This window comes from Cutibacterium nasicola (assembly GCF_052654715.2).
Map to the genome: position 1 here is coordinate 573,968 of NZ_CP199745.2, position 57,671 is coordinate 631,638.

Sequence of the window (57,671 nt, forward strand, 5' to 3'; positions counted from 1 at the left end):
GCTCGTGAGTCAGCAGCAGGCTGACGGGTCTTTCAGCACACCGTATTCGCCGTTGATGGCGACGACGCAGGCGGTTCCCGCGCTGCGTGGTCTGCAGTCCTATGACAATGTGGGTGCCAATCAGGCCCACGAGGAGCCGGTTGTTGGCTGACGAGGTGGCGTTTTAGTCATCGTCAAGGTCGCGTTGGGGCGGCTTTTGTGGCTGCCCCAGCGCGATTGTTGTGGTCAATTTGGGTCATTGCGGCAGTGCGTCGTGTCGGTGCGTGGGGTGTGTCAAGTATGTGTGGGCGCCGGTGGGCGTGTGTGATAGCGGCTGTTGTCATGGTTGCGATGTGTGGTGGCGTGGTGCCACGTCAGGCGGTCGCAGACGCGGCATCTGATGATCTTGATACGTGGTCGACGGGCAGCCATCGCTACCCCGATAGCGGCGAAGGCTTTTATAGTAAGGGGGATAAATGGCATGATGGGTGGTGTCGGCAGGGCGAGGGATTTGCGGTTGTTATTGATTTTTCGGGTGCGCCGAAACCGTTGCGTGGCCTGTTGACGGAAAAGTACGTTGGCAATTTTGGTCTGACAGCCAGTGATGGCTGGATCGTCCGCTGTCATATAGGGAAACCAAGTTCTGGCCGCAGGTGGGATAATTACGTTTCCTCGGTGGGCTTCTCGATAGACAAGTACGTGTATCAGCGGCCGTCGCGGACTGTTGAAGCCGGAGGGGGTTTCGATGCGTATTTACTCAATACTACTGGCGTGTGGTATCCCGCAACTTCGCCTCCAGCGGATACCAGCAAGAATCTATATGATTTTACTCCAGGTGTGTGGATTCATGCGGATGCGCACGGTGAGTTGCCGAAATTGCCGGGTCAAGGCACGTCGCTGGATGGGTCATGGCCAGGAAAAATACCGTACGTCGATGACGATCCTTCCCTCACGTTAGTTCATAACTATTACGTCGATCACAATAATGTTCCGTTAGATTCTGTGATGTATGTGTCGTATGGGGGGCCGGCGTGCCGCGGTAATATCAAAGCCGAGCTTATGCTGAATTCGTCGGAGCCCCACCCGGCTAAGCAGGTGTGTTTGGGGGATGCGGCGGCGCATCCGGAGAAATACAAACGCATGGATCCTAAGACGGGTCAGCCGTGTCCGGGGTGGACGTTGACGCCGCAGTTCTCGGATGGGACTGTGAATGGGTGTGTGCCGAAGAATCCTCGGCCGCGGCCTTCTACTCCCACGGGTGGCCCCACGCGGGATCCGGGGTCGGGGAACGGGCCGCATCCGCACAGGCCGCGGCATACTCGTAGGCCGACTCCTCCTGTCAGGCCGCATCCTGGCCAGCACCGTGCAGGTGTGGGCGGGGCCACTGGTCGCGATGGCACTCCTCATCATGGAGTCTTCCATCGGAACGCTCACAAGGATGTTCATGCGGGTGATCGGGTGAGCTCGCAGGTGCGCAAGGCTGCGCGCACGCCTTCCCCATCGGCTCCTCCGTCTACGTCTGCCACACCGTCGGTGTCCGCGTCTCCGTCGCCCTCGGTGTCTCCATCCGCCACACCGTCTCCGTCTGTTTCGGCTGGGGTGGTGGTGTCGCCGTCTCCTGGTGATGGTCGGGTGTGGGGTTCTGAGCAGCAGGGGCCTGCCGCCTCGGATGGTGCTCGTCGTCGGGTACCTGGTTGGGTATGGGGTGCCGGTGCAGGTGTGCTGGTGGCTGCCGGTGTCGTGGCGTGGTGGATGACGCGGGGTAGGCGTCGTGACCGCGAGGACGACGAGGTGGGTACCGACCTGTTCGAGTGAGGCGTCCGCACGGCGGGACGCATGTTTGTTGTTCGATGAAGACTGCCACACGTGAAGGACATGTGTGGATGAGAAAGGCGAAGGATCAATGGGCAAGACGATGATGAGGTGGGTGACGGGGGGTCTGGCTGCCGTGATGGCGGTCGGCGGTCTCGTCGTGCCTGCATGGGCCGATGACGATGATGTGAAGCAGATTCCGACGGCGTCGGCGGATCAGTGGCATCCGGGCTGGTGTGCCAAGGGTGAGGAGGGGTACTCGGTTCTCATCGATTTCGCAGCGCTGGATCCGAAGGATCGCGGTGATCTCGCCCCGACCGCATCGAAGCTCACCGACGCCCATGCCAAGGACGGCTGGCTGGTGCGCTGCCACAAGGGCCTGGAGCCGATCAAGACTGTCGAGCGTGACAATCCAGAGAGATGGGTTAACGCGGAATACTGGGCTGCGGCGGTGGGTATTCCCGGGAAGGTGAATACCCAGCGGTATGCCGAGTGGGAATATCGTTTTTTGGGGATTACTCCTTGGTATGGTATGACCTCGAATGGCGAGCGGATTCAAACGGCGACAATGTCGGTAGTTCCTGACAAGAACGGTACCCTGCCGCCATGGCCGAAAAACGTTAAAGAGGGTCATGACTATCCCGGTAGGCCGAACTCGAATTATTATGGGAATTATTCTGGGATGATCCAGAAGCCGGTGAAGGGAATGGCCGTGGCCGTCACTGCTTTCCCTTTTGGATACAAAAATACCGTTAATGAATATTTCGCTGGTGACAACCCGAATCGGCCCGAGCACCGGCCCCAGTACGGCGAGGCCCCCGCACCGACTCCGGAGCCGACGGTGAGCCCCACGGCGACGTCCGAGCCGACAGCGGATCCGACTCTGACGCCACTCCCGACTCCGGACCCGGAACCCAGCGAGACCACCGATCCAACCCCCGAGCCGGAGCAGATTCCGACGGCGTCGGCGGATCAGTGGCATCCGGGCTGGTGCGCCAAGGATGAGGAGGGGTACTCGGTTCTCATCGACATGGCGGCGTTGGATCCGAAGGACCGGGGTGATTTGAATCCGGCCACGACCACGTACACCGACGCCCACGTCAAGGACGGCTGGCTGGTGCGTTGCCACAAGGGCCTGGAGCCGCTCAAGTACGCTCCAAGTGGCGAGTGGGGCGCAAAGTTCAAGGCGGCGAACTGGGCTGCGAGTGTGGGTATCCCCGGGACACGGGACCTCAATGGGTGGTACCACTTCCTGGGGATCACTCCCAACGGGGATGAGACCTCGGACGGTGACTGGATCTTGGCGGGTGCGTTGACGGTGGTGCCCGACAAGGACGGCATCCTGCCGCCGTGGCCGGAAAAGGTTGTGGAGGGGGAGCCCTATCCGGGTGCACCGATCAATGATCCTGACGTGTTCCCGTCGATGACGGACAAGCCGGTGAAGGGGATGGCCGTGGTCATTGGCTTCGAGCCTGATGGGCACACGGACGATCCGAATGATCCTGACAAGAAGTTCTATTTCGCCGGCGACAACCCGAACCGACCCGAGCACCGGCCCCAGTACGCCGACGCTCCCGCACCGACTCCAGAGCCGACTCCGACTGTGGTGCCGACCCCGACGGTGAGTCCCACGCCGACGGTGTCCCCGACCGGCACCCCGGCCCCGACCGGTACCGTCACGCCGACCCTGACGCCATTGCCCACCCCGGACACGAACCCCAGTGGGACCACCACCCCTGCTCCGAATGCGTCTGTGAATCCTCCCGATTCGACGGTGCGGCCGGTGGATGGCCGAGATGGTCGCGGTGACGCGGAGATACCTGCAGTCCCGGGGCCAGATGGCGGGTCACTGGCTGCTCCCGCACTGCCCGCCACCGGAGCCTGACCAGGCGATGGTGGGGGGACACCCGTAAACGTGTCATCTGTTGTGAAAGGAAGAGATGCAATGATGACAGAGAAGAAGATGGGAATGTCGACGATGAGCCGACGGATCGCCGGCCCGCTGGTTGCTGTGCTGCTGGCCGCTGGTGCCGTGACCGGGACGGGGGCGGCCCAGGCGGCTGGGCCAGCCTCCGGACCGGGATGGCATGATGGGGCCTGCGCTGCCAATGAGGGGCAGACGGTCGTCGTGGACTTCAAGGATGATCCGAGCCACCAGAAGCCGGCTGTGGAGGGCAACTGGCCAGCTGGTGCGAAGGACTCGCGGATTTTGGTGCGGTGCAATGTGGGTGGCACCTGGGCTAATCCCAAGGGTGATGCCCGGACCGAGCCGCTCAAGGCGGTGGGAATCACCTATTCCCCGGAGGGGGGTTTCATCGACACGGTCAATGGTGTTCACGACGATCAGGGCAAGAATGCCTACTGGATGTTCTCTTGGGCCAGTGAGTCCAACAAGAACTGGGATCTGTGGGCCCCGCCGAAGCAAGGCGTTGGCACGTGGGTGGGCGTGACCTTGGGCGGAAACAGGATTCCGTCGATCAATCCCCCCGTCAAGAAGTAAGTGAGTAGTGAAGGGGATCGGCGAGGTCTGGGGGTCTCGCCGATCCCCTTCCGTCATGCCAAAGGTTGCACGGTTGGGGTTGCAGAGGGGATGGATTGTGAAGGCCCGTAGAACGGTATCGTGGGTGGCTGCTGTGGTGACTGCTGGTGTGGCAACTTGGTGGCCGGTTGCGGCACATGCGGATGCTGGTGTCTCGGGCCGGCTATGTGCTGATCCCAATTATGAGTGCACCGTGAGCGTGTATGGAGGTGATGCACGGGAGGTGTCCTATTCGGGGGTCGACGTGACTGGAAAGCCGGGCACCCGGGTGCGGTTGGCGGCCTATTACGTGCGCACCGACGATCACGGCAAGCTGACCAAGCTGGAACGCTTCGTCGTGGGAGACAAGCCGGTGGTCGTCGGGGACACCGGGATCGTGGGCACCAGACTCGGGTTCCCCACCGTTCAGGATGATCCGGCGAAGATTCCCAGCGCATGGGTTTTCGTAGGCCCCGATGATGTGACCTTGGACAACCTCGACAGGGCGGCAGGCAGCTTCGTGCCCTACGGAACGTTGAAACCGACTGTGTTGGGGGACGGCTGGGGACTGGAGAAACCCGTGGGGCAGACGATCGGGGTACGCACCGTCGGGTCGATGCTGACAGGGACGTACCAGATCGAGTACCAGGACGATGCGGGACACTGGGTGAACGTGACCAAGGCCCGGAAAACTAATCCTGATGAGCCTTTTTGCAGTGGCAGCCTTGGGGCGGAGGCGCGTTTCGATAGCCCCGACACGGCCCAGGTGTGTATGGACGACCCCTCCAAGCCGGTCGACATCGGCTACCAGCTGCCACGCGGGATGAGGCATCACCGCTACAAGATGCGGATGACCTCCTATGGCGGTGACGGGTTGATCGTGGTCCACAGCTGGGACGTCGTTCCCTCGGACCACCCCGTGCAGGCCCCCTACAAGGGCACGTTCCGTGAACCGCGCCACAGGGGCGCGTCGAGTCTGGCAGGAGCCGAGGAGAGGCATCCGAGCAACCGAATCGTGCAGGGGGCCGTTGGTGCAGGAGCCGTGGTGGCCGCAGCGGCGATGGCCGGTGCCGGATGGCGAGGACGCCGAATCATGAGAGGACGAGCATGAAACGCGTGCATCCCCTGACGGCCCTGCTGTGGGTCGTCTCGCTGGTGGCCGTGGCGTGGATGGCAGATCAACTCGTGGTGTCACTGACGGCTCTGGTGGCGCTGTGCGTGGTCGCGACGGTGGCAGGTGGTCCCCGACGAGCCGTGTGGCGGCCTGTCCGCGAGATCTGCGTGGTGCTGGTCGTCATCTGGGCACTGCTCCTGGCCGGTGTGCTAGGTCATGTGACGACCACCGGCGGCATCGTGGTGACGTTGCCGTCCATCCTGATCGGCAGCCAGCAGATCGGAGGTGTCGTCCACGTCGGCCCGACGCTGAACGCCGCCAATCATGCCGTGCAGGCGTGTGTGGCAGTGGTTGCCGGGGCGGTGCTGGTGCAGTTGCGCCCCGCCCACGACTGGCTCGACCTGGCCATGTGCTGGCTGGGCCGGGGGGCGCGGGTGATGGCTCCGGGGATGTGCATGGCAGAGGGCGTCTCGGTGGCGGTGGCCGATCGGGTCCGGCTGCGCCGCGGCGGCCTGCGCACCTCGCGTCTGCAGGCTCTGGTCGACGGCATCGATCGTGGCCGCGAGATCGAGGATCGATGGGAGGAGGCCCGGCTTGTGAGATCGCCCCGGTCCTGGTGTCGGGTGCTGGGGGTGGCCGGCACACTCGTCGTGCTGCTGGCGTGCGTCCGTCAGACCATGACGGGCTGGACGCTGTGGCACGGTGCCGCCGTGGACCCCTACTGGGACCGTGCCCTGATGACTGTTGCCGGTCTGTGGGCGCTGGCTGGTCTGGTGGTGCTCATGGTGCACGGGCTGCCCGGGGTGGGGCGGCTGCGACTGGTGGACGTTGCCCTCGTCCTTGCGGTCATCGCAACGGTCGTGGCATGGCTGGTTCGGGGGTGGACGGGGGATGCTGCTGCGTTGGCGACGCCCAGCGGGATGCCCGTCGTGCTGTGTGTCGCCGTGGTGCTCGGTGCGGTCGCCGTGACGGTCACGTTCAACGCTGGAGGTCGACGTGCTCGAGGTTGAGTCGATGTGTGTGGATGTCTCGCGGGTCGGCCGGATCCTGGACGACGTCAGTGTGTGGGCAGGGCAGGGAGTCACCCTTGTCGCGGGCCGCAGTGGCTGCGGATCGACGACCCTGTTGCGTCTCGTCGCAGGGTACCGGGATCGGCAGGTGGTGCGCCGACGGGGCGTGGTCCGACTGTCTGGGCGGCGGATCGACCAGATGAGTCGTGCCGAGCTGCGTCCCCTCCTGACGATGGTGGGGCACCGTCCGCTGGGAGGCGTGATCGACCTCGAGGGTCTCGGAGCCCATGACGTCGAGCTGCGCAGCGTCATCGAGGAGTTGGGGCTCACCCGGTGGTGCGGCACACCAGCGGCACGGATGCCGGCCTGCGTGGCGGCCCGCATGGCACTGGTCGAGGGCATCGCCTCCGAGGCGCCGGTGCTGCTGCTGGACCAGGTGTTGGCACCCATGACGTCGATGTGGCGGTCTCGTGCCGCCTCCTGCATCGCCCGTGTGGCCCGGGCGGGTCGGATCGTCGTATGGGCCGAACATGCCCTGGAACACGCCCTGGGAGTGGCCGACAGCGTCGTGGAGATCGTCGACGGGCACGTCCAGCAGACGGCTGCCCCGTCGTGGTCGTCCAGCCAGCTGCCCCCGACGCCCCTGCAGCAGATTGCTGCCCGATCGGGTGAGCAGTTCTTCACCGATCCGGCCCAGGCCCGCGATCTTCTCGCCGCGGAGGCGGTCACCGCGATGTCTTGTGCCCACCCGCAACAGTCCGAGGGGCCGATACTCGCCCGCGTGGACCCGGCGGGTCTGCGGCTGTCCGGCAGATTGGTTGACGTGCGTGCCGGTCAGGTGCTGGGGGTCGTGTCCCACGACCCGGTTCAGGCGCATCGGGTGGCACGTCGTCTGGCTGCCACGGTGAACCCGTCTGGTCCCGGCGATCGTCTGTTGCGCACCCTGCTGCGTCAGACGAGTGTGCGGCGGGCCTGCGAGCTGGTCGATCGCCGATCCGATCGCTCGGTCGGGGCGAGCATGGAGCTGGCCGACGAGGTGCTGGGGCCGGTGGGTGCGCGTCGCGGTGTCGAGCACGCCGAGGGCCAGCAACGTCTGCTGGCCGACGTGCTGGCGTGCGCAGGCGGTGAGGTCGTGCTGTGGATCGACCCGGGATGGGCGGTCGACGCCGCCAGCGGTGATCGTCTGGTGAAGGCGGTGCGGCAGCGGGGGGCGGCCGTGATCATGGCGTGTCGGGACGTCGACCTGGTGGCCCGATGGTGCGATCGGGTGCTGGTCGTCGATGAGCACGAGGTCGTCGCCGACGGACGCCCCGGCTCCGTGGTGGACGATCTTCCGTGCCCACCCCAGGTGGCCCAGGTGTTCCCCGGCTGTCACGTCGTCAGGGCGACCGATCTGACCCTGGTCCCGGGGGCCGATGCCGTTGCGGAGGGAGGCTGGGCCCATGCGCAACTGGTGTAGTGGAATCGTCACGGCGATACTGGCCGTGGTGACCGGGATGTGGCTCGCCATCCCGCTCATCGACTCGATGCGAGCGGGGACCCGACAGCAGGCCACCGTCGAGGCCCAGGCGATGACCGTGTTCCTCACGGCCGGTCTCGTGCTGCTGGCGGTGTGTCGATGGATCGATGACGGCCGTCGGGTCTGGCGGGTCGGGCTGCTGGTGTGCCTCGTCGTGGTGAATTCGCTGGTGCGGGTGACGATGTCGCCGCGGGTGTTCGGTGTGGAGCCGGTGTTCATCCTGCCCTTCCTGGTCGGGGTGTCGGCAGGGCCGTCGGCAGGATTCCTCGTGGGAGCCGGATCATGTCTGGTCTCCAGCATGCTGGTGGGCACGGTTGACGCGCCGCTGCCCGGACAGATGCTGGCGTGGGGGCTCACCGGGCTCATCGGCTCGGTGCTGGTGCGGGTGCCGGCCAGACCGGCATGGCTGGTCTCGTGGCCACTCGCCGTGCTGTGCGGCCCCGTGCTGGGCGTGATGCTCAACCTCATCGGCTGGCCCACCGACGAGGCCGGTACCGTCGGGCAGGACGGGTCCGACGCCTTCGTGACCGGCCTGTCGAGCACGCAGACGATCCAACGGCTCGTGCGCTACTCGGTGCGCACCTCAATGGGGATCGACCTCACCCGTGGCGTGTGCACCCTGCTCGGCGTCATCATCATCGGCCTGCCGACGATCCGGGCGCTGCGCACCGCCTGGGGCAGTCCCGACCGGCGCACCGACGAGGCCCCGACAAGCCGCAGCACACCGATCAGTTCCGAGGCACTCGAGCGACGAGAACAGGCAAGGACAAGGACGAAGGCATGGTTCACGGACCAGGAGGACACAGCGTGAGCGCAGAGACGACCATGAACATGGGCTGGATGGCAAGGAACCGTCCCCGCCGCGGCGAACCCGACGGACGTGGCGAGTTCGGCAGGCACGGTGGGCCCGGAGGAAACGGCACGCCCGTCGCGAGGGGTAAGTCCAGCACGACGGGGTCGAGGATCGACCCTGCAGAGGTGGACCGGGCACGTCGTCTCGTCGAGACGATCTCGCGAGCCTTCGACTCCAAGGTCGTGGGTCAGGAGGCATTGCGCACGGCACTGCTCGTCGGACTCATCGGCGGGGGTCACGTGCTGCTGGAATCGGTGCCGGGCCTGGCCAAGACGCTGGCGGCCTCCACCCTGGCCTCCACCGTCGATGCCAGTTTCTCGCGCGTGCAGTGCACCCCCGACCTGCTGCCCAGCGACATCATCGGCACCCAGGTGTTCAACCCCGGCAGCAGCACGTTCACCACCGAGCTGGGCCCGGTGCATGCCAACGTCGTGCTGCTGGACGAGATCAACAGGTCCAGCGCCAAGACGCAGGCCGCCATGCTCGAGGCCATGCAGGAGAGGCAGGCGACGATCGGGGGCAAGACGTACCCCATGCCCAACCCGTTCCTCGTGCTGGCGACCCAGAACCCCATCGACGAGGAGGGCACCTACGTGCTGCCCCAGGCGCAGATGGACCGTTTCCTGCTCAAGGTGATCGTCGACTATCCCTCGCCGGCCGACGAGGTGGAGATGTTGCGCCGCCTCAAGTCCGGCGCGCTCGAGTCACGCACCGTGTCTGCGGTGGTGAGCCGCAACGACGTGCTGTGGCTGCAGGGCCTGTCGCGCCGTGTCCACGTGGACGAGTCCCTGCTGCACTACATCGTCCAGATCGTCCATGCGACCCGGCACGCCGGCGACTACCTTCCCCAGGAGCAGGCCCGCTACCTGGAGTACGGCGCCAGCCCACGTGCCACCATCGCATTCGTCGAGGCAGCCTGTGCCCACGCACTCATGCACGGACGTGACCACGTGATCCCCGACGACGTGCGGGCGATGCGCCACATGATCCTTCGTCATCGGCTCATCCTCACCTTCGAGGCCGTCGCCACCCAGGTACCCGTCGAGGAGATCATCGACGGCATCTTCGGCGCCGTGCCCACTCCCTGACCATGGCGTACCTCACAGCTGTCCAAGGACGCCTGGGGCTGTACCCGAGACGTCTGGTCATGGGTCTGCTCGACGGCCAGTACGCGTCGATGACCACGGGGCGCAGCATGGACTTCGACGATCTGCGCTCCTACGTGCCCGGCGACGACGTCAAGGACATCGACTGGAAGTCCTCGGCACGTGCCGGGGAGCTGCTCATCAAGAGCTATCGGGCCGAGCGCAGGCACACCCTCGCGTTCGTCGTGCCGACCGGTGGATCGCTGGCCAGTGCCGCCACGCTCACCCACTCCAAGATCGACGTGGTGCTTGCCACGATCGGGGTGCTGGCATGGGTGGCGTGCCACCAGGGCGACTACGTCACCGTCGTGGCCCCCGGTCAGGACGGTCCGAGCGTGGCGCGACCGTCGTACCGGGACACACAGATCGAGCACATGCTCGCCGGGCTCGACGCCGGATGTCGTCTGGAGGCACCCGATCCCGATCTGGTGGAGCTGCTCGACCTGACCGCCTCGGGGCTGCGTCGTCGCTGCATCGTCGTTGTCGTACTGGACGACTGGGATCCCCGTCCTGCAGACGTGGATGCCCTGGCGAGTCTGTGCGCCCGCCACGAGGTGCTCGCCATCGAGGTGTCCGATCTCGACCTCACCGATCCGGCCCTGGCCGCCGTGCCGACCCGTGACCAGGCAAGTGGCCAGCCCGTACCGGGATTCGTGGCCCGGGACCGGCAGGTGCGTGAGCAGGCCGTGGCCGCCCGACAGGAGCGAGCCAGGCGCCGCGGCCACACCCTGGACCGGCTCGGCATCGTCCACGAGTCCGTTGCCGACGTGGACGACTCGATTGCCGCGATCGTCCGACTCCTCGAGAGGATGCGTCATGCCTCCCGTCACTAGTGCCTCACCAGGGCTGCTGCCCGTGCTGGACCTGTACCCGCCCGTCTCACACGACTCGAGATGGTGGTGGGTGGTCCTTGGCTGCCTGGTCGCGGTCGCAGCCGTGCTGTGGGGGTGTCGTCGCGTCCTGACGAGAATCGACGTCGCAGCCACGGCAGAGGGGCCGGCAACGCTGGAGACGATCCGTGCCACGGCACTACGAGATCTCGATGCCGCCGCCGACGCCTGTCGACGTGGTGAGCCAGACCGTGCCGTGTGCCGAGACATCAGCATGGCCCTGCGCAGGTTCGCCGCGCTCGCCTGCGACAGCGACCTGGACTACGAGGGGTTGGACGAACTCTCTCGCCATGCCGAGGAGGACCCGCGGCTCGATCCGGTCGTCGCGGTCGTCGGACGGTGCTATGCGGTGGAGTTCGACCCGAAGGGCCACGGCGTCGATACCGACGAGCTGCTGGCCGATGCCGTGAGGACGGTGCGCTCATGGACCTGATGTGGTGGTGGATGTGGCCGATCGTCGTCGTCGCGGTCGCCATGACGGTTCTCATCGGGCTGGTGCTGCGCCGTCACGAGAGCATCGAGCGACTTGCAGTGGCACATGTCGACCGACTGCGTGCCCTTCCCGCCTACCGGGATCACGCCCGGCGACGCGTTCGCTGTCTGGTGGTCGAGGTGGTGTGCTGGGCGGTGGCGGCCTGTGGAGTCGGTCTGGTGGCCGCCAGATTGCAGGGGATCGACGATGACGATCGTCAGATACGTACCCGTGATGTCATGCTGTGCCTCGACGTGTCCGGCTCGATGGAGGGGGTGGATCGTCAGGTCATCAACACCTACATCCAGCTGGCCGATCGCATCACCGACGACCGGATCGGATTCGTCATGTTCGACTCCTCGTCGGTGACGGTGTTTCCCCTCACCCACGACCGGGACATCGTCAAGACTGGGTTGAAACAGGCCAGGGACCAGCTCGACCGGGCCGACCTCCCCTCCGGGGTACGCTACGGTCCGGGCGGGTCGCTGGTCGGTGATGGCCTGGCCTCCTGTCTCAGCAGGTTCGACCAGCTCGATCAGCCCCGGTCTCGAAGCATCGTACTCGCCACCGACAACATGAACGCCGGCCCCTCGGTCTACACCCTGCCCCAGGCCATCGACTTGGCTGTGAAACGCCACATCATGGTCTTCGGCATCGTCCCCGAGAACACCGATCTCGATGCCCGGGCGGCCGGTGACGAGTTGCACCAGCAGGTACTGCGTACCCACGGCCAGACCCTGACGATCCCCTCCGACGGGCAGGCCGATACGGCAGACATCGCCCACCGCATCCAGTCACAGGCCAAGAAGGCGGTCATGGCCATGGCCACCCACCGCTCCTACGACAGGCCCTGGCCGGGGGCGCTCATGGTCGGCATCGGGACGCTCGGTGCCATGGTTGCTCGGCGACGGGAGGAACGATGAGTTTTCACCCACACCCCCTCACCGTGGGGTTTGCCGTTCTCCTGCTCGTCGTCGCCGTGTGGTTCGGGGTGCGCAGTCGTCACACCCGCGGCAGGATCGCCACGATGGTGCTGGACATCGTGCTGGCCGTGCTCGTCGGACTCATCGGGATGCACCCCGTGATCGGTGAGTCCGGACGGGAGAACTCCACCGTGGACGCCGACATCGTTCTCATGGTCGACACGACCACCTCGATGGCAGCCCGCGACCACGGGAGCAAGACGCGTCTTTCCGGGGCGATTCGCGACATCGCGCAGCTCGCCTCGGCCTTCAGCGGTGCCCGGTTCACGCTCGTCACCTTCGACAACGAGGCCCGCGTGGCGGTGGCCTCGACCACCGACACCGGCACGATCGTCTCCGCAGCGAACTCCCTCACCTGGCGTGAGGACACCAAGGGCACCGGCACCGACATCGGCGTGGGGGTACCTGCCGCCGTCGAAGCCCTGCAGAAGGCCCGAGAATCGGCACCCCAGGCCACTAGGATGGTCTTCTACCTGGGCGACGGGGAGCAGACGGCCACCAGGGCACCCGGCTCCTTTGCGGCGCTCAAACCCCTGGTGACCAGCGGTACCATCTACGCTTACGGCACCGCCAAGGGGGCACCGATGGCCCGCTCGGCCTTCGACTCCAGCGACGTCACCTACCACGGTCGCAAGGCCATCTCCCACGCCGACCACGCCACGCTGACCACCGCCGCTCGTCAGGCGGGTCTGTCGTTCGCTGCCCGGTCACCGGGCAGGACGCTCACCCCGCCCCAGGTGTCGCTGAACCGCACCAGCCATGAGGAGCAGATGAGCGCGGGCACGGACCTGGCGTGGATCCTCGGCCTCGTCGCTGCCGCCGACGTCGCCGCCCAACTGACCATGAGCGCTCGCCGACTGCGCCGGGCACGAAAGGACGTCCCATGAGAGGCTCCCGCCGCACCCGTCAGACCGATCCGCGACGCTCCCGGCGGGACGTGATGAGCCACGGGCAGGCTCGTCGGGCACGCCGGGCCACCATCGGGATGACGGCGCTGCTCGTCGCCGTTCTCGTGCTCACCGCATGTCGACTCGCCGCCACCTTGGTGTGTGACCGGCTCGGCAGCGGAGCCTTCACCTCCCAACAGTACGACCAGGCCGAGCGCTACTTCGGGGCGAACATGAGGCTCAACGTCACCGAGCCGTGGATCGCCAGCTACGACCGCGGCACTGCCCGAGCAGCCGAGAGCAACTACGCCGACGCCGAGGATGACCTTCGCATCGCACTCGACAAGGCACCGCAGGAGTACAGGTGCCGGGTGGGCATGAACCTGGTGTGGACGATGGAGGAATCGGCGACGATGCAGAACCTCAACCGTGGCACGGCCAAGGCCGGCACGTTGAGGGAGGCCAAGGACATTGCGCAACGGCTCAGGTGCCAGGGCAGAACCACTGCACCCCAGTCCCACACCCGGCAGACCTCGGACGACCAGAGGACCGAACAGTCCACGACGATGAAACGCCTCGATGAGGAGATGAAACAGGACATGCAGGGTTCTCAGTCGCAGGACAAGGAATCGTCGCGTAGGAATGATTCCGAGCAGCAGCGGGAGAAGGACCTGTCGACGAAAAACCAGCAGGCCCTCAATGAGCAGAAGCGGGACACCCAGAACGACGGGTCATCCCAGAAGACGTCAAGTGGCCCCACGGCACCGCCGCCGTCCGGGGGAGTTCCGGACCGGAAGGGCTGGTGAGATCCTGGCGGTGAGGGGAGCTTTCCCAATACATGTGGGGTATTGTGTTCGCTGTCAGCCTGATGGGGGTTGATGCCCGGGTGGTGTGGGGAAGTCGGTGGGAGTCCGGCGCTGTCCCGCAACCGTGACCACATTTCGTGTGGAAGTCGGAGTACCAGGCCACCGGTGGGGAGTGGTTTCTGGTTCCGTCGAGGGTTACGGATCGGCACCGACGCATGTCACGCCTGTGCTGCCCCGTGGCTCCCCTCGGAACGCTCCACGATCAAGGAGTGGCCATGGCAGTAGAAGCAACGACGACGTGCAAGCGTGTGGTGGGCCCGGTGGTGGCTGCCGCACTGATGGTAGGCGCAGTGGGGGCGGTTCCTGCCCAGGCATCTCAGACGTCTGGGCCTGCCGACTATGCCGCCCAGGCCGGCAGGGCGGCCGACTACATCGATGGTCACAGTGCCGACCTGATGAAGGGCAAGTTGGGGCCGCAGTTGGATGGGGCTCTGGCGTTGGTGGCGGCGGGCAAGAAGGATTCGCCTACCGTCGCCAAGGTCAAGGACACCATCAAGGCTCAGGGGCCGAGTTACTGCACTAAGACGAATGTGGGTGGATGTGCGAAGGTGACGATCACCCTGTTGGCTCTTGGTGAGTCGACCACCTATGACGGGCTCGACTATGCCAAACCGGTGACTTCGGAGTCCCAGTTCAAGGAGTATCCAATGAGTCAGGCGTTGGACATGATTGCCCTGGAGCGGTTGGGCAAACCCATCCCGCAGAAGCTGCTCGACTCGGTGACCAAGTATGCGACGACAACCCCAATGCTGCCGGCGGGGATGTGGGGACTGGTCAGTACCGATGGGGTTATGCTCACCGCCTTGTCTCATGTGGAGTTTCCGGACAAGCAGAAGGCTGTCACGAGTCTTGTCAAGCGTCTCGACGACGACCGGCAAGGTGACGGGTGGGGCATAAAGGATCACGGTGCGAATGTGCGTGCGACCACGCGGGTGGCACCGGGACTGTACCGGGCCGGGGATGCCGCCCACAGGGCGCAGGCCGTGGCCGGCCAGAAGTGGCTTGCCGCCCAGCAGCGGCCTGACGGATCATTCCCGGCATACTACTCCCCGATGCTGGCGACGATACAGGCGGTACCGGTGCTGCGTGGTCTGCAGTCCTTCGACACCATCGGGACCCATCAGCCCCGCAGGCTGGTGACAATGACCGTCCTGGGCGACTCGTACTCGGCAGGCAACGGAACCCTGAAAGATGGGTATCCGGCCGATGGATCGTATCGCAGCCCCAAGAACTACGGTTCGGTACTCACCGGCATGCTCAACCAGAAAAGCACGGACACAACCTACCAACTCGACGTGAAAGCCTGGAGTGGCGCCCAGATCGCCACCGGAGACCACAACATCATCAGCCAAGCCGATACCATGGATCCCCACACCGGCGTGGTCCTCATGACCGCCGGAGGCAACGACCTCAACTTCGCCAACGTCGCCGACATGTGTCTTGCTGAGAGACAGAAGCTGGGCGGGTGCCCCGGGATGGTTGATACAGCTCGTAAGAAACTTGGTGCCACGATGACGAACACGGTGACATTGCTGTCACATATCCAGCACCGACTGGCGGATCCGGCTCACACCCGTGTCATCCTGATCGGCTACCCCTACCTCGTCCCCGCCAGATACGATGCCCCCTTCACGGATGTGCCTGCGACTCAGGTACGGGCCGCCGAGGACGAGTTCCGCACCAAGCAGGCCGCCACCATCAAGGCTTGGAACCAGACCCATGCCCTCAAAGTGGCCTACGCCCCCACCACCAGCCTGTTCAACACCCACGAACCTTACCCATTTGTCGTACGGCCTCAAAACCAGTATCGGTGGATCAACGGCATTCTCGAAACGGCAGGAGAACGCGGAGACGACGGGAAAACCCATGCAGATGTAGTATCGCCTTTCGGCGGGTATAACCCAAATTTTTTTCATCCGAATGTGATTGGCCATGAAAAGATTGCCGGGATGGTGCGTCCCTTGGTCAAATCGCCGAGGATGTATGGCCTGTCTTCCGGTGTCTCGCAGGTGGCATCGGTGCCGGGGGTGCGGATGCGTGCCGACGTCATCGGGCAAAACCTGGTACGTGCAGGTGAACCCCTCGAATTGGACGCCTCCTCGTCCTACACCTCCACCGGACACATCCGACGTTGGCAATGGGACCTGGACGGGGACGGCCACTACGAAATCGACAGTGCCACCCCCGAAATCAGCCGAACCCTGACCCGACTGGGGAAAAACCAGGCACACCTACGCATCACCGACACCACCGGAACCAGTGACACCCTCACCTTCCCCATCCACGTCACCCGAGACGGCGACGGCGTGCCCGACAACCAGGACAACTGCCCCACCATCGCCAACCAAGACCAGACCGACACCGACCACAACGGTGTAGGAGACGCCTGCGACCCCCACACCAAGGCACCACGATGACCACCCACAAAGACACAACCAAACAACAGCACCATCACGCACCACTCAACGGCCTCATCATCGGCACCATCGTCGGTGTGGCTTGGCCCACGGTATTCGGGATACTTCATGTACGAGAAACGCTAGTTCTCGTTCCCAAGGCGTACCCCCCCGTATTTACCATGTCGTTTATTTTCCCTCTGGTTGGGTGGCTCACAGGATTGTGGGAACGGAAGGTGTACGCGTGCGACGACCCGAAGAACCGGAGACTCAAAACCAAAATCATAGGTGCCGTCATGGCAACTTTCACTGGCGTGCTCATGTTCTCGACTCACTTTGCTCTTGTAAATGATGAGCTTCTCCTCAACATGGAAGCAGCAGTGCACCCGCTTCCGTTGGCAGTGTTTCCTTGTGCCGGGCTAATCCTCAGTGATATCGGAATCAGACTCAAGAAAAGTGAAATCCCTTTTACTTTTAGCATGAGCATTGCTTCAACGGTCATACTTTTCATAACAGTGGCAGTGTGGTTTTACGTTTTCGGCATTACGAAACTATCCTTGTCCTCTCATTCTTGACGCCCCACACTGTCCCAGTGAGACGTGCCGATGGATGCGGCCAAGTGTGCACAATTCTTAACGGTGACACGAGTTTCAGGGAGCTCCCCTTGCCACAGAGACCACGATGTTCCCATTACCAGACAACCGCTCAGCTGCCAGCAAGAACCAAACTAAGAATTAAGAGCGGAAGGCACCACGATGACCACCCACGACAACACAACCGACCAGCAATACCATCGCGCCCCCTCAACGGCCTCATCATCGGCACCATCGTCGGAGCCGTCTGGGCGATTGTATTCGTCGTGTTTTCCAAGGTGAGGTGGTTCACCTCCCCGAGATTCGCGTGGATGACCTTCATGGGAGCGACGTAAAACAAAAATACTTTACGCTGCAACGCTAAGCATGATCGGAATCGCCACCGCAGCAATCTTCTTCTCTGACTTCTTTCAGGACCCACAATCTCTTGGGTCACAGCTCGACACAGCCCCAAAAATCGGGGCACTTATCCTATATCTGCTGGCACTGATTCCATTCCCATGTGGTGGATGGGCGCTCGGCGCTATTCGAATGAACAACGGCATGGATTTCCGTGGAATTTTCGCATCGATGACGCTCATGTCGATCATTGTTCTGTTGTTGTGCTTCATATGTTGGTTCGCCATAATGGTAGTTTTCTGGTTCTGGATATGGATAATTTTCTGACCGCACTCCAAAATATGACTACACAATCACTGACAGCCAAGGCACCTAGGCAGCCCTGTCACCCCGATGATGAAACCGTGAGGCGCGGATGACAGCAACACCTGACCAGCAGTACCACCGCGCACCCCTCAACGGCCTCATCATCGGCACCATCGTCGGAGCCGTCTGCGCGGCCGTGTTCCTCTTGGCTTCCGAGGGAACGGAGTTCAATCTCGCAATATTGGCGGTCGCCTTGGGATTGGTGTTGTCGTTTTCTCTACTCGGATGGATTGACGGTCTGTGCGAAAGAAGCATCATTTCGCACAGACCCTTGTCCGCGCAGCGGCGTGACATCAAGATGCTCCATGCTGTTACCACGACCTTGATCGGGGTCATCCCGGCCATTGCCTTCTATTCCATCAGCACGGATCGGGATCCGATGAGCGTACCCCGTAACGCAGCTTTCAGTTGGAAGGCGTTGGTTCTGTACGTGCTGCCGCTGATCCCATTCCCCCTCGCTGGTTGGACCCTTGGTGTCATCCGGGTGAGCAACGATAGCCGCAGAGTCATTCCAACGATGACTCTCATGGTGCTTGTGCTGCTGTCCCTGTGTGTGGGGTTTTGGCTTTTTTTCAGCTTGTACCTTCATATATTATTCTTTTTCGCACCCTGAATGGTCTCTCTGTATGACGACAAGCGTCATGATCGTTTAGCTCGGCTGTGAGCATATGTGTTATCATGACAATATCTGGTTAAACTGCGTCCCACCGAACTGGATAGCTGCTGCGTATCCTCCAGTAACACAGCTCCTCCTTAACAGGTCTGAAATTGGCGTGCAAGCGCCTCAGAAAATCGAACCTAAACCCTCGGAAAGAATCTGATGAGATGTTTCTGATAACCACAGCTGCCGTAGCGAGAATCGCTGCGGCACTGGCCCTGGCACCCTCGCCATCGACCTTCAGCCTCGCCAGCGCAACCGAGACACAGCGATGACGACATGTGAGAACGCAGCGCAGCAGCAGTACCGTCGCGCGCCCCTCAACGGCCTCATCATCGGCATCATCGTCGGAGCCGTCTGGGCAGTTGAGTTTTTATTACCTTTCTTATTTCCGATGGGCGGGTATTCACGGAACATCAAAATGGCTTTTATTGCCTTGGCCTTACCTGTGCTTGGATGGATAACTGGTTTGTGGGGCAGAACAGCCTACGGTTGCGCAACCCCGGCGAAAAAGAAACGTAGAGTCAAGATGGTTGGCATCGTCATGACAACCACCACTGGGATACTTGTGTCCATCACTTTTTACAGTCTTGTTGCGGGTATGGAAACTTTTGAGGTACCAGATGATTCCACTTTCAGTTGCAAAGCTTTTGTTATGTTCCTGGCTCCCTTGCTCGTGTTTCCCATTACCGGGTGGGGGCTCAGTATTGCTAAAGTTAATACTCCGAGTGATCGCCACTCGGTAATCTCAAAGATGAGCGCCTGGGTTGCTCTTGGTCTATATCTGTCTACAGCGGCTTGGTTCGCAATTAGCTTATTTTTAAATACATTATTCTTTTTTGAGTTCTAAATACATTCCCACGACGCGCTACTCGTCTGACGTTAAGGCACCACGATGACCATCCACAACAACACACCCAAGGATCAGTACCGTCGCGAACCCCTCAACGGCCTCATCATCGGAGTCATCGCTGGAGTCTGCTGGGTTGTCGTGCTGCGGATTCCCGATGTTCTTCCGGTGAGTGATGGTTCGGGGAACGTGAGGTTGGATCTTGTCGCAATTGCGTTTCCCGTACTGGGATGGGTTTCTGGTTTGTGGGGGAGGAAGGTTCGTCCCTGTGGGAACCCGGCTGACAGGGGGCGCAGGGCTCTGATGATCGGTGTTGTCATGTCCACCCTCCTCGGGATTCTGCTGACGATCGTCTACCACGGTTTCGTACCGAAGCCGAAATACATGGAGATGCCAGCTGGCACCGCCCTCAGCGGCAGGGCCTTCGTCGTCTATTTGATTCCCTTGGCGGTATTCATCCTTGCAGGATGGGTTCTGGGGAAAACGCGAGAACATATTTACACGAATGGTGGATCAGTAATCCTGCGAATGGGTTTCATGGCTGTTCTTGTTCTGACGTGCTCCGTGATTCTCTGGAGCCAACTTGTCTGGTTGCTGATACTCCTCATCTTCCCTTGGACCCTGTGAGCTGTCTCAGTCCGTGGATCCGTTGTGCCTCGTCACCTCAGAACATCGGGATGTACGCCACCGATCCGCCCAGTGCCATGAGGGTGAAAATCGTCGTCGTGACGATCGGGCCCAGCCAGGCCCGTCCGGTGGCGTGGTAGAACGCGCGGTTGAACAACGGCAGCACGATCATCATGGGCAGCAGCGACTGCAGCATGTTGACGTAGAGCCAGTTCGTCGTCCAGTACACGGTTCCGGTGCTGAAGAAGGTGACGTACTGGATGACGAAGATCGCAGCCAGACCGATGGAGTTGGCCAAGGCGATGATGAGCCAGTTGACCCAGCGACGTTGGTTGCCGAACCGCATCGAGGCGTTGACGCGCAACGAGTTCGAGAAGAAGAACAGGAACAGTGCGGGCACATATGTCAGGCCGATGAGTAACCAGCGTTTCGTCAGTGGACGAGCAGCCACGACGAACAGACGGTAGTCGACGTGGAAGAACCCGTACACGATGGCCAGGATCGTGTAGAAGATGGTGATGACGAGCAGTGCCAGGGCCAGGGTGCGTCCGGTCTGGGCCCAAGTCATCCGAACCCCCCAGCTCCGGGGCTCGTCCGCACCACGATGTTTCGACATGCTGTGGCCGATCCACAGCAGGATCAGGCCGAACAGACCATTGACCAGTGACCACAGCACGACGGCGTTGACCATACGGCCGGGGAAGAACCAGCCGTTCTGCTTGTTCGCCGCGGCCGAGAAGACCTGCTGGCTGGCCGCTGACAACGGTATGAAGGTCACGCATGCCACAGCGGCCGAGATGACGAAGATCGTCCAGAAAATCACCGCGCCTCGGCCTCGCGGCTTCGCCGGTGCCGGGCAGACTTCGGTGCGCGCCGGGGAGAACCACGGGATGGTCAGCAGGAGCTTCGTAAGGGGTACCAGCATCACCAGGGCTGCGACGAGGGAAAGACCGTTGCACAGCTCCTTGAGCCACCATGTCTGATTGGTGGTGCTCATGGCGTGTGGTGCGCCCAGGGTGTCGTCGAAGAACTGGATCATCGATCCGATGGCGCTGGGTGTCAGAGGTTGGAAGGGGTGAATGGTGCGGTCATTGTAGGCGACGCGATAGGTACGGTCGCTGGTCGATCCGTACCCCTTGCCGATGACGACATGGTCGACGTGCTGGGATTCCGGCAGTCCGGAGTTGATGACGGCCAACGCCTCTGGTGCGGTGCGCAGATCTCCATTGCCGTTCTTGTTGCGGTAGCCGCCCTCGTCGTAGAACGCGTAGCCGATGCCGACATTGGAGTGGACCTTCTTGAACTTCTTCGCGTCGAGTTTCTGCAGCCATCCGGAGATGAACACTGATCGGATGGGGTTGAGGGCCTCGGCCTTCTCTCGTTCCTCCTTGGTGATCGTGGTGCCGCCGGGGGAGTTGGGGCTCTTGGCCTTCTTGAGGGCCTTGGATTCCTTGGCGCCATACTCTGCTGCCATGCGGCGTACCTGTGATCCGCCGGCGGAATGGCCGGTGATGCCGATCCGGGACTTGTCCACGTAGTTCAACGTGGTGGTGCGTGAGACGTAGTCGATGGCTGGCTTGATGCTCGGATCGTCATTGGTCGGTGGTTGGGAGGTCGACTCGCCCTGGTTGTACGGGTCGACGACCAGGGTGACGTATCCCCGGCGAGCAAGCTCCATGGAGTACGAGATCTGGGTCTCCTTGGTGCGTTGGAAACCGGGGCTCACGATGACCATCGGAGCCTTGTTCTTCTCGGTGGCCGTGTCGGGGCGGAACAGATCAGCACTGACAAGGGCGCCGTCCTTGCCCGGAATCACCAGTCCTTGGACGTTGACCTTTCCACCGTCACGCTGTGCGAGGCTCGAACCCACTGCACCAATGATGATGAGCAGTAGACAGATCAACACGTGCAGTGATGATCGTGCTCGGTGATTCAGTGACGTTGGACGCATCGGTGCTCCTTGGACAGTGGCCTTCAGGGCGCAGAAAATCTTCCCGACAAGAATATGTCAGTTATTCATCGCGCAGATGCAAAGATGTATATTTACTTTCATCGTGATGGGTCACATGACGAGGAGGTCATCATGACGACGGTGCTGGCGCTGTGCGCGCTTGTCGTGACCGTTCTGGCCGGCTGGTTGCTGGTCAAGAGGTACAAGCCTGTGCTGGTGCTGTTGGGGGCCGGTCTGTTGCTGGTCCTCATCCGCGTCATTCTCAGACCGTCGGTCCCGTTGTTGGAAGGCGATGAGAGCTCCGGGAGCGTCTGGTTCGACATCATCGGGCTCATCGAGTCGATTGCGAAGAGCCAGCTCACCGGGGTTGGCCTCATCATCATGGCCGCTGGTGGATTCTCGGCCTACATGAACCGTATTGGGGCCACCGAGGCGCTGGTACGTATCGTCATTGGGCCTGTCACCAGGCTCAAGCAGCCCTATCTCATCCTGGTGTTCACCTACGTCCTGGGGCAGCTGCTCTTCATGGTCATCCCGAGCGCCGCGGGCCTGGCCATGCTGCTCGTCGTCATCATGATGCCGATCATCACCGCTTCGGGGGCCAGCGCCGCAGCTGGTGCCGCAGTCATCGCCACGACGAGTGCCCTGCCCATCGGGCCTGCCACTGGCACGGAGATCCTGGCCGCCCACACTGTGGGACTCTCCCCGGCGGTGTACTTCGTCCGCGATCAGCTTCCGGTTGCGATCCCCACGGTTGTTGCAGTGGCCATCACTCATTTCTTCGTCCAGCGTCGCCTGGATCGCAGGGGTGGCGACGACAGTGCCGAGCATCGCGACGAGGATCCTGCGGCAGCTCGCCAGGCTCCCACGTGGTATGCCATCTTCTTGTTGCTGCCGATCATCCTGCTCATCGTCTTCAGCCCGTTGGCTGTGAAATCCGTGCAGCTGTCGACCGTGTCGGCATTCCTGCTGGTGTGGCTGGTGACCATCCTCGTCGAGCTGATACGCAACCACGATCGCTCGGAGGTTCTGGGTGACGCCAACGCCATGTTCGTCGGAATGGGCAATATGTTCGCCAAGGTCGTCCCCCTCATCATCGGTGCCCAGCTGTTCGCCGAAGGTCTCAAGCAGGCTGGAGTCATCAAACTCCTGGTGAATGGTGCCGAGGGCGTTGGTCTCCCACTGTGGGGCATGGCAGTCCTGTTCAGTGTGGTCGTCGGTGTGGTGACCTTCCTCACCGGATCCGGGGTGGGGTCCTTCACGGCATTCGCCTCCCTGGCCCCAGGCATTGCCAAGGGGCTCGGTGGTAGCGCGGCAAGTATCGTCAACCCGATGCAGTTCTGTGGTGGGCTGTTTCGCTCGGTCTCACCAATCTCCGGGGTGGTCATCACGGTGGCTGGTGCCGCGGGCATCTCGCCGATGGCGGTGGTGCGTCGCACGGCACTTCCGATGCTGGTGGGTTTCATCGTCATGATGATCTCGAGTCTGGTGCTCATCTGAGCACCGGTAGGGTGAAGCCCGCCACGAGATTTCGTGGTGACGGACGCGTGTACAGGGGGCGCCACGATGGCGGAGGAATCCGGGGATCTGTATGGACGACTTGCAGCCTTGCAGGAGCTGACTCCGACAGAGAGTGTGATTGCCCAGTACTTCGAGGACGACTTTCCCCATCTGGCTCTGGAGAACCTTGACGAGATCAGTGCGGCCACCGACGTCTCGACGGCATCGGTGACGCGGTTCGTTCGCAAACTGGGATATGCCAGTTTCCGCGATTTCTCACGATGCCTGCGTGAGGAGGTGGCAGCAAACTTTGATCTGCCCAGTGACCGCGCCACCAGGAGTCCTGAATCTGACGCGCCGGGTGCGATGTGGCGCTCGAAGATGGAGGCTGCTCGACGCAGTATCGACGTTGGCCTGGGGGCGTTGGACGGCGAAGCCTTCGATCGTGTCGTTGAGGTGTTGAAGGATGACTCGCGGCCGGTGTACCTCGTGGCAGCCGCCACCGGGCACACGCTGCTGGATTACTTCAGCCTGCTGGTGCGCTACTACCGGCCCCATGTCATTCTGCTGGAATCGACCGACCGCATGGCGCACCAGCTCATTGATCTGCCCAGCAACGCAATCCTGTTGGCGTCCGTCTTCGACCGGCACTCCCGGATGGTCGAATCCGTGCTACGGATGTTCCACGAGCGCGACATGACCACCATCCTGCTCACGAATCGTTCCTCGACCCCGATGCGTCGATACGCCGAGCACGTCCTGCTGGTGGCCTCGGAGTCGTCGACCGCCTTCCGGTCGCGCGTCTGCTGTCTCATCCTGCTGGAATCCCTGGTGGCGGCCCTGGCCCCGACCGATCCAGACGTCGAGCGGGGCAGGGTCAGAGCCATGCAAGGTTTGTTCGACGACCTCGGGGTGTTCATCACCCCATGACGTCGTTGCCGGTGTGGGGCCGGTCCTCGGCAATGAGGTGGGAGAGCTTGGCGGACAGACCGGTGTAGCGAGACGGGTCGGACAGCTCGTCAAGATCGAGACCTGACAGTTTCTCGGCAACGTGCGGATGCGCGTCGATGAAGTCGTGCAGGCTGATTCCATTGGCTCGATGGGCAGCGGAGAATTCCTGCAGCAGGTCGTGAGCCTCCTCGTGGCCGAGGCGTGGGGCAAGCTCCATCATGATGCCTTCGCTGACGAGCAGGATTCCTTCTCGATGAGCGTTGGCGGCAAGCTGGTCGACGTTGAAGTCCAGTGCGTTCAACAGTGTCAACAGCTTCTGTCCGGCCCCGTCGACTGCCGCCAGGATTCGGGGAACTGCGTCGCGCTCGACCTCGAGTTGTCGGTGGTCCCGCTCGAAGTCACCGGGCGGGTTGGTGAGCACGGTGGCTGCCGCACCGGCAGCCATACGAGCTGCGGCAGTGATTTTCATGGTGGAGAACGGATTGCGTTTCTGAGGCATGGTGCTCGATCCGGAGAGATGCGGATCAAGGGCCTCGGCCGCTTCCCGAAGATCGGTGCGCTGCATGTTGTAGAGGTCCTCGGCGATCTTGGCCAGAACCTGTGCATGGATGGCCAGGTTGCAGGAGAGCTCCGTGAGGGCGTCCCGTGAGGCATGCCAGGCGATGAGTTCGCAGGTGAGTCCGAGTTCTCTGGCGATCTCGACGGCAATTGTTGCGCCATGCGATCCCATCGAGGCGTATGTGCCTGCTGCACCGGAGAACTGCACGAGAAGGCAACGGTGCCGGGTCTGCGTCATGCGCTCACGGGATCGCTCGAGATCGGCGGTCCATCTGGCGAATCTCATGCCGAGAGTGGTGGGAACAGCATGTTGACCATTGGTGCGTGCCACCATGATGGTCTCCGCATGCCTGTCGGCCAGCAGTCGCGTGATTTTCAGAAGGTCATTGGTGCAGGAATCGATGAGATCGAGCGAGTCACGGATCTGCAGGTTTCGAGCGGTGTCGAGAATGTCCTGGGTCGTGGCCCCGAAATGGACCCATCGGCGGGTCGTCTCGTCAAGGGTCTGCCGAAGGCAGTCAAGTCCCAGGGCAAAGGGATTTCCTGCCGTCCCAGAAAAAATACGTTCCATGACGGCATCCGTGGCCTTCGCCTGCTGGGTGATTCGGGTTCCGGTGCCCTCGGGGATCATTCCCAGCTTCGTCTGCACGCGAGCCAGTGCTGCCTCGACGTCGTACCAGCTCTGTACCGTTGATCGTTCGGACCAGATGGTGTCCATTGCCTCGGTCACGTAGCCACGGCGGGTGATCTGACTGTCGAAGGCCCCGAACGCCATTGTTTTCAACCTTTCGTTTAAAGCATCTTGTGTAAAGAATCTAACATCTCCTCAGGGACCACGCCATGATGACAGCCGAGGGCAGTGACTCAGCTCAGCTGCTGTGGCAATCCTGGGTTGAACTGGATCCCATACCACGGCACGTGGCACGGGGGAGCGTCTAGCACAGGATGACCACGGATGCCCTGGTGTCGGTAAATGCCTAGGCGTGGTGGGGGATGCCCTGGCGTGACGATCCGGCAAGGGGGTGGGGCACTGCCCTGCTCGTGCCTTTGTGGCAATCGTGTGTGGGAGTGGGGGTTGTGCCACGCCACGTGGCAGGTGAGGTCGTTCGGTGCAGGATTGCCACGGTGGCTCCCCTGTTCCCTGCTCCCGATTCGGTGAGTGTGGGTCCGGTGCGGCGGGTGTGGGGTGCGCGCTCGAGCGCTGGGTCAGTTTTTGACTGTGCGGGGTTCGTGCATGGCACCTCATCGAGTGACGTGTGGCAAGCATGGTGCTGAACGGTGTGGCTGCTACGCCATGTGGCAGGTGGGGTTGTTCGGTGCAGGATCGCCACGGCGAACCGAGGACCAATGATCTGGCAGACGCGCAGGAGACGCGGTTCCGGGAAAACGGCGTGTGGCAATCGTGTTCGGGATCCCGGCGGTTGCCACGTCTCGTGGCAACCGTCACCCGCTCGCGCCGGAAATCCACACGCGGAACGGCCCACTGGCCCGGGGTTGTCGTGCGGCGTCGTGTACAACCGCTCCTGCCGCGGGATCGGTCACACATCCGATCGTGCTTTGCTCTTGGGCGGCGTTCCACTGAGGCGTGGAAAGTATGGTTTGGCAGCCCGGACAGCCTCAGTGCATGTCTGCCACGAGGAAGCTTGTGAAAAATGCTCGGTACAAGATCATGTCGCCGGGCTGATCGTGCTGGTGCCGGAGAAGGGACTTGAACCCTCACGCCTTGCGGCACAGGAACCTAAATCCTGCGTGTCTGCCAATTCCACCACTCCGGCAACGGGACATCGCGGTCCCGGAACCAAGGAACACTCGATCCAACGGTGCGGGTCAGTCGCTGATACCCAGCTCCCGGCGCAGCTTGTCGACGTGACCCTTGGCGCGAACATTGTACTGTGCCTCGGCAATGGTGCAATTGCCGTCCGCATCGACGTCCACGACGAAGGTGGAACGGATGACACCGACGATCTCCTTGCCGTAGACGTTCTTGGGTCCGTAGGAACCGTATGCCTTCATGACCTCCTTGGACTCGTCGGAGAGCAGGGTTAGCGTCAACGATTCCTTGGTGACGAACTCCTGCAGCTTGTCAACGGGATCGGGGGAGATGCCCAGCACGTCGTAGCCTGCGGTGGTGAAGTCGTCCAGGTGGGCGGTGAAGTCAACTGCCTGTGTGGTACACCCGGGCGTCATGGCCGCGGGGTAGAAGTACACGATGACCTGCTTGCCAGCGAAGTCGGAAAGGGTGATCTGATTGCCGTCAGCGGCGGACAAAGTGAAATCAGGGGCCGCATTACCGGGCTGAAGACGGGTGCTCATGACCTCAACGATATAGGCTATTGCCAGACCAGCGCCGCGCCTACGCCGGCGCAAAGCGCAGACACGGCACCAGGAGGGGTCACATGGCTGATAGCAAGTCGAAGGCGAAGGACGAGCGCTCCGCTGATGAGATCAGGCGGGACATTGCAGCGACTCGTGCTCGTCTGGCGGCCGGGGTGGAGAGCCTCGTGGAAGAGGTGCATCCGGCCACACTCAAGCGCGAAGCCACCGATCGCGCCCGTGACTACGTGCAGGGTGAGTTCGATCAGGTCAAGGGCCAGGTCAAGGACGAGCACGGCTGGCGGATGGATCGCATCGGCATCGCCGCAGGTGCGCTCGCTGCCGGCATTGCTGGCATCATCGTGCTGCGTGCGATCGTCGGTCGCGCCACCGGAGCCACTGCTCGCCGTAAGCTCGAGAAGCTGCAGCTCTCCGAGGCCAAGCGGGTTCGCAAGGAGGCCAAACAGCGTCGCAAGGGTGATGCCAAGGCTGCCAAGATGAACGCCAAGCTCGGTAAGAAGAATGCCAAGAAGTACGGCAAGCTCGACACCGATGACTCGTCGGTGAGCAACCTTGCGGAGAAGATGTTGAAGCAGGCCGCCCTGCTGCGTGCACAGGCTGCAGCTGAGCGCGAGGAGGGTGCTGCCTGAGTATCGGCTCGGCATGAGCTGATCGACACGTACAGATCCAGCATCAATTCGGCCCCGGTCCATTGCAGACCGGGGCCGAACTACGTCGTCAGGCGGGTATCACTTGAGACCACCGGCAGCCAGACCAGCGACGATCCGACGCTGGAAGACCAGCACCATGATGACCAGTGGCACCGTCATGACGACGCCGGCAGCCATCTGGGAGCCGAAGGGAGTGTTGAACTGCGAAGCACCGGTGAACTTCGACAGCAGCACCGTGGCAGGCTCCATCTTCGGATCGTTGATCATCGTGACGGCGACGAGGAACTCGTTCCACGCACCGATGAAAACGATGATCGCCGTGGTGAAGATGCCGGGGGCGGCCAGCGGCAGGATGATCTTGCGGAAAGCCTGGGCGGGGGAGCAGCCATCAATCATGGCGGCCTGCTCGAGCTCGTCGGGCATCTGTTTGAAGAAGGTCGTCAGGTTCCACACTGCCAAGGGCAGTGAGAATGACAGGTCTGGGATGATCATGGCCTGGTAAGTGTTGATCCAGTGCCATGCCGAGAAATTCTTCAGCAGTGGGACGATGATGGCCACCAGCGGGAACATCGACGTCGCGATGATGAGGATGAGGAATCCGCTCTTGCCATGGAAGTCCAGACGCGCGAGGGCGTAGGAGGCGAAGGTGGCGATGAGCAGGGCAATGATCGTCACCGAGATCGAGACGACGAGGGAGTTCATCAGGCCGCGCAGGAAATTGTTGTCCGGCTGGAAGACGGCTTGGTAGTTCTCCAACGACGGGTGAGCGGGCCACCACGTGTTGTCGAAGATCTCGTTGTCAGGACGCAGTGAGGACACGACCATCCAGTAGAAGGGTGCCAGGCAGTAGATGACGATGAGGATGATGCCGATGACCGGAAGCACCTTGGCCCAAGCGTTGTTCTTGTGGTGGGTTTCCTGATCGATGGCTCCCGGGGCGGTTACGGTTGCGGCGCTCATGACAACACCTCCTTGCCATTCGTAGCCGCGGCTTGTGCGGCGTTGGCCTTCTCCCGAGCCCGACGTCCGCCCGGACGTCCGCCGTTGACGAAGGTGCTGGCCTTCATCGGCTTGCGCTTGTGCCCGTCACCGATGAGATCGGCGCCGAGGATCTTGATGAAGGCGAAGGCAATGATGAACACGTAGAGGAACAGGATGATTGCGTACGCGGCAGCCGCGCCGTACCTCAGGTTCGAGGCCTCGTCCTGGACCAGCATCGACAGCGTCTCGACCGAGTTCCTGCGCGGGCCGACGAGGATGAACGGCAGGTCGAACATGCGCAGGGCGTCAAGGGTCCTGAACAGTACGGCGACGACCAGAGCTGGTTTGACCAGTGGCAAGGTGATCGAGACGAATCTCCTCCACGCATTGGCCCCATCCACCTTGGCTGCCTCGTAGACCTCGGTGGGAATCACCTGCAGACCTGCCAGTGTCAGCAGACCGATGTACGGGGCGGTCTTCCAGACGTCGGCGATGATGATTGACCACTTGGCCGTCCAGTTGCCCGAGGCCCACATGATGTGCTGGCCGAGGATGGCGTTGGCGACGCCGTTCTGGTTGAAGATCCAGCCCCACAAGATGGCGGAGACGGCAGTCGGGATCGCCCAGGGGACGAGGATGGCGGCTCGGACGACGCCGCGTCCAGCCATCGCCCGATGCATGATCAGCGCCATGATGACGCCCAGGATGGTCTCGAGGACGACCGTGACGACACCGAAGAGGGTGGTGTTCCAGAACGCGTTCCAGAATCGATCCCCGGAGCCGGTGAAGATGTCGGCGAAGTTCTTCATCCCGACGAACGGCTCGTTGTCGTTGACGAATCCGGTTTCGGGATCCAATCCCGGTTGTCCGTACAGGGCTTGTCTCACCGACTGGATGACTGGGATGACGATGACGATCGTCAGGACGATGAGGGTGGGCGTGATGAGCGCCAGGGCGAGGCGTTCCTGAGCTCTTGCCCGTGAAGACCGCTTGTGGGTCTTCTCCACTGTTGCAGTGGTCATGATGAGGCTCCTTGTTCCCGGTGCTGTCTGCCGGTTAGTGCGAGCGGTGTCATGGATACGGCGGGGTGGGTGACCCGTCCCCGCCGTATCCATGCGGTCTGCGTGACGATCAGGCCTTGATGATCGTCTTCAGCTTGTCGGCCAGCTGCTTTGCGGCGCTCTCGGCGTCCGTCTTGCCCTGAAGGGCCGGGTAGATGGCGTCCTGGATGGCTGCGGTGACGTCACCGTAGGCGACGGCATGTGGACGGCCCTTGGCGCTGTCCAAGGAGGCCTTCAGGGGCGGCAGGTACGGGATCTTCTTGACGTTCTCGTCCTTGGTGTACAACTCGCCGTAGATCGGTGCGTTGGACTGCTTCTCGAGGTTGTACTGCTGGGACTCCTTGTTGGTCCACCACTTGATGAACTTGAGGGCCGTGGCCTTGTTCTTGCAGTTGGAGGTGATGGCGCAGTTGTGGCCGCCCAGGGTCGGCATGTAGTCCTTGCCGTCGATGGAGGGCAGCGGGGCGACGCCGAACTTGTCGGGTCCGAGTTCCTTCATGTCGTTGCCGTACTGGTAAGGCCAGTTGCGCAGGAAGAGGACCTTGCCGGACTCGAAGCCGTTACGGCTGTCCTCTTCCTTCCACTCCAGGGCTGCGGTCGGGATGAGCTTGGACTTGAAAGCGTCGATAGCGGTCTGGATGCCCTTGATGGACTCGGGGGAGTCGACGGTCACCTTTCCGGAGTCGTCGACGATCGCACCACCACAGGTGTTGATGAACTCGGCGATGTTGCAGGTGAGGCCCTCGTACTTGGCCCACTGGCCACCGAACCCACCGATGTCCTGCATGCCTGGTAACTTGCGGACGGCCTCGGTGGCCTTCTTGACGTCTTCCCAGGTCTTGGGAACCTCGACCTTGGCCTTGTCGAGGAAGTCCTTGCGGTAGTACATAATCGGGGCGTCAGTGACGTACGGAGCGGCGTACTGCCTGCCGCGGTATGAACCGGCCTCCCACACCGAGTCAATGACGTCAGCGGGCTTCATGTCCTGCGGGAGCTCCATGATCCAGCGGTTGGCCGCGAACTCGGCAACCCACACCAGGTCAAGGCTGACGACGTCGTATGCGGCAGAGTTCGTCTGAGCGGCGTTGATGAGTGACTGGCGCTGCTGGTCGGCCTCCGAGGACAATTCGATGAGAGTGACCTTCTCCTTGGGGTACTTCTTGTTCCACTCATCAACGTGTTTTTGGACCATTCCACCGGAGAAGTCCTTGCCCTGCACCCAGCTGATGGGGCCTTCGCCAGTGAAGTCTGCGCCCTTGGCTGCGGGCTTGTTGGAATCGGAGCCCTTCGAATCTCCGTTGGAACAAGCTGCCAAGGCACCGAGCGCCAGGGCTCCGACGGAGCCCTGGATGAAGGCGCGGCGAGAGTGTGTGTAGTGCGTCATGCGACTTCTTCCTCCTTGAACTGAGCGATGTCGACAGCGACATCACGTACGCATCAGCGATTTCTTGCAGGTGCGACAGGTCACAACCTCAGGCAGGATAGTACACCGACTCCCTGGCATGTGTGCACATAGGTTCGCGATGAACCTGAATAATTGTGCACGACAAGTGGGATTGGGGGGCTTTCCCCCACATGAATGGTCAGAACGGTGTTGGTATCTGGCTGGATCAGTCTGATTCATTGTGGAAAGTGGGTACCGCTCCGAGCGTCGTCGCTGGGATTGCCGTCTTGGCGACTGGACAACCTCTGACATCGGGGGAGGAGGCAGACTGGGGCGTTTTGTGTCCGAACAGGAGGCGAACATTGAACAAGCCGTTCCATCCTGCTGCCAGGATGGAACGGCTTCTGCTCCGGTGCGCCGCCAGGGACTCGAACCCTGAACCCGCTGATTAAGAGTCAGCTGCTCTGCCAATTGAGCTAGCAGCGCCGGCGAGAAAAAACAGTAGCGGACTTCGGCCAGGATGCAAAATCGAGGTGGCAAGGTCATGGTCGACCGGTGCGTGCGGCATCGATTCGACGCTGCCGCAACGCTGTGATCTCGTGCAGGTCGAGGGGCTCCAAATGGCTTCCTAGAGCCATTTCAAGCACATGGTCGGCGAGTTGGGGGTTGCGTGCGAGAACCGGTCCGTGCGGATAGGTGCCGACGACATGCCCCTGCACGGCTCCTTCGTCGCGACGGTTGCCGTTGCCCCAGCCAACCTCGACAGCGGCCAGCGGTTTGGCATCAGAACCAAGTTCTGTCCAGCCGCCGTGATTCTCGAAACCGGTGATCGGGCAGGTGCTCCCGTCTGGCTGGGTCCAGATGTGCAGAACCTCCCCGACAGCACGCTCCAGACCGCGTCGGGTCTCGATGTCGAGAAGCCCGAGTCCTTCAATGACCTCGTCACGGTCTCCGATGGTGAAGGATTTGCCGCAGATCTGGTAGCCGGCGCACACGGCGAAGAGCATGGCACCCTTGTCAAGGGCGGTGAACAGTCCGCCATCGGCCTTGAGCTCCCGGGCAGCGGTGATCTGGGCGGTGTCCTCGCCGCCTCCCAACAGATAGACGGCCCCGTCCGTGGGCACCTTCTGACCGGGCTCGACGGTGACGAGCTCGGCGCCAATGCCGCGCCATTGCAGCCTCTTGGTGAGGACGACAGCATTGCCGTGGTCGCCGTAGATGCCCAACAGGGACTGGTACAGCAGAACGATCTTGGGACGGTCGGTGTTCATGCCAGTCCTCCGAGTCGGCGCAGTTTCTGGAAGGGGGTGTAGGTCGACAGCACGTCAATGGGATGGTCAGGGTCCCATTTGCCGGCCAGTAACGGGGAGCTGAGGGCCTGGGAGAGGTCCTCGATGACGACGTGCTCCACGCCGGCATAGTGCAGCCTCACGGCCAGGTCAAGGGCACGCGGGCCGGTGCAGATGACGGTCCGTCCGACCAGCTGCTCGTAATTGACGTCCCACAGCCAGGAGACGTCCTTGCCGTCCGCAGCCACCGCATCGATGGCGAGTACCAGCGGATCGGAGGTCGTCAGCGGCAGGGACTCGGTCCAGCCAGCAGGATTCTTCGACAGCAGAAGACGGCAATGGGTGCCGCTGATGGTGCAGGTGGCATAGCGACCAGCAGGGGACTCCACCGTGGCGATCCCGCGCAGCGCGTCTTCGGGCTGGATGCCCATGTGGACGGCTGCGGCAAGGGCGCAGGTGGCGTTGGTGAGGTTGAAGGAACCGGGCACCTGGACGTTGAGGTGGAATCGTTTCCCGGAAGCCTCGACAGCGTCGTGACCCTCCACCCACCAGTCGGCAACAGGCTGACGCAGTTCACATCCGGGGCAATCCCAACCGTCCTCGCCATGGGTGAGGACGGCGCCGCAGTTGGGGCACAGCGTCGAGTCAGCGGTCCAACGGGGTTTAGTGTCCACCCAGATGACGTGACGAGCCTTCTGACACACCCACACGATGAGCGGATCGCAGGCATTGGCGACCACCGTCGGGCCATGTTCGGCGGCCATCTCCAGGGCGGTGCGCCAGTCGCGTCCCAGGAAGGTCAGTTCGTGGTTGCGGTCCAGCTGGTCACGGCTGAAGTTGAGCAGGACCAGTATTTCCGGGCTGCCCATCGCGACGAGGTCGGCGACGACTCTCTCGTCGGTCTCCAACACGGCGATGGTGGCGTTAGGGGCCTCTCCCAGGGCCGAGACGATGCCATGATGCAGGTTGGCCCCATCGGCGTTGGTGACGACGTCTCGGTGGCCCTCAGGAGTCCCAGCCTTCACCGCGGCGGTGAGGAAATGGGTTGTTGTGGTCTTGCCGTTGGTGCCGGTGACGCTGGCGATGCGACGGTCTGCCAGCAGCTCGGGCAAGGCGTTGGGGGCCAACTTCATCGTCACCCGGCCACGGATTGATGCTCCCGAGCCCTTACCCGCCAGGCGGGAGGCTGTTGCAGCTGTCCGCCCGGCCAGCAGGGCCAGTTGCAGCCGCGGGGAGGTGCGGTGTCTTCCAGGTGACGAGGTCATGGCCCCAATCATGACAGGAAGGGATGACGGCCCTGGTGCGCCCCGCCGATGACGAGGAGGCCTCTGTGGTCTCCAAATGTTTGTTGACAAGGTTGTTCGCTGGTGTTTTGGCTGGGTGTCGGAAAACCTGTCGGGCACGCGTGTCACGGTAATTCCCGTCAGCTGCGAGGGGCTGACGAGTGCCGGACAAGGGGGTGCGTGATGATCAACGTCGAAGAGTTGGTGAGCCGTGGTGTCGACGGATTGGAGGCTCCCAGTGGGCATGCCATTCACCCGTTGCTCCAACCCCTTTTCCCCGGTGGACTCATGCCCGCGGTGTACCGGCTGGATGGTGCGTCCTCAGTCGGGCTGGGACTTCTGACCCATGGCTGGTGTGGGGCGGTCGGACTCCCTGAGCTCAGTGTCGAGGCGGCTCGGCAGTGAGGAGTGGAATTGTCGCGGTTGGTGCTCGTGCCCCATCCAGGGAACTGGCTTGAGACGGTTGCCACTCTCATCGAGGGCCTAGACGTCGTTATCGCCGCAGCTCCACCACCGCTGCCGATGACGGCCAGCAGACGATTGATGGCCAGGCTGCGTTCTCGCGGCTCGGTCTTGGTGGTACTGGGGCCGTGGCCCAACCCTGCCGCCCGAATCGACGTCCGCACCATGAGGTGGCGAGGGCTCGGCCAGGGGTACGGCTGTTTGTCTGCTCAGGAGCTTGAGGTGACGGTGGTGAGACATCACCACAACCGTTCCGTGCGGCTCGTTCGTACCGGTACCGGGGTACATCCTGCCGAGGAGGGGACTGATGCCTGCTGAACGGCTCAGTGCAACCCCGATTCGTGCCCTCATGGCAGTGATTCCCGGGTGGCGAATCGTGGCGGCTTCTCGCCGTCAGCGTGGGAATGACCCTCTTCTGGTCGTTGATCGCGGGATCGTCGTCGACTGCTGTTCCCGGGCGGTCGAGGAAGGGGTGGTCCCTGGGCTGCGAGTGAGAGCTGCCCAGCTGCGTTGCCCCGACGCCGTTGTCGTGCCTCACGATCCTGACTCTGAGGGGATTCTCTTCGACGAGGTGGTTCGTGAGATCGAGAAGTCAGTGGCACCTTCGGCCCACGTGGTGCGACCAGGGGTTGCCGCGGTAGCTGCTCGCGGAGTTGCGCGTTTCCATGGTGGCGAACGCGCCGCTGCGCAGCACATGTCCGAGGTGCTGGCTCGGATCGGGTACCCGGATGCAGGGATTTCGGTGGCGGACGGACTGTTCGCAGCAGAGGTGGCTGCCACCGAGGTGGCCGGTCCCGAGAATCATGACCCGAGGATCCTCAATCCCGGGATGTCCACGGCCTTTCTGGCTCCCCACGACGTCTCGGTTCTGGCACGTACCGGACGAGCCGATGAAGCATTGGTCCGAACCTTGCGCCACCTCGGTCTGACGACTGTTGGCTCCTTCGCCGGTCTGGATCGTCAGCATGTCGTCCAGCGGTTCGCGGAGGTCGGTCAGCGCGCCCACGACTGGGCACGTGGCATGGACGTCACGGTGCTGTCATCCCACCGGCCCGAGGACGACGACGCCCTGGAAGTCGTCCTTGACGATCCGGAACCTTCCGGTGCCCAGGTGGTGGCCGTGGTGCGTCCTGTGGTGGAGGAGTTCATGGCAGGTCTGGCAGCCAACGGTCGGGTGTGTTCTCACGCTCGCATTCTCATCCGGGCCACCACGGGGTTGTCTGAGCGCACCTGGCGTCAACCCTGGCAATTCAGCAGTGACGATCTGTTGGCTCGGCTGTCCCGCCAGTCTCGACGACCTTCCGCGTGGCATCGACGAGTTTGGCGCTGATGAGTTCTGCCAGTCCGGTGTCGAGGCGGTGCGGATCGTCCCCACCGTTCATCGTGCGGGTGAGACAGCTGAGGGGCTGTTCGGAGCCAGACCCACCGAGCATCTCGTCCACGTCATCTCCCAGTTGCAGGAGAGGCTGGGGCCCGAAGGAATCCTGGTGGGGGAGGTCGCCGGTGGCCGGATGCTCAAGGACCGACGCCGACTGATTCCCTTCGGGACGGTTGCCGAGGATGCGCGTCCAGTGGATCGTCCCTGGCCGGGCCATGGCCGGTGTACCAGAGGTGGTGGAGTATCCCGGCTGTCTCCGTGAAGCGAGTGCAGTTGGTCACCGAGGACCAACAGGCGTGGGTGTTGGCGGGTCAGCTGACCGGTGGTGGGTCGAGGCTCGTTACGACGAGGCGTGATCAGGGTGAGCTATCACGATCCTCCGATTCCGTGGCGGGAGCTGGAGAGACGTATCTCGGGGTGGTGTCTCCCCAATGACCATCAGGACAGTTACGTCGACCAGGCTGGATATCGCCGCGTCCGCAAGCCCCTTGACAGCCGTCCTGCCCGCCCCAAGGGGCCGGCGGTGCCCTATGCCGAGCTGCACTGTCACTCGTCCTACAGTTTTCTTGACGGTGTCTCCAGCCCGGAGGACCTCGTCGCCCGGGTGGTGGAGTTGGGGTTGTCGGGGGCTTGCCCTGACCGATCATGACGGCCTCTACGGAGTCGTCAGGATGGCTGAAGCGGCTGAAGCCTGTGGTCTTCCCACCATCATCGGGTCGGAGTTGTCCATCGGGGTGCCGGAGCCTCAGAACGGGGTTGCCGATCCGGTGGGCAGCCATCTGCTCGTGGTGGCCAATGGCCCGGAAGGGTATCGCCGCTTGGCAGGAGCCCTCACCGACGCTTATCTGGCCGAGGTGGCCGATGGGCACTGGACCGTCCTCACCGGGTGTCGCAAAGGAGCGGTGAGACAGAGGCTGGCCAAGGGAGTGCCGCAGGCCGAGGTCGAGCTTCGCCACCTGGTTGACCTCTTCGGTGTTGACAACGTCCTGGTCGAGCTGACCGATCATCGTGCTCCTACCGATTCCCGTGACAACGACATCCTCGCTGAGTTGGCGGGTCGTCATGGTCTGACAACAGTGGCGACGACAGCCGCCCACTACGCTGGTGTTGAGCAGCTCGAGCTGGCTTGTGCTTTGCCAGCGGTGCGAGCCCGACGCAGTCTTGACGAGATGGACGGCTGGCTTCCTCCCGGCCCGGTGGCGAGGTTGCGTAGCGGGGTGGAGATGGCAGACCTGTTCAGCCGTCATCGAGACGCGGTGGACAACACCGTGGCTGTGGCTGAGAGAACGGCTTTCCAGTTGAGGTCGGTGCGTCCGCGTCTGCCCGACCAGAAGGCGCCTGAAGGTCACACTCCCATCAGTTGGCTGCGACATCTGGTGGAGGAAGGTCGTCAGGGATGTTACGGGGACGATCCGGTGGCCAAGGACCGACTGGCCACGGAACTTGACCTCATCGAAGCCCGAGATTTTGCCGGCTACTTCCTCATCGTTTCCGACATCGTGGAGTTCGCCCGGTCCCAGGGGATCTTGTGTCAAGGACGTGGATCAGCGGCGGCCTCGGCGGTGTGTTACGTGTTGGGCATCACCGTCGTCGACCCAGTGTTCTACGGACTGTCTTTCGAGCGGTTCCTGTCGGTGCTGCGCGAGGAGGAGCCGGACATCGACGTCGACTTCGTGAGGAGGTGATCCAGTACGTCTACGCCAAGTACCGACGGCGCAATGCTGCCCAGGTGGCTGACGTCATCACCTATTGGCCGCGCAGCGCCATCCGTGACATGGCCAAAGTCCTCGGCTATTCCCAAGGGCAGCAGGACGCGTGGTCCCGTCAGGTGGAGAGACGATCGGTACCGCTGAACTCCCAGAACTCCGATGTCTCCGAGATCCCAGACGACGTCATCGCCCTGGCCCAGCAGGTGGTAGGTCTGCCACGTCACCTGGGCATTCACTCAGCCGGGATGGTGATGACCCGAGAACCAGTGGGACGCATCTGTCCGATCGAGCCGGCCCGGATGCCTGGTCGCACGGTGGTGCAGTGGGGCAAGGAGGACTGTGCCTCGATGGGGTTGGTGAAATTCGACCTGCTGGGGCTGGGAATGCTCTCGGCGCTGAGCATTTCATTTGATCTCATCTCCCGGCACTGCGGACGCTCCCGGACCCTGGCTTCGATCCCGCGCAACGAGCCGGGGGTCTACGACATGTTGTGTCGTGGTGACAGCATCGGTGTCTTCCAGGTCGGGAGTCGAGCCCAGATCGGCACCTTGCCCCGACTCAAACCACGGTGTTTCTATGACCTGGCCGTGGAGACTGGGCTCATTCGTCCAGGTCCGGTGCAGGGAGGCGCGGTGCATCCCTACATCAGACGACGCATGGGTGCTGAACCGATCACTTATCCTCATCCTCTGCTCGAACCAGTGCTCGAGCGCACCCTGGGGATCCCGCTCTTCCAGGAGCAGCTCATGCAGATGGCCACGATGGTCGGCAATTGTACGGCTGCCGACGCTGACCTGTTGCGCCGAGCGATGGGGTCCAAACGCGGGGGTGGAGCGCATTGGCTCCCTGCGCGCCAGGCTCTTCGAGGGGATGGCAGCCAATGGGATCGACGACGACACCGCCCAGGACATCTATTCCCGCATCGAGTCCTTCGCGAATTTTGGATTTGCCGAGTCCCATGCCTTGAGTTTCGCCGGACTGGTGTACACCTCAGCCTGGGTCAAGCTGCACTACCCGGCGGCTTTTCTTGCTGCCCTGCTGCGAAGTCAACCGGTGGGGTTCTGCTCCCCGGCGATCCTGGTGGCTGATGCCCGACGGCATGGTGTGGTGACGCGACGTCCAGATCTGAGGAAGTCGTCGGTGGGGGCTGACCTGGAACCACTGGATCTTGAGGATGGTAATCTCGAGACCGGGAAGGGCGACTGTCTCCATGATCACGACGAGTCCGAGATCGGCTCCTTCGATCCCAGTTGTGATGACGGTGGTCATCGTCGGGATACCCACCTCGCGGTCAGACTGGGGCTCTCTGACGTCTCGGGTATCAGTACCGAGACGGCCACCCGGATCGTTGAGGAGCGGGACCGTGAACCGTTCACCAATCTTGACGATCTCGCTCGGCGGGTTGAACTGAGCAAGGAAGAGGTGGAGGCCCTTGCCCTGGCAGGTGCCTTCGACGACCTTGTGGGTTCCAGACGCGGTGCTCTGTGGCAGATCGGCCAGATTGACGGTGTGGCCGGGCCAGCTGGATGTTCAAAGGTTACCCAACCGCTTTTGCTCGCCGAACCCAGTCAACTGGAGCTACTGGATGACGACCTCCGTGCCACCGGAATCAGCACGGCAGACCATCCTGTTCGCCACGTCCGGAGCGTCCTCGATCGGCGAGGTGTGGTCCGCATTGATCGGTTGGGTGCCGTCGAGGCTGGACGGCGTACAGAAGTTGCTGGAATCGTCACCCACAGGCAGAGACCCGAGACAGCTGGGGGAGTGACCTTCCTCAACGTGGAGGACGAAACCGGCCTGCTCAACGTCATCGTCACTCCGGGTGCATGGAAGCATCACCGACGTGTGGCCCGGACGTCGCGAGCTTTGGTGGTGCGGGGGATTTTGGAAAGAAGCGACGAGGGAGTGACGAGTTTGCAAGCAGATCGGTTGGAAGCCCTCGATTTATCAGTACCCACGAGATCCCGTGACTTCCGCTGAACAGCCTTTGACAAGGGGATATGGTGACAGCGGCACCCTAATTTGCATCATCGTTCATTCATGTGTAATGTCTTCCGAGCTGTCAGGGACTGCTTGAAGCGGCTCCCAGATAGCAGCCGAACTGGATCTCAGCCCGATGGCTTTGATGAGTCGGGGTTGATCTGGTAAGGTTGATTGGGTTGCTGCCTTTAGGGGTGGTGAGCTGATTGTGGCTGGTTCTGCTGGTTGGTCTCGGTTTTGTGTGTCGGGGCTTGGTGTGGTAGGGTTGGTCGGGTCGCCTTGGGGTGGTCCTGCTTGTTGGTGGGGTTGTTCTGTGGGTGTGATGTTTGAGAACTCAACAGTGTGTCTTTGATAGTCAATGATTTTTTGATGCATCTTTTTGGTGTGTCGGATTTGTTTATGGATTCCTTTGTGATTCTGGACATGGACTGGATTTTTTGGTCAGTGTTTGGGGTTAGTGTTTTGGATTCTTCATGTTGACACCGTTGCCCTGTGCCTGTGTGGTGTGGGGTGGGTGATATTTTTTCATTGGAGAGTTTGATCCTGGCTCAGGACGAACGCTGGCGGCGTGCTTAACACATGCAAGTCGTACGGAAAGGCCTCTTTTTGGGGTACTCGAGTGGCGAACGGGTGAGTAACACGTGAGTAACCTGCCCACAACTTTGGGATAACGCTGGGAAACTGGTGCTAATACTGGATATGTGCTCCTGCTGCATGGTGGGGGTTGGAAAGCTTCGGTGGTTGTGGATGGGCTCGCGGCCTATCAGTTTGTTGGTGGGGTAGTGGCCTACCAAGGCGGTGACGGGTAGCCGGCCTGAGAGGGTGACCGGCCACATTGGGACTGAGATACGGCCCAGACTCCTACGGGAGGCAGCAGTGGGGAATATTGCACAATGGGCGCAAGCCTGATGCAGCAACGCCGCGTGCGGGATGACGGCCTTCGGGTTGTAAACCGCTTTCAGCAGGGACGAAGCTTGTGTGACGGTACCTGTAGAAGAAGCACCGGCTAACTACGTGCCAGCAGCCGCGGTGATACGTAGGGTGCGAGCGTTGTCCGGATTTATTGGGCGTAAAGGGCTCGTAGGTGGTTGATCGCGTCGGAAGTGGAAACTTGGGGCTTAACCCTGAGCGTGCTTTCGATACGGGTTGACTTGAGGAAGGTAGGGGAGAATGGAATTCCTGGTGGAGCGGTGGAATGCGCAGATATCAGGAGGAACACCAGTGGCGAAGGCGGTTCTCTGGACCTTTCCTGACGCTGAGGAGCGAAAGCGTGGGGAGCGAACAGGCTTAGATACCCTGGTAGTCCACGCTGTAAACGGTGGGTACTAGGTGTGGGGTCCATTCCACGGATTCCGTGCCGTAGCTAACGCATTAAGTACCCCGCCTGGGGAGTACGGCCGCAAGGCTAAAACTCAAAGGAATTGACGGGGCCCCGCACAAGCGGCGGAGCATGCGGATTAATTCGATGCAACGCGAAGAACCTTACCTGGGTTTGACATGGACTGGGAGTGCTCAGAGATGGGTGCGCCTCCTTGTGGGGCTGGTTCACAGGTGGTGCATGGCTGTCGTCAGCTCGTGTCGTGAGATGTTGGGTTAAGTCCCGCAACGAGCGCAACCCTCGTTCACTGTTGCCAGCACGTTATGGTGGGGACTCAGTGGAGACCGCCGGGGTCAACTCGGAGGAAGGTGGGGATGACGTCAAGTCATCATGCCCCTTATGTCCAGGGCTTCACGCATGCTACAATGGCCGGTACAAAGAGTTGCGAGCCTGTGAGGGTGAGCGGATCTCGGAAAGCCGGTCTCAGTTCGGATTGGGGTCTGCAACTCGACCTCATGAAGTCGGAGTCGCTAGTAATCGCAGATCAGCAACGCTGCGGTGAATACGTTCCCGGGGCTTGTACACACCGCCCGTCAAGTCATGAAAGTCGGTAACACCCGAAGCCGGTGGCCTAACACGTTGTGTGGGGGAGTCGTCGAAGGTGGGACTGGTGATTAGGACTAAGTCGTAACAAGGTAGCCGTACCGGAAGGTGCGGCTGGATCACCTCCTTTCTAAGGAGCGTTTTGTAAGGGCTCATTCAGTGCGTCTCGTGTGGGGCGTTGGTGGATGGGTTGGCTTCTTGTGGAGTATTGGCGTCCTGTGTGTTGTGGCAGGGTCTTAGGCATGCTGTTGGGGTTCTGGGGTATCACACTGTGTGTGGTGGCCTGGTGCGGTGATGCTGCGTCTGCTGTGTGGTGGGTGTGGTGTTGATTCGTGTGGTGGTTGAGAACTGTATAGTGGATGCGAGCATCTTATTATTTTTGTGTTTTGTGTTGTGTAAGTTGTGTAGTGCGATCGGTGGATGCCTTGGCACCAAGAGCCGATGAAGGACGTTGTAACCTGCGATAAGCCCTGGGGAGTTGGTAAACGAGCTGTGATCCGGGGGTGTCCGAATGGGGAAACCTGGAATGTCCGGAGTAGTGTCCGGTGGCCCTGCCCTGAATGTATAGGGGTGTGGGAGGTAACGCGGGGAAGTGAAACATCTTAGTACCCGTAGGAAGAGAAAACAATTGTGATTCCGTGAGTAGTGGCGAGCGAAAGCGGAGGAGGCCAAACCGTGTGTGTGTTCAAGCCGGCAGGTGTTGCATGTGCGGGGTTGTGGGGGCCTTTGGGTTCTGCTGCCGCAGGATCGGCCAGTGATAAATGTTGCGTGAAGGTGAAGCGTCTGGGAAGGCGTACCGGAGTGGGTGAGAGTCCCGTAACTGTAAGCGTGGCACTGGTGAGGGTTGCCCCAAGTAGCGTGGAACTCGTGGAATTTTGCGTGAATCTGGCGGGACCACTCGTCAAGCCTAAATACTCCTTGGTGACCGATAGTGGATGAGTACCGTGAGGGAATGGTGAAAAGTACCCCGGGAGGGGAGTGAAATAGTACCTGAAACCGGTCGCATACAAGCCGTCAGAGCCTTGTGGGGTGATGGCGTGCCTTTTGAAGAATGAGCCTGCGAGTTAGTGATGCGTGGCGAGGTTAACCTGTGTGGGGGAGTCGTAGCGAAAGCGAGTCCGATAAGGGCGCTAGTCGCGTGTTCTAGACCCGAAGCGGTGTGATCTATCCATGGCCAGGATGAAGCGTCGGTAAGACGTCGTGGAGGTCCGAACCCACTTCAGTTGAAAATGGAGGGGATGAGTTGTGGATAGGGGTGAAAGGCCAATCAAACACCGTGATAGCTGGTTCTCCCCGAAATGCATTTAGGTGCAGCGTTGCGTGGTTCTTGTCGGAGGTAGAGCACTGGATGGTCTAGGGGGCCTATCAGCTTACCGAAATCAGCCAAACTCCGAATGCCGGCAAGTGTGAGCGTGGCAGTGAGACGGCGGGGGATAAGCTTCGTCGTCGAGAGGGAAACAGCCCAGATCATCAGCTAAGGCCCCTAAGTGGTGACTCAGTGGAAAAGGATGTGGAGTTGCGTAGACAGCCAGGAGGTTGGCTTGGAAGCAGCCATCCTTGAAAGAGTGCGTAATAGCTCACTGGTCAAGTGATTCCGCGCCGACAATGTAGCGGGGCTTAAGTTATCCGCCGAAGCTGTGGCAGACCCTGTGTGGGTTTGGGTAGGGGAGCGTCCTGTGTGAGGTGAAGCTGCCGGGTGACCGTGTGGTGGATTGTGCGGGAGTGAGAATGCAGGCATGAGTAGCGAATGACGGGTGGGAAACCCGTCCGCCGATTATCCAAGGGTTCCAGGGTCAAGTTAATCTGCCCTGGGTGAGTCGGGACCTAAGGCGAGGCCGACAGGCGTAGTCGATGGATAACCAGTTGATATTCTGGTACCGGCTTGTCACCGTTCGTGTCGAGGTGTGTGATGCTAAGCGTGCGAGCCTGCCATTGTGGCATCGTTGATGTTGTGGTGGTGTGGTGAGTGTGTGAACCGATCATGTAGTAGGCAAGCTGCGGAGGGACGCAGGGAGGTAGCTCATCCCCGGCGATGGTTGTCCGGGGCTAAATGTGTGGACCGTCTGGTAGGTAAATCCGCCGGGTGTGTGGTTGAGGCATGATGGCGAGCCCATGTGTGTGGGTGAGTGAGTGATCCTGTACTGTCGAGAAAAGCTTCGTGAGCGAGGTGGCTGGTCCGCCCGTACCCTAAACCGACACTGGTGGATAGGTAGAGTATACCGAGGCGATCGAGATCATCATGGTGAAGGAACTCGGCAAAATGCCCTCGTAACTTCGGGATAAGGGGGACCTGAGCTGTTGCTGCCACGTGCTGGTGGTTGCGGTGAGGGGCGCAGAGACCAGGGGGAAACGACTGTTTACCAAAAACACAGGTCCGTGCGAAGTCGTAAGACGATGTATACGGACTGACTCCTGCCCGGTGCTGGAAGGTTAAGGGGAACTGTTAGCGTGTGCGAAGCGGTGAACTTAAGCCCCAGTAAACGGCGGTGGTAACTATAACCATCCTAAGGTAGCGAAATTCCTTGTCGGGTAAGTTCCGACCTGCACGAATGGAGTAACGATTTCCCTACTGTCTCCACCATGAACTCGGTGAAATTGCATTACGAGTAAAGATGCTCGTTACGCGCAGCAGGACGGAAAGACCCCGGGACCTTTACTATAGTTTGGTATTGGTGATTGGGACGACTTGTGTAGGATAGGTGGGAGACTGTGAAGTGGCCACGCCAGTGGTTGTGGAGTCATTGTTGAAATACCACTCTGGTCGTTCTGGTTATCTCACTTTGGGCCGTGATCCGGTTCAGGGACAGTGCCTGATGGGTAGTTTGACTGGGGCGGTCGCCTCCTAAAAGGTAACGGAGGCGCCCAAAGGTTCCCTCATCCTGGTTGGTAATCAGGTGGTGAGTGTAAGTGCACAAGGGGGCTTGACTGTGAGACTGACAGGTCGAGCAGGGACGAAAGTCGGGACTAGTGATCTGACGGTGGCTTGTGGACGCGCCGTCACTCAACGGATAAAAGGTACCCCGGGGATAACAGGCTGATCTTGCCCGAGCGCTCATAGCGACGGCATGGTTTGGCACCTCGATGTCGGCTCGTCGCATCCTGGGGCTGGAGTCGGTCCCAAGGGTTGGGCTGTTCGCCCATTAAAGCGGCACGCGAGCTGGGTTCAGAACGTCGTGAGACAGTTCGGTCCCTATCCGCTGCGCGCGGAGGAATCTTGAGAAGGGCTGTCCTTAGTACGAGAGGACCGGGACGGACTGACCTCTGGTGTGCCAGTTGTTCTGCCAAGAGCATGGCTGGTTGGCTACGTCGGGTCGTGATAACCGCTGAAAGCATCTAAGCGGGAAGCATGCTTCAAGATGAGGGTTCCTACAGGTTTCTGGTAAGGTCTCCGGTAGACGACCGGGTTGATAGGCCAGGCGTGGACGCATCGTAAGGTGTGGAGCTGACTGGTACTAATAGACCGAGGACTTACACATTCTGTTTTGAGACGTCAAGAATGGTGTTGTGTCGCATCCACTGTACGGCTCCCAGCCCCCACGCGGGGTTGCGCCAAGCCTGACTGGCCCCATAGTTTTCCGGTGGTCATGGCGGAAGGGAAACACCCGGTCCCATACCGAACCCGGTAGTTAAGCCTTCCAGCGCTGATGGTACTGCATGAGGGATCATGTGGGAGAGTAAGACACTGCCGGACTCAATTCATTTCATGAAAAACAGAGGGTGTGGGGAAGAATATGATTCTTCCCCACACCCTCAGTCTTTTTTCCTTTCCTTTCCTTTTCTTTTCTATGCGCCCCCACACCAACACATACAACTCCCCCAACATATTGCCGTTGTGCCGAAGCCCGGGAGGCCCGGGACCTTCGCGACCTACCAGGCCTGATTTGACGGGTGCGTGCGACAATGTCGTGCTCGATGCTATGAGGGTAGAGGCGTGCGCGTTCCACGAGGGATCGCCAAGGCGCGCCTGCGTCTCACGATGGCTGGGACATGGCTTCACGTCTTTGCCACGGTTACGTGCCGACACCTCCGCACTCATGAAGGTCCAGCGAGCCCGGGAGCGGACATGAGAGGTGACAGCATTAGTATGACATGACTATATGAAGACGTGGCCCCTCTCCAAGAGGGGCCACGTCAGTCTTGAAAGGGCTGTCAGCAAGATGTCGGGCTGAAATCGGAGTTCCTAATCATGTAGGCAACGACTTTTCCGCCAGTGAGGAGATAATCGACTTCCTTGCCATCGTTGGAGAATGCAAGGGCCTTCTCATAGCCCATTCCACTGAAGTCCGAGGTGACGTCGGTCAGCTTGAGCTTGGAGTAGTCGGACCGCAGTTGCGCCTCCGAGATGCCGATTCGTGCTCCGTTCGAGCTGGCGTTGGTGCCACCAACGAACAGGTAAGCCTGGACATTTCCGCCGCTGGTCCACACTCCGCCGAGGAAGCCGCTGTAACGGGCATACACCGGGGTGTTGCGGGCACAACCATCGCTGACGCCGTCAGGGATGACATGGATCGTGGCGGCGAGCTCCGACGTCGCCTTGTCGAGGTTGAGGGGCCCGACACCGGCCATCTTGCCGAGTCGGATCGGGCTATTCACCGCCAGGTCATAGACGATTGCTGCATCGCACTGCTTGTTGTTCATGACCTGGCTGGTAGCAACGGCAGCCTTGTTTCCCAACGTCTTGAGCATGGCGTCGCAGTCGTTGTCGTCAGTGATGACCCCGCCTTGGGGGAGAGGCTCCCAATGGTCCTTGTTCTTCCTCATGACGAGGTGGCCACCATCGGGGCCAGCGGACTTCCCATTGATGTTGAAACTAGGCGCATAGGCCACAGCGGCGTTCTGCCCGTCAGCAGCCAAGGAGACCCACTGGACCTGGGCGTCGGGCGCGTTGAAGAGCTGCCTGACAAGATCCGGGGTCGGGGTGACCGACGCATTGTTGGCAACCTTCGGCATCGGTGTGGCCGGTGTCGAGGCAGTCGATGATGCGGTGGCCGTCAACGTCGAGGTGACTGTGACCTCGGGGGTCTGGGTCTTGGGCGTCGGCGCGGGAACTGCCTTCGTCGCATCATCGTTGGTCTTGAGGAAGTGGAACAGACCAACTCCCAGCGCGACGACGAGGACCGCGGCGACGGCAATGATCCAGTACTGGCTCTTGCGCTGTGGCTGGGGCTCGTCGCTGAAGGGAATGCCGCCCACTGACTCACTGACGTTCGGACGGTCATTGGCCGAGGCACCGGCTGGTCCTGCACAAAGGTCAGGCCCATAGTCGGCCTGAAGACCGTAGACCTGTCCGTAATCGTAGGCTCGGCCATTCTGGTCAACTCCTACTTGCTGGTTCCATTCGTTGCCAGTCCCCGGTCTGAACTGTTGGCTGTCGCCAAGCTGTTGTTGGTCCTGGAAGTTCGCGTCATTCCAGTTCCCCGCAGGCTCAGCGCCTTCCCAGTGGTGCTGCTGGTCCCAGCCCTGTGGGTTCTGATTGGGATCCCAGCCCTGTTGATGCTGATGTGGATCCCAACCCTGGGGGTTCTGGTTCGCGTTCCATTCCTGCTGCTCACCCCATCCGTGCTGATTCTGGGGCGTTTGCCATTCTCCTTGAGGGTAACCAAGGGTCCAGTCCTGTTGGCCGGGCTGCTGCCCCTGACCCTGCTGACCCCAACCTTGCTGACCTTGCCGGCCCTGTTGCGGATATTGTGCGGGGTCCCATCCTTGCTGGGGGTACTGGCCGTTCAAGTCGGCATACTGGCCTGTCTGGGGGCCCCATCCGGCCGCGGCGTCTTGGGCGCCCCAGCCATCGCCGACCTGCGGGTACTGGTTCCAGCCCTGTGGGTATTGATTCGGATTCTGCGGGTACGCGTAGCCGTCCGGCTGATAGTAGCTCCAGCCTTGCGGGTACTGGTCGTTCTGGGAGTCACCGGGCTGCGGATACTGCTGATCGGCGTAGGGGGATTGTGAACCGTCCGGCTCGATCGAGAACTCAAGGTCCTCTGGCAGCTCCTGGGTGGGTTCGTAACCCTGTCCCGGGCCAGTATCCGAATCGGGCTGATCAGGGGTCAGCTCGGTTTCGTTGTCGTCAGAGTGTGAATCGTCGGGGTGTTTCCCCTCTTGGAATCCATCGTCAGCCACGACTCATTCTCCCCTCACTTCGTCAGTGAATGTGCCAATTTGACGTTGATGACATGGCGAGCAGCGTCATCGAGACGCTTCTTGCCCGACGAGGACGCCGCCATCGACGTCAACGCGCGAACCATGGGGCCTGCCAGACCTGGATCGGCAGTAATTGCCAGATCACCGCCGGCAGACACGAATTTGCTTGCTCGGTGTCCGCCGTCGACCGAGAACACCGAAACTGAACTGCCCAGGTCATCGGAGACGATGAGTCCTTGATATTCGAAGTCCTTGCGAAGCATGTCATTCATGATCTTGGACGAGAACAACCCGAGAGTCCCCGGATCGATCTTTGAGTAGTACGCCGAGGAGATCATGACAGCTTCGGCCCTGGCATTGAATGCCATTCGGAACGATTCGAGACATGGGTCATGGCGAGTCGTCTTCTCGTCGGTAATTCCAGTGGGTTTGAAATCGGTGTCCTCGACGATGCGACCAATTCCGGGAAAATGTTTGACGGTCGAGATGATCCCGGCCTTGCGATGCCCTGTGACGACGGAGGCCGCGTACCTGCCACAGGTCTGAGGATCGGTACCGAAACCGCGATGGTGCTTGGCGATCGGCTTGTTCCTGGCACCAAGATCAGAATCAATGACGTCAGCGACGGGGGAGAAGATCATGTGGACGCCGAGGTCAGCGAGCTGTTGGGCGCTCCTCGTCACCACGGACTGGGCCTTCGCCGGAGACATCCGAGTCAGAGCTTCCTGGCTCGGCAGCCGGTCGACTCCCGGAACCTGGATGTTCTGAATCTCGCCGCCCTCATGGTCAGTCGCGACGATGGGCTTGATGTCATGCGGACTGACGCCATTGACGGCGTCAAGCATGGCGTGAAGTTTGGACTTCTTGGTCCAGTGACCAAGAATGAAGATGCCGGCAAGACACTTGGCGTCAATGAGATTGGCGATGTACTCGGGAGAGTCCGAGGGAACCACCCCGACGAGAATGCATTGACCGGCACGCTCCGCGACCGACATGTCCGACACGATGCGGGTGGCCCGTGGATCCATGGGGATCGGGGTCACCTTTTCCATCGGGGCTGCCAACTGGGTAGGGCTGGGGGTGAGACTGGCCGAGGGCGGGGTTGGAGTCGGCGTGTCAGATGGGGACGACGACATCATGGGCGCGGAGGAGGGCGGTTGGGCTGGGGAGTCGGTTTGTGAAACGCATCCAGCCAATGGCGCACTCAAACCGGCTGCGATGATTGTTCGGCGTCTCATGGTCGGATTGTTTCACAGCCTTTCCATTGTCGTCAGTAACCAGGAAGGTCAACGCGGAATGATGAGATACACCTCGTGGTCCTGGCTACTACAATCGACGTATTCACCGACGACATGACAGAAGAACGGGTGAGACTTCCCGGCCCGTGGATCTTGCGCACTGACGGAGAAGTTTGAGGGACGATTCGGCGGCACCGGCGGGGAAAGGTGATCTGGGCCGGTGCGCGAGCCGAGGTCGGAGCCGTCTACCAGTTCCATGACGATGGCGAAGGTGGAGGACTCAGTGACCATGTCCGTCACTCGGACGGCCGAGTCGTCATCGACGGACATCAGGATTTCGCGCTCGTCGACGACGTAGTGGCTGCCAACGTGGCGTGCTGTTGACCCACCGGTGGCGTCCTCCTCGGACATGATTCACCCCTTCGATGTGTAGTGCCCACGGCCCGACCGGGGTAGAAGTGTCAGTCGCCAGTCGTGAGGGCATCTGCCACGTCGTCTCGGTGGGAGCGACGACGCACGATCGCCCAGGCGACGGCGAGCGCGATGAACCACACCGGGGTGGCGAGGAGAGCTTGGAGGGTGTCGTCAGCCCCAGCCAGAAGGACAAGGACAAAGATGAAGGAGGCCAGCACAACCCATGGCATGACATGCGCGCCGGGCATTGGGTAGATCGACTCGGCATGAGCCTGTGGGTTACGACGCACATGCACGATGTAGCTGACGAGGATCATGCTCCACACGAAGATGAACAGCGCTGAGGAGACCGTCGTGACCAGGGTGAACGCACTCATCACCGAGTCCTTCGCGGCGAGGATGAGGGCCGAACCGATGAGGATGACGGTGCACACCAGGCCCCAACCGGGGACGCCATGGCGGGTGAGCCTGCCGAAGGCCCTCGTTGCCATGCCCTTGTGAGCGAGGCCGTAGACCATCCGGGAGGTCGAGTAGACCCTGGAGTTGGCGCTGGATGCTGCCGAGGTCAGCACGACGAAGTTCATGATGCCGGCAGCTGCGGTGAAATCGATGAGTCCGAACATCTGGACGAACGGGGAGGAGTCCTTCTGGATGAGGTTCCACGGGGTGACGCACGTCATGGCAAGCAGCGCTGCCACGTAGAACACCAAGACTCGTACCGGGACGGCGTTGATGGCCTTGGGCATCGTCTTTCGAGGGTCACGGGTCTCCGCGGAGGTGGTACCGACCAGCTCGATGCCGACATAGGCGAAAACAGCGATCTGGAAGCCGCCGAAGAACCCACTCCAGCCCTTCGGGGCGAATCCGCCATGGATCCACAGGTTCGACACCGAAGCCTTGTACCCGCGCGACGAGGTGAATCCCATGATGATGAGCGCCACCGCCACGACGATGAGAATGGCGATCGCGACAATCTTGATGAGAGCAAACCAGAACTCAAGCTCGCCGAAGAGCTTCACCGTCAGCAGGTTGAGAACCAGCAGGACAAGCAAGGTGGCCGCGGTGAGGATGAAGGCCCACAGTTGGTCATGGGCCCAGTAACCCCAGTACGAGGTGATGGCGATGACGTCAGCCATACCCGTGACGACCCAGCACAACCAGTACGTCCAGCCGAGGAAGAACCCCGCCCAGGGGCCCAGAAGATCGGCGGCGAAATCTTGGAAGGACTTCCATTGCAGGTTGTGTAGCAACAACTCGCCCATGGCCCTCATGACGAAGAAGAGCATTGCGCCGATCACGACATAGGCAACCACGATGCTCGGGCCCGAGGCGTTGATGGACTTTCCGGATCCCATGAACAGGCCGGTTCCGATTGCGCCACCGATGGCGATGAGCTGAATGTGGCGGCTACTCAGGCTGCGACGTAGATGCTGCATGTCGCCAGCCACATCGTGGTTCTCGCGATTCATGGGGAGCATTGTTGCCCCAGCAGGGGCCAGGTCCAGGAGGCCATCTCGCATTGTGCAACGACTGCTCAGTCTTCAGGACTCTGGAGACCGCCGGAGTCAGCCTTGTTCTGTGAGGAGTTGATGACGGCGACAGCTGCTCTGGTGTCAACGTCTTCACCTGTGACCGTGACGCAACGGTGTTGGCTGACAAGACCGTGCACGAAGATGTGCGGACGCCGAGCTCAATTCAAATGATCGCAGGGGCGAAGCCGTCCCCGCCGTCCTTCTTGCCCTGAGACGTCACGCCTGGGGGATAGACCCTATTCCACAACGGAACGACGGTGAGGGTTCGGGAATCTTCAGAGCGACATGGTCCTCCCGGGATGGTAAGGGGTCGCCCCTTTGCAAAAGAACTGGGGTGGCTAACGGGACTTGAACCCGCGACCCCCTGGACCACAACCAGGTGCTCTACCGACTGAGCTATAGCCACCATGCGCCTTCACCAGGCAACCCGAGGAGAGTACCGGGTTCGGGAGCGAGAATGCAACTCGCCCGCCCCGTCGTCGGCGTCAGTCCCTACCTGCTCCGGTGAGGAAGCCCTGGTACTTCGCCGCGATCTCGTCACAACGGTTGGCATCCGGGCCAGGGACAGGAACCATGAGCGCCTCGCGCCAGTACATGAGCTCCTCGATGGACTCCTGGATGTCGGCAAGAGCGCGATGGTTGCCCTGCTTCTCCGGTGTGTGGCCGAAGGCTCGCGGATACCAGCGTCGTGCCAGCTCCTTGATGGAGGAGACGTCAACGTTGCGGTAGTGCACGTAGGACTCCAGCTCCGGCATGTCTTTGGCCAGGAAGGAACGGTCAGTGCCGATGGTGTTTCCGGCCAGTGGGGCTTTTCCTGCGTGCGGGACGTGGGTACGGATGTAGTCGAGCACCTGTTCCTGAGCCTCAGCCATCGTCAGCCCCCTGTCGAGCTCCTCCAGGAGTCCGGACGTGGTGTGCATGTTGCGCACGAAGTCATTCATGTGCCCGAGCCACTCGGGCTCAGGCTTGATGATGACGTCCACTCCCTCGCCCTGGACGTTGAGCTGGCCATCGGTGACCAAGGCGGCCACCTCGATGAGTCCGTCGTGGGCCAGGTCGAGCCCGGTCATCTCGCAATCGATCCACACCAACATGTCTTTCACATCACGACAGACTAGTTGGTGGTGACGACATGACACCTTCCAGCGGTTGATGCGGACGGTGCGTTCACTGCCTGCCGTTGGGGGCCAGCGCGCCATCCAGTAGTTGCCGACCAGACCGATGATGCCGATGGTTCGAGGTCGAGATTCTGGTGAGGGCCTCGTCGTTCGTGAGGTCGGGGTGACCGGGGCCAGGTCAGGTACGCCCATGTCATCGAGGATTCCCACAGGATTCACGACCCGGCCATCATGCCGGGGAGCCATTCCACCCGGAACGCCCCACCAAGGGTGGGCAGCGCGCGAGCTCGGTACCGGTACGGAATGGCGACCGTCAGGTACTGGTGCCGAGCGATGCGATGCACGGCGCCGGTCATGCCGTTGACGAGCGTGGCGATTGCGGCAGCAAGGGCGGCAGATGCACCGTTACGGACCGCGGTGAGCGGAATGTGCGGAATTACCGCGCCATGACCCAGCGACGCATCAACGTTGGCAAGGAAGCCGAAACGATGATCGACGACCACGTTACCGGTGGAGTGAGGCCCGGTGCGCGTTGAATCAATCGCGGAGAAAGACCAGCACGTCCAACGAAACCGACAGCCCTGTTCGCAACGTGGTTGGGACAAAGTGGGCCATGGTGGTCGGACCCCGATAGGATGTCGGTCATGGCCCGGTAGCTCAGCGGATAGAGCAGCAGCCTTCTAATCTGTCGCGCGTGGGTTCGATTCCCACCCGGGCCGCCGTCGGTCGTCCGTGTTCCACGTGGCGAGGAATCGGCGCATCGGAAACTGTCCCGTGTGCCCGGTAGTCTTTCCACCATGTCCTACGTTGCCCCCGCACCCGTTGTGCGTCGTCCCTGGTGGCAACGTCTGTTGCGTAACCCGTGGTTCTGGGTGTTGCTCGTCCTGGTGATGGCATCGGTGGCCTTCTTGGTTCACACCTACGTCATCATGCACGCGGACACAGTGGTGGAGCGTGACGGTCAGAAGGGTGTCGTCCCGGGTATCACGAACCGGTCGTTCAAGCTCGGTTTCCACTATGCATGGCCGACGGCAGCCGTCTGGTCGTCGATCTTCATCCTCATCGACCGGTTCAGAACCCGACACCTTCACGTGTGGTTCCTCTGCTTCTGCTGGGGAGCATGCATAGCGACCTACGTCAGTATGCACGTCAACACCTGGATGGCCGGGATGCTTTCGGTGACGGGCGGGGTTGACCCAGCCTCGGGCGCAGGTCCTGCGGTGTACTCGGCTCCCCTCGTCGAGGAGTCGTGCAAGGCCATGGTGCTTTTCGGACTGGCCGTGGTCACGGGGAGACGCATGACCTCGGTGGTTCAGACGGTGAGCATGGCGGGGCTCTCGGCGATCGGCTTCGCCTTCGTCGAGAACATCATGTACTACGCGCGGGCCGACAACTACGCCCGCGTCACTGCGGCAGCTGGCGACCCGAAACAAGCCGTCATGGAGTTGGTCATGCTGCGAGGCGTTTACACATCCTTCGGGCATCCGCTGTTCACCAGCATGACGGGCATCGGTCTGGCCCTGGGGCTGCGATCACGCAGTCGTCTGGTGCGGGTTTTGGCTCCGACGACAGGGTTTGTCATGGCAGTGCTCGGGCACATGTTGTTCAACGGATTCTCCGCGGTACTGCCGATGGCGACCCTGAAGAACCTGTGGTACGTCGCCCTCGCGATCGTTGCTTCCGTCGTGGTCTTCGTCATCATTCGCATGGTGCGCGAAGGAAAGGTGATCCGGAATCGTCTCGAGGACTACGTCAAGGCCGGGTGGCTTCCGAAATCGGACGCTGACACCCTCTCGGCTCTGCGGCGTCGTCAGTGGGCGGCCCTGGTGGCCCTCAGTCAGGGGCTGCGTCGCTGGTGGCACACGCTGGAGTTCTTGCGTACCGGCACCGATCTGGCTTATCTGCGTGATGCGGTCGTGCGTGGATTGGACGACGACCCGGGTACGCGCCAGATTCAACTCATCACGCACATGAACTTGCTGCGTCCGATGGCTGTCACCGTGGCCCGAGGTGCCAGACTGTCCAAGCCGAGACTGCCCGCATTCCTTCGGAGACGTCGGAGCCAGCCGGTCAACAACGAGTTGCAGTGGGCACCGCCACAGGCCTGACGAGTGACCAGGAAGGATCGCCATGAACACTGAGCAGATGTTGCTGTCGCTGACTGAGTTGCGGCATGACCTGCGTCAGGCTGATTTCCCTCTTGACCTGCCCGAGGCCATCACCCAGACAGGGCTCGCTCGTCGAATCGCCAACCAGCTCAACGACTACATTCTTCCTCGGTTGGAGACGATTGACGCGCCGCTGCTTGCCGTGGTTGGTGGGTCGACAGGCGCCGGAAAGTCCACTCTGGTCAATTCTCTGGTCGGACGAGTGGTGACACGTCCCGGCGTCATTCGTCCCACCACGACCTCTCCGGTTCTCGTCCACCACCCCGACGACGCAGAGTGGTTCGACGATGACCGGGTCCTGCCGACTCTGGTGCGTTCCCGGGTTGCCAGAAACGATGCCTCGAGCCTCCAACTGGTCGCTGAGCCTGGGATTCCGAAGGGCCTGGCCATTTTGGACGCCCCCGACATCGATTCCGTGGTGGCGCGAAATCGCGACCTGGCCTCCCAGTTGTTGCAGGCCGCGGATTTGTGGGTCTTCGTCACTTCGGCGGCCCGCTACGCGGACGCTGTGCCCTGGGACTTCCTCAACGAGGCCCAGGAGCGGCATGCCTCGGTGGCGGTGGTGTGCGGCCGCGTCCCGCCGGAGGCCATGAGGGAGGTGCCGCCGGACCTGGGGCGTCTCATGACCGAGCGTGGGCTGGCCGATTCCCCGCTCTTCGCTGTGCCGGAGACCAAGACCAATGTCGATGGCCTCCTTCCCGACCAGGCCGTCGCGCCGCTACGGTTCTTCCTGTCGAGCTTGGCCCAGGACCAGCAGAAGCGACGTGAGGTCATTGCGTCGACGTTGTCCGGGGCCATCAGCTCAGTGTGCGAACGGTCGTCCTACATCGCCGCCGGCCTGGAGGCCCAGGCAGTCGCCACGTCCAGGCTGGCTGAGGATGCTCAGTCGATCATGGCCGAGGCGTCCCAATCGATTGCGACACAGTCCGCCGACGGCACCCTACTACGAGGCGAGGTGCTTGCACGGTGGCACGAATTCGTGGGAACTGGCGAATTCATGCGTGCCATGGAGGCGAAGGTCTCGTGGTTCAGAGACCGCGTCGTCCAGGCATTCAAGGGGGCACCGCCGGAAGTTGAGAAGGTCAGTGTCGCGGTGGAATCCGGTCTTGAAAGCCTCATCGTCGCGGAAACCCAAGCTGGGTGTGAGCGAGTCGAGGCGGTGTGGCATGCCGACCCAGCCGGTCGCAGTGTCCTGGAGCGAGCGGACGAGGATCTGGCCCGCCCGTCGCAGAATTTCGAGGAATCCGTCTCCCGCTTGGTGAGGGACTGGCAGGGCGACGTCATGGAGCTGGTCGCTGGTGAAGGCATGGACAAGCGGTCCAAGGCCCGATTCATGGCTTTCGGTGTCAATGGGGTTTCCGTGGCACTGATGCTCGTCGTCTTCGCCCACACCGGTGGACTGTCCGGGGCCGAGGCAGGCATCGCGGGCGGGTCGGCGATCGTTGCCCAGCGGCTTCTCGAGGCCCTTTTCGGCGACGATGCGGTGCGACGCTTGGCGAAGGTTGCCAAGGATCAGCTTGACGCCAGGGTCGAGGGGTTGCTCGCCAAAGAGGTTGCGCGCTACCAAGGCGTGCTCGGATCGTTGGGAGTCGATGAGGAGCTGCCAACTCGGATCCGCACCTCGATCGAGGAGGTGCGGCAGGCCCAGGAAGCGCCGGAATCCCGCGATGGCCAGGTGACGATTCGAACCCGTCCACAGCCCCGGGAAGTGGAGGCGTTCGGGGCTTCTGAGCCCAGACAGATGAGAGCTGACATGCCCATCCTGGATGCCGAGATCGTCGAACCGTCGGTTGTCTTGGAACCTGAGCCTCGTCAGGAGGAACGATGAGTAGACGACGCGTCGACCTTGCCGAGCGCATCGAGATGCTGGGCAAGGCGGTGGATTTGTCGGCTGGACGTATCCCCGACGACGTGTCCGAGCGTGCCCGTGTGGTTCTGGATCGTGCTGACCAACGCTGCCGGATCGGTGGCGATCACACCGTCATAGCTCTCGCCGGTGCCACCGGATCAGGGAAGTCATCAACCTTCAACGCACTGGCCGGTGCGGAACTGGCCAATCCCGGTGTGCGTCGTCCCACGACCTCGAAAGCCACGGCCGCGGTGTGGGGAAACGCGTCGGCTGAGCCCTTGCTGGACTGGCTCGATATTCCGCACCGACACCACATGGGTAGCGACGACGCCCTCGACGGTTTGGTGCTGCTTGACCTGCCCGACCATGACTCGGTGCGACTCGAGCATCGCCTGGAGGTGGACCGACTCGTCGAGATGGTCGACATGATCGTGTGGGTCGTGGATCCCCAGAAATATGCCGACGCCGCTCTGCACACCCGTTATCTGGCGCCGCTGGCGACCCACTGCGAGGTCATGACGGTCGTCCTCAACCAGATCGACCGTCTTGACAAGGAGCAGCGCAAGAACTGTCTGCGCGATCTGCGTCGTCTGCTGGATTCCGAAGGCCTGGACAAGGCCAAGATCATGGCGATCTCGGCTACCACCGGTGAGGGGGTGGAAGACATGCGCGTCGCCTTAGCTCGCGCCGTGCGTGCCAAGAAGGCTCAGGCAGCACGTCTTCATGCTGACCTCGACAACATCTGTCAACAACTGTTGGAGGCCACAGGTGAGGAGGCGGGTCAGGTGAGTCAGGACTCCGTCAATGGGTTGATCGAGGCATTGTGTACCGCCGGAGGTGTCGATCCTGTCGTCGAGGCGACCCGGGAGGCCTACCGCAAGAGAGGCCACTACGCCACTGGCTGGCCGCTGACGTCCTGGGTGTCGAAGATTCGCCAGGATCCTTTGCATCGACTGCACCTGGACCTGGTGCCGGGGAGGAAAAAGGACCTGTCGCGCGGGACGGAACCCACCGATGTGCAGCGAAGTGCCATGACGACGCGGGTCGGGGTCGCAGGAGCCAAGGTGGACACGGCAGTGCGTTCCTTGGCTTCGGAAGCGTCCGAGGGACTACCTCGCTCGTGGGCCGACTCGGTGCGGGCTGCCTCACTGTCGAACCGCCAGGACCTATCTGACGGCATCGATCGAGCTGTCGCTTCCACGGACTTGGGGGTGCATCGCGGTACCGGCTGGTGGACATTGGTGACGGTGGTGCAGTGGATCCTCATCGTCATCGTCGTGGCTGGGGCAGCGTGGTGGTTGGTGGATGGCTTGATGGCCTACTTCCAATTCCGCGTTTCACCGGTGAGATGGCACAACGTCCCGGTGCCGCCCCTCATCGTTGTGGGAGGTACCATCGCGGGGATCGTGGTGTCACTGCTGTGCCAGATCGGGGTGCAGACGGGGGCGCGGGCGGCTGCGCATCATGCCAGGTCTGAATTGCGGGCCAACCTCACCGAGGTCGCATGGCAATCGGTCGTCGACCCGGTCAATGCGGAGCTTGATCACCACGACGAGGTCGTCAAGATCTTGTCCAAGGCGTCCTGATCTGGGCTCGGGGTCAGTGGCGGGCCCGAGTTGTCCACAGAACCCTCGGCAGGCGTCGTCGGAGTTGTCCACAGATCTGAAATTGCCTGACGGATTGTCGGGGTCCCGACGATAACTGTCTATGAGTGGAGAGGAGCTCACAGATGGACGCAAACGTGTCATTCACCGGAAATCTCGGAACTGACGTCGAGATGAAGGTTGGTGAGGGTTGGCGGGGAGCCCGATTCCGGGTTGCCCACACCCCTCGCGTCATGAGGCAGGGGGAGTGGGTCGACGGGACGACGACGTGGCTGTCGGTCCATGTCTACGGGCGCCTTGCGGACAACTGCACCGCCTCCCTGCACAAAGGAGATCCC

39 protein-coding genes, 4 tRNA genes, 3 rRNA genes and 6 pseudogenes (2 of these 52 running past the window's edge) are annotated in these 57,671 nt (G+C 61.7%); 34 read left to right on the forward strand and 18 right to left on the reverse strand.

Annotated elements, in window-relative coordinates:
* The 20 genes from ACUCCZ_RS02650 to ACUCCZ_RS02745 form a co-directional block, all read left to right on the forward strand.
* Positions 1 to 151 carry the 3' portion of a prenyltransferase/squalene oxidase repeat-containing protein gene (locus ACUCCZ_RS02650; protein ID WP_435917967.1) on the forward strand. Its footprint begins 734 nt before the window's first position, so the window shows 151 of its 885 coding nt (coding positions 735-885); the start codon falls outside the window, past its left edge; its stop codon occupies positions 149 to 151.
* 1,460 nt (positions 152 to 1,611) lie between these two features.
* A complete protein-coding gene (locus ACUCCZ_RS02655; RefSeq protein WP_435917734.1) occupies positions 1,612 to 1,794 on the forward strand; it encodes a hypothetical protein in 183 nt (60 codons plus the stop codon).
* 64 nt (positions 1,795 to 1,858) lie between these two features.
* The gene (locus tag ACUCCZ_RS02660) at positions 1,859 to 3,676 is read left to right on the forward strand and encodes a hypothetical protein (RefSeq protein ID WP_435917733.1); all 1,818 of its coding nucleotides are present in this window, start codon (positions 1,859 to 1,861) and stop codon (positions 3,674 to 3,676) included.
* 60 nt (positions 3,677 to 3,736) lie between these two features.
* On the forward strand, positions 3,737 to 4,291 hold the full coding sequence (locus ACUCCZ_RS02665; RefSeq protein ID WP_063279889.1) for a hypothetical protein: 555 nt from the start codon (positions 3,737 to 3,739) through the stop codon (positions 4,289 to 4,291).
* 232 nt (positions 4,292 to 4,523) lie between these two features.
* The gene (locus tag ACUCCZ_RS02670; RefSeq protein ID WP_323463860.1) at positions 4,524 to 5,420 is read left to right on the forward strand and encodes a hypothetical protein; all 897 of its coding nucleotides are present in this window, start codon (positions 4,524 to 4,526) and stop codon (positions 5,418 to 5,420) included.
* On the forward strand, positions 5,417 to 6,433 hold the full coding sequence (locus ACUCCZ_RS02675) for an energy-coupling factor transporter transmembrane component T family protein (protein WP_063279891.1): 1,017 nt from the start codon (positions 5,417 to 5,419) through the stop codon (positions 6,431 to 6,433). Before ACUCCZ_RS02670 ends, ACUCCZ_RS02675 begins: the two co-directional genes overlap by 4 nt.
* Positions 6,420 to 7,892 (forward strand): ATP-binding cassette domain-containing protein, encoded by a 1,473-nt coding sequence (locus tag ACUCCZ_RS02680; protein ID WP_435917731.1) that lies wholly within the window; start codon positions 6,420 to 6,422, stop codon positions 7,890 to 7,892. Before ACUCCZ_RS02675 ends, ACUCCZ_RS02680 begins: the two co-directional genes overlap by 14 nt.
* Positions 7,876 to 8,763: an ECF transporter S component family protein gene (locus ACUCCZ_RS02685; RefSeq protein ID WP_021105648.1), complete on the forward strand. Its 888-nt coding sequence runs from the start codon at positions 7,876 to 7,878 to the stop codon at positions 8,761 to 8,763. Before ACUCCZ_RS02680 ends, ACUCCZ_RS02685 begins: the two co-directional genes overlap by 17 nt.
* A 14-nt stretch (positions 8,764 to 8,777) precedes the next feature.
* Positions 8,778 to 9,893 carry an AAA family ATPase gene (locus ACUCCZ_RS02690; RefSeq protein ID WP_435917966.1) on the forward strand — a complete coding sequence of 372 codons (1,116 nt, stop codon included), beginning with the start codon at positions 8,778 to 8,780 and terminating at the stop codon, positions 9,891 to 9,893.
* A 2-nt stretch (positions 9,894 to 9,895) separates the two neighbouring features.
* Complete coding sequence (locus ACUCCZ_RS02695) at positions 9,896 to 10,783, forward strand: DUF58 domain-containing protein (RefSeq protein WP_435917730.1); 888 nt, start codon at positions 9,896 to 9,898, stop codon at positions 10,781 to 10,783.
* Positions 10,767 to 11,273, forward strand: a complete 507-nt coding sequence (locus ACUCCZ_RS02700) for a hypothetical protein (RefSeq protein ID WP_435917729.1) — start codon at positions 10,767 to 10,769, stop codon at positions 11,271 to 11,273. The genes ACUCCZ_RS02695 and ACUCCZ_RS02700 overlap by 17 nt, the downstream gene beginning before the upstream one ends.
* Entirely contained in the window at positions 11,264 to 12,235 is a 972-nt protein-coding gene (locus tag ACUCCZ_RS02705; RefSeq protein ID WP_435917728.1) for a vWA domain-containing protein, read from the forward strand. The genes ACUCCZ_RS02700 and ACUCCZ_RS02705 overlap by 10 nt, the downstream gene beginning before the upstream one ends.
* The gene (locus ACUCCZ_RS02710) at positions 12,232 to 13,182 is read left to right on the forward strand and encodes a vWA domain-containing protein (RefSeq protein WP_021105642.1); all 951 of its coding nucleotides are present in this window, start codon (positions 12,232 to 12,234) and stop codon (positions 13,180 to 13,182) included. Before ACUCCZ_RS02705 ends, ACUCCZ_RS02710 begins: the two co-directional genes overlap by 4 nt.
* The gene (locus tag ACUCCZ_RS02715) at positions 13,179 to 13,988 is read left to right on the forward strand and encodes a tetratricopeptide repeat protein (protein ID WP_435917727.1); all 810 of its coding nucleotides are present in this window, start codon (positions 13,179 to 13,181) and stop codon (positions 13,986 to 13,988) included. Before ACUCCZ_RS02710 ends, ACUCCZ_RS02715 begins: the two co-directional genes overlap by 4 nt.
* A gap of 338 nt (positions 13,989 to 14,326) precedes the next feature.
* Positions 14,327 to 16,465 (forward strand): PKD domain-containing protein, encoded by a 2,139-nt coding sequence (locus tag ACUCCZ_RS02720; protein ID WP_435917965.1) that lies wholly within the window; start codon positions 14,327 to 14,329, stop codon positions 16,463 to 16,465.
* Entirely contained in the window at positions 16,462 to 17,019 is a 558-nt protein-coding gene (locus ACUCCZ_RS02725; protein WP_277101963.1) for an adhesin, read from the forward strand. The genes ACUCCZ_RS02720 and ACUCCZ_RS02725 overlap by 4 nt, the downstream gene beginning before the upstream one ends.
* Before the next feature lie 384 nt (positions 17,020 to 17,403).
* Positions 17,404 to 17,703 (forward strand): hypothetical protein, encoded by a 300-nt coding sequence (locus ACUCCZ_RS02730; RefSeq protein ID WP_462981545.1) that lies wholly within the window; start codon positions 17,404 to 17,406, stop codon positions 17,701 to 17,703.
* Between the two features lie 88 nt (positions 17,704 to 17,791).
* Positions 17,792 to 18,355: a hypothetical protein gene (locus ACUCCZ_RS02735; protein WP_435917726.1), complete on the forward strand. Its 564-nt coding sequence runs from the start codon at positions 17,792 to 17,794 to the stop codon at positions 18,353 to 18,355.
* Positions 18,356 to 18,671: 316 nt separating this feature from the next.
* Positions 18,672 to 19,250, forward strand: a complete 579-nt coding sequence (locus ACUCCZ_RS02740) for a hypothetical protein (RefSeq protein WP_435917725.1) — start codon at positions 18,672 to 18,674, stop codon at positions 19,248 to 19,250.
* A 45-nt stretch (positions 19,251 to 19,295) separates the two neighbouring features.
* The gene (locus ACUCCZ_RS02745; protein WP_435917724.1) at positions 19,296 to 19,877 is read left to right on the forward strand and encodes a hypothetical protein; all 582 of its coding nucleotides are present in this window, start codon (positions 19,296 to 19,298) and stop codon (positions 19,875 to 19,877) included.
* A 37-nt stretch (positions 19,878 to 19,914) separates the two neighbouring features.
* On the opposite strand, the gene ACUCCZ_RS02750 is transcribed toward ACUCCZ_RS02745, so the two are convergent.
* A complete protein-coding gene (locus ACUCCZ_RS02750) occupies positions 19,915 to 21,828 on the reverse strand; it encodes an alpha/beta hydrolase (RefSeq protein WP_435917723.1) in 1,914 nt (637 codons plus the stop codon).
* A gap of 132 nt (positions 21,829 to 21,960) precedes the next feature.
* Here ACUCCZ_RS02750 and dcuC point away from each other — a divergent pair, with 132 nt between their 5' ends.
* Together dcuC and ACUCCZ_RS02760 are read left to right on the forward strand one after the other, a co-directional pair.
* Positions 21,961 to 23,328 (forward strand): C4-dicarboxylate transporter DcuC, encoded by a 1,368-nt coding sequence (gene dcuC / locus ACUCCZ_RS02755; protein WP_445439688.1) that lies wholly within the window; start codon positions 21,961 to 21,963, stop codon positions 23,326 to 23,328.
* Between the two features lie 66 nt (positions 23,329 to 23,394).
* Positions 23,395 to 24,258 (forward strand): MurR/RpiR family transcriptional regulator, encoded by an 864-nt coding sequence (locus ACUCCZ_RS02760; RefSeq protein WP_435917721.1) that lies wholly within the window; start codon positions 23,395 to 23,397, stop codon positions 24,256 to 24,258.
* Here ACUCCZ_RS02760 and ACUCCZ_RS02765 read toward each other — a convergent pair.
* From ACUCCZ_RS02765 to bcp, 4 genes and pseudogenes are all read right to left on the reverse strand, one after another.
* Positions 24,248 to 25,408, reverse strand: coding sequence for a lyase family protein (locus tag ACUCCZ_RS02765; RefSeq protein WP_435917964.1), 1,161 nt, complete (start codon positions 25,406 to 25,408; stop codon positions 24,248 to 24,250). The genes ACUCCZ_RS02760 and ACUCCZ_RS02765 overlap by 11 nt on opposite strands.
* Positions 25,409 to 25,612, reverse strand: a pseudogene (locus tag ACUCCZ_RS02770) (lyase family protein); the annotation flags it as partial.
* 915 nt (positions 25,613 to 26,527) lie between these two features.
* Positions 26,528 to 26,612 (reverse strand) — tRNA-Leu (locus ACUCCZ_RS02775).
* Between the two features lie 52 nt (positions 26,613 to 26,664).
* Positions 26,665 to 27,150 (reverse strand): thioredoxin-dependent thiol peroxidase, encoded by a 486-nt coding sequence (gene bcp / locus ACUCCZ_RS02780; protein WP_435917720.1) that lies wholly within the window; start codon positions 27,148 to 27,150, stop codon positions 26,665 to 26,667.
* A gap of 83 nt (positions 27,151 to 27,233) precedes the next feature.
* Here bcp and ACUCCZ_RS02785 point away from each other — a divergent pair, with 83 nt between their 5' ends.
* Positions 27,234 to 27,800: a DUF3618 domain-containing protein gene (locus ACUCCZ_RS02785; protein ID WP_435917719.1), complete on the forward strand. Its 567-nt coding sequence runs from the start codon at positions 27,234 to 27,236 to the stop codon at positions 27,798 to 27,800.
* Positions 27,801 to 27,899: 99 nt separating this feature from the next.
* Here the strand turns inward: ACUCCZ_RS02785 and ACUCCZ_RS02790 are convergent, their stop codons facing one another.
* The 6 genes from ACUCCZ_RS02790 to ACUCCZ_RS02815 form a co-directional block, all read right to left on the reverse strand.
* Entirely contained in the window at positions 27,900 to 28,781 is an 882-nt protein-coding gene (locus tag ACUCCZ_RS02790) for a carbohydrate ABC transporter permease (RefSeq protein WP_435917718.1), read from the reverse strand.
* Positions 28,778 to 29,824: a carbohydrate ABC transporter permease gene (locus ACUCCZ_RS02795; protein ID WP_435917717.1), complete on the reverse strand. Its 1,047-nt coding sequence runs from the start codon at positions 29,822 to 29,824 to the stop codon at positions 28,778 to 28,780. Before ACUCCZ_RS02795 ends, ACUCCZ_RS02790 begins: the two co-directional genes overlap by 4 nt.
* A gap of 109 nt (positions 29,825 to 29,933) precedes the next feature.
* Entirely contained in the window at positions 29,934 to 31,247 is a 1,314-nt protein-coding gene (locus ACUCCZ_RS02800; protein WP_435917716.1) for an ABC transporter substrate-binding protein, read from the reverse strand.
* 413 nt (positions 31,248 to 31,660) lie between these two features.
* Positions 31,661 to 31,733, reverse strand: a tRNA-Lys gene (locus tag ACUCCZ_RS02805).
* A 56-nt stretch (positions 31,734 to 31,789) separates the two neighbouring features.
* The gene (locus tag ACUCCZ_RS02810) at positions 31,790 to 32,518 is read right to left on the reverse strand and encodes a type 1 glutamine amidotransferase (protein ID WP_435917715.1); all 729 of its coding nucleotides are present in this window, start codon (positions 32,516 to 32,518) and stop codon (positions 31,790 to 31,792) included.
* Positions 32,515 to 33,669 (reverse strand): DUF1727 domain-containing protein, encoded by a 1,155-nt coding sequence (locus tag ACUCCZ_RS02815; protein WP_435917963.1) that lies wholly within the window; start codon positions 33,667 to 33,669, stop codon positions 32,515 to 32,517. The genes ACUCCZ_RS02810 and ACUCCZ_RS02815 overlap by 4 nt, the downstream gene beginning before the upstream one ends.
* A 333-nt stretch (positions 33,670 to 34,002) precedes the next feature.
* Here ACUCCZ_RS02815 and ACUCCZ_RS02820 point away from each other — a divergent pair.
* From ACUCCZ_RS02820 to rrf, 6 genes and pseudogenes are all read left to right on the forward strand, one after another.
* Positions 34,003 to 34,599 (forward strand): annotated as a pseudogene (locus ACUCCZ_RS02820) (hypothetical protein).
* Positions 34,589 to 36,015 (forward strand): annotated as a pseudogene (locus tag ACUCCZ_RS02825) (Y-family DNA polymerase). Before ACUCCZ_RS02820 ends, ACUCCZ_RS02825 begins: the two co-directional pseudogenes overlap by 11 nt.
* Positions 36,016 to 36,182: 167 nt before the next feature.
* Positions 36,183 to 39,348: pseudogene (locus ACUCCZ_RS02830) on the forward strand (error-prone DNA polymerase).
* 525 nt (positions 39,349 to 39,873) lie between these two features.
* Positions 39,874 to 41,399 (forward strand): 16S ribosomal RNA (locus ACUCCZ_RS02835).
* Between the two features lie 263 nt (positions 41,400 to 41,662).
* Positions 41,663 to 44,745, forward strand: a 23S ribosomal RNA gene (locus tag ACUCCZ_RS02840).
* Between the two features lie 98 nt (positions 44,746 to 44,843).
* A 5S ribosomal RNA gene (gene rrf / locus ACUCCZ_RS02845) occupies positions 44,844 to 44,960 on the forward strand.
* Together the 16S, 23S and 5S rRNA genes form the textbook arrangement of a ribosomal RNA operon.
* A gap of 458 nt (positions 44,961 to 45,418) precedes the next feature.
* Here the strand turns inward: rrf and ACUCCZ_RS02850 are convergent.
* The 7 genes and pseudogenes from ACUCCZ_RS02850 to ACUCCZ_RS02880 form a co-directional block, all read right to left on the reverse strand.
* Complete coding sequence (locus ACUCCZ_RS02850) at positions 45,419 to 46,996, reverse strand: hypothetical protein (RefSeq protein ID WP_435918178.1); 1,578 nt, start codon at positions 46,994 to 46,996, stop codon at positions 45,419 to 45,421.
* Between the two features lie 407 nt (positions 46,997 to 47,403).
* Positions 47,404 to 48,438, reverse strand: a complete 1,035-nt coding sequence (locus tag ACUCCZ_RS02855) for a glycoside hydrolase family 3 N-terminal domain-containing protein (protein WP_435918177.1) — start codon at positions 48,436 to 48,438, stop codon at positions 47,404 to 47,406.
* Between the two features lie 417 nt (positions 48,439 to 48,855).
* Positions 48,856 to 49,059 (reverse strand): annotated as a pseudogene (locus ACUCCZ_RS02860) (serine/threonine-protein kinase); the annotation flags it as partial.
* A gap of 50 nt (positions 49,060 to 49,109) precedes the next feature.
* Positions 49,110 to 50,540, reverse strand: coding sequence for an amino acid permease (locus ACUCCZ_RS02865; protein ID WP_435918152.1), 1,431 nt, complete (start codon positions 50,538 to 50,540; stop codon positions 49,110 to 49,112).
* A gap of 384 nt (positions 50,541 to 50,924) precedes the next feature.
* A tRNA-His gene (locus ACUCCZ_RS02870) sits at positions 50,925 to 51,000 on the reverse strand.
* Positions 51,001 to 51,079: 79 nt separating this feature from the next.
* Entirely contained in the window at positions 51,080 to 51,688 is a 609-nt protein-coding gene (gene orn, locus ACUCCZ_RS02875) for an oligoribonuclease (protein WP_435918176.1), read from the reverse strand.
* 242 nt (positions 51,689 to 51,930) lie between these two features.
* Positions 51,931 to 52,254, reverse strand: a pseudogene (locus ACUCCZ_RS02880) (MFS transporter); the annotation flags it as partial.
* A gap of 104 nt (positions 52,255 to 52,358) precedes the next feature.
* On the opposite strand from ACUCCZ_RS02880, the gene ACUCCZ_RS02885 reads away from it, so the two are divergent.
* From ACUCCZ_RS02885 to ACUCCZ_RS02905, 5 genes are all read left to right on the forward strand, one after another.
* Positions 52,359 to 52,431: transfer RNA gene (locus ACUCCZ_RS02885), tRNA-Arg, on the forward strand.
* Positions 52,432 to 52,509: 78 nt separating this feature from the next.
* Positions 52,510 to 53,820 carry a PrsW family intramembrane metalloprotease gene (locus ACUCCZ_RS02890; RefSeq protein WP_435918151.1) on the forward strand — a complete coding sequence of 437 codons (1,311 nt, stop codon included), beginning with the start codon at positions 52,510 to 52,512 and terminating at the stop codon, positions 53,818 to 53,820.
* A 22-nt stretch (positions 53,821 to 53,842) separates the two neighbouring features.
* Positions 53,843 to 55,708, forward strand: coding sequence for a dynamin family protein (locus ACUCCZ_RS02895; protein ID WP_435918150.1), 1,866 nt, complete (start codon positions 53,843 to 53,845; stop codon positions 55,706 to 55,708).
* Complete coding sequence (locus ACUCCZ_RS02900) at positions 55,705 to 57,315, forward strand: YfjP family GTPase (RefSeq protein WP_435918149.1); 1,611 nt, start codon at positions 55,705 to 55,707, stop codon at positions 57,313 to 57,315. The genes ACUCCZ_RS02895 and ACUCCZ_RS02900 overlap by 4 nt, the downstream gene beginning before the upstream one ends.
* Before the next feature lie 143 nt (positions 57,316 to 57,458).
* Positions 57,459 to 57,671, forward strand: the 5' portion of a protein-coding gene (locus ACUCCZ_RS02905; protein WP_435918148.1) for a single-stranded DNA-binding protein. Its footprint extends 261 nt past the window's final position; 213 of the gene's 474 nt are visible here — the first part of the coding sequence; its start codon is at positions 57,459 to 57,461; the stop codon falls past the right edge of the window.

What these genes read in the sequence shown, in the direction of transcription:
- ACUCCZ_RS02665 (WP_063279889.1), top strand. Translation starts at nt 3,737, where the DNA reads ATGATGACAGAGAAGAAGATGGGAATGTCGACGATGAGCCGACGGATC.
- ACUCCZ_RS02675 (WP_063279891.1), top strand. Translation starts at nt 5,417, where the DNA reads ATGAAACGCGTGCATCCCCTGACGGCCCTGCTGTGGGTCGTCTCGCTG.
- ACUCCZ_RS02685 (WP_021105648.1), top strand. Translation starts at nt 7,876, where the DNA reads ATGCGCAACTGGTGTAGTGGAATCGTCACGGCGATACTGGCCGTGGTG.
- ACUCCZ_RS02690 (WP_435917966.1), top strand. Translation starts at nt 8,778, where the DNA reads ATGAACATGGGCTGGATGGCAAGGAACCGTCCCCGCCGCGGCGAACCC.
- ACUCCZ_RS02695 (WP_435917730.1), top strand. Translation starts at nt 9,896, where the DNA reads ATGGCGTACCTCACAGCTGTCCAAGGACGCCTGGGGCTGTACCCGAGA.
- ACUCCZ_RS02700 (WP_435917729.1), top strand. Translation starts at nt 10,767, where the DNA reads ATGCCTCCCGTCACTAGTGCCTCACCAGGGCTGCTGCCCGTGCTGGAC.
- ACUCCZ_RS02705 (WP_435917728.1), top strand. Translation starts at nt 11,264, where the DNA reads ATGGACCTGATGTGGTGGTGGATGTGGCCGATCGTCGTCGTCGCGGTC.
- ACUCCZ_RS02710 (WP_021105642.1), top strand. Translation starts at nt 12,232, where the DNA reads ATGAGTTTTCACCCACACCCCCTCACCGTGGGGTTTGCCGTTCTCCTG.
- ACUCCZ_RS02715 (WP_435917727.1), top strand. Translation starts at nt 13,179, where the DNA reads ATGAGAGGCTCCCGCCGCACCCGTCAGACCGATCCGCGACGCTCCCGG.
- ACUCCZ_RS02720 (WP_435917965.1), top strand. Translation starts at nt 14,327, where the DNA reads ATGGTAGGCGCAGTGGGGGCGGTTCCTGCCCAGGCATCTCAGACGTCT.
- ACUCCZ_RS02725 (WP_277101963.1), top strand. Translation starts at nt 16,462, where the DNA reads ATGACCACCCACAAAGACACAACCAAACAACAGCACCATCACGCACCA.
- ACUCCZ_RS02730 (WP_462981545.1), top strand. Translation starts at nt 17,404, where the DNA reads ATGATCGGAATCGCCACCGCAGCAATCTTCTTCTCTGACTTCTTTCAG.
- ACUCCZ_RS02735 (WP_435917726.1), top strand. Translation starts at nt 17,792, where the DNA reads ATGACAGCAACACCTGACCAGCAGTACCACCGCGCACCCCTCAACGGC.
- ACUCCZ_RS02740 (WP_435917725.1), top strand. Translation starts at nt 18,672, where the DNA reads ATGACGACATGTGAGAACGCAGCGCAGCAGCAGTACCGTCGCGCGCCC.
- ACUCCZ_RS02745 (WP_435917724.1), top strand. Translation starts at nt 19,296, where the DNA reads ATGACCATCCACAACAACACACCCAAGGATCAGTACCGTCGCGAACCC.
- ACUCCZ_RS02750 (WP_435917723.1), bottom strand. Translation starts at nt 21,828, where the DNA reads ATGCGTCCAACGTCACTGAATCACCGAGCACGATCATCACTGCACGTG.
- dcuC (WP_445439688.1), top strand. Translation starts at nt 21,961, where the DNA reads ATGACGACGGTGCTGGCGCTGTGCGCGCTTGTCGTGACCGTTCTGGCC.
- ACUCCZ_RS02760 (WP_435917721.1), top strand. Translation starts at nt 23,395, where the DNA reads ATGGCGGAGGAATCCGGGGATCTGTATGGACGACTTGCAGCCTTGCAG.
- ACUCCZ_RS02765 (WP_435917964.1), bottom strand. Translation starts at nt 25,408, where the DNA reads ATGGAACGTATTTTTTCTGGGACGGCAGGAAATCCCTTTGCCCTGGGA.
- bcp (WP_435917720.1), bottom strand. Translation starts at nt 27,150, where the DNA reads ATGAGCACCCGTCTTCAGCCCGGTAATGCGGCCCCTGATTTCACTTTG.
- ACUCCZ_RS02785 (WP_435917719.1), top strand. Translation starts at nt 27,234, where the DNA reads ATGGCTGATAGCAAGTCGAAGGCGAAGGACGAGCGCTCCGCTGATGAG.
- ACUCCZ_RS02790 (WP_435917718.1), bottom strand. Translation starts at nt 28,781, where the DNA reads ATGAGCGCCGCAACCGTAACCGCCCCGGGAGCCATCGATCAGGAAACC.
- ACUCCZ_RS02795 (WP_435917717.1), bottom strand. Translation starts at nt 29,824, where the DNA reads ATGACCACTGCAACAGTGGAGAAGACCCACAAGCGGTCTTCACGGGCA.
- ACUCCZ_RS02800 (WP_435917716.1), bottom strand. Translation starts at nt 31,247, where the DNA reads ATGACGCACTACACACACTCTCGCCGCGCCTTCATCCAGGGCTCCGTC.
- ACUCCZ_RS02810 (WP_435917715.1), bottom strand. Translation starts at nt 32,518, where the DNA reads ATGAACACCGACCGTCCCAAGATCGTTCTGCTGTACCAGTCCCTGTTG.
- ACUCCZ_RS02815 (WP_435917963.1), bottom strand. Translation starts at nt 33,669, where the DNA reads ATGAAGTTGGCCCCCAACGCCTTGCCCGAGCTGCTGGCAGACCGTCGC.
- ACUCCZ_RS02855 (WP_435918177.1), bottom strand. Translation starts at nt 48,438, where the DNA reads ATGGATCCACGGGCCACCCGCATCGTGTCGGACATGTCGGTCGCGGAG.
- ACUCCZ_RS02865 (WP_435918152.1), bottom strand. Translation starts at nt 50,540, where the DNA reads ATGCTCCCCATGAATCGCGAGAACCACGATGTGGCTGGCGACATGCAG.
- orn (WP_435918176.1), bottom strand. Translation starts at nt 51,688, where the DNA reads ATGTTGGTGTGGATCGATTGCGAGATGACCGGGCTCGACCTGGCCCAC.
- ACUCCZ_RS02890 (WP_435918151.1), top strand. Translation starts at nt 52,510, where the DNA reads ATGTCCTACGTTGCCCCCGCACCCGTTGTGCGTCGTCCCTGGTGGCAA.
- ACUCCZ_RS02895 (WP_435918150.1), top strand. Translation starts at nt 53,843, where the DNA reads ATGAACACTGAGCAGATGTTGCTGTCGCTGACTGAGTTGCGGCATGAC.
- ACUCCZ_RS02900 (WP_435918149.1), top strand. Translation starts at nt 55,705, where the DNA reads ATGAGTAGACGACGCGTCGACCTTGCCGAGCGCATCGAGATGCTGGGC.